57 protein-coding genes and 1 pseudogene (2 of these 58 cut by a window edge) are annotated in these 54,266 nt (G+C 67.5%); 29 read left to right on the top strand and 29 right to left on the bottom strand.

Annotation, left to right across the window (positions count from 1 at the left end; genetic code table 11):
• The 5 genes from MC375_RS12205 to MC375_RS12185 all read right to left on the bottom strand — a co-directional run.
• Positions 1 to 325, bottom strand: the 5' portion of a protein-coding gene (locus MC375_RS12205) for a hypothetical protein (RefSeq protein WP_242103667.1). The gene continues 425 nt to the left of window position 1, outside the view; 325 of the gene's 750 nt are visible here — the first part of the coding sequence; the start codon lies at positions 323 to 325; its stop codon lies beyond the left edge, outside the window.
• An 80-nt stretch (positions 326 to 405) separates the two neighbouring features.
• Positions 406 to 936: an SRPBCC family protein gene (locus MC375_RS12200; RefSeq protein ID WP_242103666.1), complete on the bottom strand. Its 531-nt coding sequence runs from the start codon at positions 934 to 936 to the stop codon at positions 406 to 408.
• A complete protein-coding gene (locus MC375_RS12195) occupies positions 933 to 1,331 on the bottom strand; it encodes a metalloregulator ArsR/SmtB family transcription factor (protein ID WP_242103665.1) in 399 nt (132 codons plus the stop codon). Before MC375_RS12195 ends, MC375_RS12200 begins: the two co-directional genes overlap by 4 nt.
• Before the next feature lie 108 nt (positions 1,332 to 1,439).
• Positions 1,440 to 4,814: a PAS-domain containing protein gene (locus tag MC375_RS12190; RefSeq protein ID WP_242103776.1), complete on the bottom strand. Its 3,375-nt coding sequence runs from the start codon at positions 4,812 to 4,814 to the stop codon at positions 1,440 to 1,442.
• A gap of 181 nt (positions 4,815 to 4,995) precedes the next feature.
• The gene (locus tag MC375_RS12185) at positions 4,996 to 7,239 is read right to left on the bottom strand and encodes a TonB-dependent receptor (protein ID WP_242103664.1); all 2,244 of its coding nucleotides are present in this window, start codon (positions 7,237 to 7,239) and stop codon (positions 4,996 to 4,998) included.
• Between the two features lie 276 nt (positions 7,240 to 7,515).
• Here MC375_RS12185 and MC375_RS12180 point away from each other — a divergent pair, with 276 nt between their 5' ends.
• On the top strand, positions 7,516 to 8,919 hold the full coding sequence (locus MC375_RS12180) for a GntP family permease (RefSeq protein WP_242103663.1): 1,404 nt from the start codon (positions 7,516 to 7,518) through the stop codon (positions 8,917 to 8,919).
• 9 nt (positions 8,920 to 8,928) lie between these two features.
• Here MC375_RS12180 and MC375_RS12175 read toward each other — a convergent pair whose 3' ends face one another.
• Both MC375_RS12175 and MC375_RS12170 read right to left on the bottom strand, forming a co-directional pair.
• The gene (locus MC375_RS12175) at positions 8,929 to 10,968 is read right to left on the bottom strand and encodes a glycoside hydrolase family 97 protein (protein ID WP_242103662.1); all 2,040 of its coding nucleotides are present in this window, start codon (positions 10,966 to 10,968) and stop codon (positions 8,929 to 8,931) included.
• An 80-nt stretch (positions 10,969 to 11,048) separates the two neighbouring features.
• Positions 11,049 to 12,182 (bottom strand): NAD-dependent epimerase/dehydratase family protein, encoded by a 1,134-nt coding sequence (locus MC375_RS12170; RefSeq protein ID WP_242103661.1) that lies wholly within the window; start codon positions 12,180 to 12,182, stop codon positions 11,049 to 11,051.
• A 174-nt stretch (positions 12,183 to 12,356) separates the two neighbouring features.
• Between MC375_RS12170 and MC375_RS12165 the strand changes: the two genes are divergently transcribed.
• Positions 12,357 to 12,746 carry a BlaI/MecI/CopY family transcriptional regulator gene (locus tag MC375_RS12165; RefSeq protein WP_242103660.1) on the top strand — a complete coding sequence of 130 codons (390 nt, stop codon included), beginning with the start codon at positions 12,357 to 12,359 and terminating at the stop codon, positions 12,744 to 12,746.
• Complete coding sequence (locus MC375_RS12160) at positions 12,739 to 14,637, top strand: M56 family metallopeptidase (protein WP_242103659.1); 1,899 nt, start codon at positions 12,739 to 12,741, stop codon at positions 14,635 to 14,637. The genes MC375_RS12165 and MC375_RS12160 overlap by 8 nt, the downstream gene beginning before the upstream one ends.
• A 180-nt stretch (positions 14,638 to 14,817) precedes the next feature.
• Here MC375_RS12160 and MC375_RS12155 read toward each other — a convergent pair whose 3' ends face one another.
• Genes MC375_RS12155 through MC375_RS12145 form a run of 3 tightly spaced genes read right to left on the bottom strand, consistent with a single transcriptional unit; the run spans position 14,818 to position 17,069 of the window.
• Positions 14,818 to 16,182 (bottom strand): amidohydrolase family protein, encoded by a 1,365-nt coding sequence (locus MC375_RS12155; RefSeq protein ID WP_242103658.1) that lies wholly within the window; start codon positions 16,180 to 16,182, stop codon positions 14,818 to 14,820.
• Positions 16,183 to 16,214: 32 nt separating this feature from the next.
• A complete protein-coding gene (locus MC375_RS12150; RefSeq protein WP_242103657.1) occupies positions 16,215 to 16,580 on the bottom strand; it encodes an STAS/SEC14 domain-containing protein in 366 nt (121 codons plus the stop codon).
• 45 nt (positions 16,581 to 16,625) lie between these two features.
• On the bottom strand, positions 16,626 to 17,069 hold the full coding sequence (locus tag MC375_RS12145; RefSeq protein WP_242103656.1) for a BON domain-containing protein: 444 nt from the start codon (positions 17,067 to 17,069) through the stop codon (positions 16,626 to 16,628).
• A 361-nt stretch (positions 17,070 to 17,430) separates the two neighbouring features.
• Between MC375_RS12145 and MC375_RS12140 the strand changes: the two genes are divergently transcribed.
• The 8 genes from MC375_RS12140 (at position 17,431) to MC375_RS12105 (ending at position 21,662) form a co-directional block, all read left to right on the top strand.
• A complete protein-coding gene (locus MC375_RS12140; protein WP_242103655.1) occupies positions 17,431 to 18,105 on the top strand; it encodes a protein N-lysine methyltransferase family protein in 675 nt (224 codons plus the stop codon).
• On the top strand, positions 18,102 to 18,407 hold the full coding sequence (locus tag MC375_RS12135; protein ID WP_242103654.1) for a YkgJ family cysteine cluster protein: 306 nt from the start codon (positions 18,102 to 18,104) through the stop codon (positions 18,405 to 18,407). The genes MC375_RS12140 and MC375_RS12135 overlap by 4 nt, the downstream gene beginning before the upstream one ends.
• A gap of 11 nt (positions 18,408 to 18,418) precedes the next feature.
• Positions 18,419 to 18,661: a hypothetical protein gene (locus tag MC375_RS12130; protein ID WP_242103653.1), complete on the top strand. Its 243-nt coding sequence runs from the start codon at positions 18,419 to 18,421 to the stop codon at positions 18,659 to 18,661.
• 58 nt (positions 18,662 to 18,719) lie between these two features.
• Positions 18,720 to 18,929, top strand: a complete 210-nt coding sequence (locus MC375_RS12125) for a hypothetical protein (protein WP_242103652.1) — start codon at positions 18,720 to 18,722, stop codon at positions 18,927 to 18,929.
• Positions 18,930 to 19,031: 102 nt separating this feature from the next.
• The gene (locus MC375_RS12120) at positions 19,032 to 19,514 is read left to right on the top strand and encodes a YaiI/YqxD family protein (protein WP_242103651.1); all 483 of its coding nucleotides are present in this window, start codon (positions 19,032 to 19,034) and stop codon (positions 19,512 to 19,514) included.
• Between the two features lie 84 nt (positions 19,515 to 19,598).
• Entirely contained in the window at positions 19,599 to 20,093 is a 495-nt protein-coding gene (locus MC375_RS12115) for a hypothetical protein (protein WP_242103650.1), read from the top strand.
• 21 nt (positions 20,094 to 20,114) lie between these two features.
• A complete protein-coding gene (locus MC375_RS12110; protein ID WP_242103649.1) occupies positions 20,115 to 20,660 on the top strand; it encodes a peroxiredoxin in 546 nt (181 codons plus the stop codon).
• A gap of 123 nt (positions 20,661 to 20,783) precedes the next feature.
• Positions 20,784 to 21,662: a ChbG/HpnK family deacetylase gene (locus MC375_RS12105; RefSeq protein WP_242103648.1), complete on the top strand. Its 879-nt coding sequence runs from the start codon at positions 20,784 to 20,786 to the stop codon at positions 21,660 to 21,662.
• 55 nt (positions 21,663 to 21,717) lie between these two features.
• Here MC375_RS12105 and MC375_RS12100 read toward each other — a convergent pair whose 3' ends face one another.
• The 3 genes from MC375_RS12100 to MC375_RS12090 all read right to left on the bottom strand — a co-directional run bounded on the left by MC375_RS12100 (position 21,718) and on the right by MC375_RS12090 (position 24,587).
• Complete coding sequence (locus MC375_RS12100; RefSeq protein ID WP_242103647.1) at positions 21,718 to 22,563, bottom strand: alpha/beta hydrolase-fold protein; 846 nt, start codon at positions 22,561 to 22,563, stop codon at positions 21,718 to 21,720.
• 129 nt (positions 22,564 to 22,692) lie between these two features.
• Positions 22,693 to 23,475 (bottom strand): LytTR family DNA-binding domain-containing protein, encoded by a 783-nt coding sequence (locus MC375_RS12095; RefSeq protein ID WP_242103646.1) that lies wholly within the window; start codon positions 23,473 to 23,475, stop codon positions 22,693 to 22,695.
• Positions 23,472 to 24,587, bottom strand: a complete 1,116-nt coding sequence (locus tag MC375_RS12090; protein WP_242103645.1) for a histidine kinase — start codon at positions 24,585 to 24,587, stop codon at positions 23,472 to 23,474. Before MC375_RS12090 ends, MC375_RS12095 begins: the two co-directional genes overlap by 4 nt.
• A 216-nt stretch (positions 24,588 to 24,803) precedes the next feature.
• Here MC375_RS12090 and MC375_RS12085 point away from each other — a divergent pair, with 216 nt between their 5' ends.
• The 4 genes from MC375_RS12085 (at position 24,804) to MC375_RS12070 (ending at position 29,210) form a co-directional block, all read left to right on the top strand.
• Positions 24,804 to 25,190: a hypothetical protein gene (locus MC375_RS12085; protein WP_242103644.1), complete on the top strand. Its 387-nt coding sequence runs from the start codon at positions 24,804 to 24,806 to the stop codon at positions 25,188 to 25,190.
• A gap of 150 nt (positions 25,191 to 25,340) precedes the next feature.
• Entirely contained in the window at positions 25,341 to 26,144 is an 804-nt protein-coding gene (locus MC375_RS12080) for an N-formylglutamate amidohydrolase (protein WP_242103643.1), read from the top strand.
• Complete coding sequence (locus MC375_RS12075) at positions 26,137 to 28,032, top strand: tyrosine/phenylalanine carboxypeptidase domain-containing protein (protein WP_242103642.1); 1,896 nt, start codon at positions 26,137 to 26,139, stop codon at positions 28,030 to 28,032. Before MC375_RS12080 ends, MC375_RS12075 begins: the two co-directional genes overlap by 8 nt.
• Entirely contained in the window at positions 28,026 to 29,210 is a 1,185-nt protein-coding gene (locus MC375_RS12070; RefSeq protein WP_242103641.1) for a hypothetical protein, read from the top strand. Before MC375_RS12075 ends, MC375_RS12070 begins: the two co-directional genes overlap by 7 nt.
• A 21-nt stretch (positions 29,211 to 29,231) precedes the next feature.
• On the opposite strand, the gene MC375_RS12065 is transcribed toward MC375_RS12070, so the two are convergent.
• The 3 genes from MC375_RS12065 to MC375_RS12055 all read right to left on the bottom strand — a co-directional run bounded on the left by MC375_RS12065 (position 29,232) and on the right by MC375_RS12055 (position 32,327).
• A complete protein-coding gene (locus MC375_RS12065; protein ID WP_242103640.1) occupies positions 29,232 to 29,684 on the bottom strand; it encodes a hypothetical protein in 453 nt (150 codons plus the stop codon).
• 120 nt (positions 29,685 to 29,804) lie between these two features.
• Positions 29,805 to 30,707, bottom strand: coding sequence for a helix-turn-helix domain-containing GNAT family N-acetyltransferase (locus MC375_RS12060; RefSeq protein WP_242103639.1), 903 nt, complete (start codon positions 30,705 to 30,707; stop codon positions 29,805 to 29,807).
• 105 nt (positions 30,708 to 30,812) lie between these two features.
• Complete coding sequence (locus MC375_RS12055; RefSeq protein ID WP_242103638.1) at positions 30,813 to 32,327, bottom strand: M20/M25/M40 family metallo-hydrolase; 1,515 nt, start codon at positions 32,325 to 32,327, stop codon at positions 30,813 to 30,815.
• 249 nt (positions 32,328 to 32,576) lie between these two features.
• Between MC375_RS12055 and MC375_RS12050 the strand changes: the two genes are divergently transcribed.
• The 4 genes and pseudogenes from MC375_RS12050 (at position 32,577) to MC375_RS12035 (ending at position 35,451) form a co-directional block, all read left to right on the top strand.
• The gene (locus MC375_RS12050) at positions 32,577 to 32,990 is read left to right on the top strand and encodes a DoxX family protein (protein ID WP_242103637.1); all 414 of its coding nucleotides are present in this window, start codon (positions 32,577 to 32,579) and stop codon (positions 32,988 to 32,990) included.
• A gap of 195 nt (positions 32,991 to 33,185) precedes the next feature.
• Positions 33,186 to 34,286, top strand: a pseudogene (locus tag MC375_RS12045) (PAS domain S-box protein); the annotation flags it as partial.
• Positions 34,275 to 34,676: a response regulator gene (locus tag MC375_RS12040; protein ID WP_345779286.1), complete on the top strand. Its 402-nt coding sequence runs from the start codon at positions 34,275 to 34,277 to the stop codon at positions 34,674 to 34,676. The pseudogene MC375_RS12045 and the gene MC375_RS12040, both read left to right, overlap by 12 nt.
• Positions 34,677 to 34,845: 169 nt before the next feature.
• A complete protein-coding gene (locus MC375_RS12035; RefSeq protein ID WP_242103636.1) occupies positions 34,846 to 35,451 on the top strand; it encodes a DUF1579 domain-containing protein in 606 nt (201 codons plus the stop codon).
• 112 nt (positions 35,452 to 35,563) lie between these two features.
• On the opposite strand, the gene MC375_RS12030 is transcribed toward MC375_RS12035, so the two are convergent.
• Positions 35,564 to 36,163: a hypothetical protein gene (locus MC375_RS12030; protein ID WP_242103635.1), complete on the bottom strand. Its 600-nt coding sequence runs from the start codon at positions 36,161 to 36,163 to the stop codon at positions 35,564 to 35,566.
• A gap of 290 nt (positions 36,164 to 36,453) precedes the next feature.
• Between MC375_RS12030 and MC375_RS12025 the strand changes: the two genes are divergently transcribed.
• Positions 36,454 to 37,839, top strand: coding sequence for a PA2928 family protein (locus MC375_RS12025; RefSeq protein ID WP_242103634.1), 1,386 nt, complete (start codon positions 36,454 to 36,456; stop codon positions 37,837 to 37,839).
• Between the two features lie 38 nt (positions 37,840 to 37,877).
• On the opposite strand, the gene MC375_RS12020 is transcribed toward MC375_RS12025, so the two are convergent.
• The gene (locus tag MC375_RS12020) at positions 37,878 to 38,147 is read right to left on the bottom strand and encodes a hypothetical protein (protein ID WP_242103633.1); all 270 of its coding nucleotides are present in this window, start codon (positions 38,145 to 38,147) and stop codon (positions 37,878 to 37,880) included.
• Between the two features lie 182 nt (positions 38,148 to 38,329).
• Positions 38,330 to 39,187 (bottom strand): PA4780 family RIO1-like protein kinase, encoded by an 858-nt coding sequence (locus MC375_RS12015; protein ID WP_242103632.1) that lies wholly within the window; start codon positions 39,185 to 39,187, stop codon positions 38,330 to 38,332.
• A 282-nt stretch (positions 39,188 to 39,469) separates the two neighbouring features.
• Here MC375_RS12015 and MC375_RS12010 point away from each other — a divergent pair, with 282 nt between their 5' ends.
• The gene (locus MC375_RS12010; protein ID WP_242103631.1) at positions 39,470 to 39,937 is read left to right on the top strand and encodes a YbaK/EbsC family protein; all 468 of its coding nucleotides are present in this window, start codon (positions 39,470 to 39,472) and stop codon (positions 39,935 to 39,937) included.
• Positions 39,938 to 40,148: 211 nt separating this feature from the next.
• Positions 40,149 to 40,508 (top strand): hypothetical protein, encoded by a 360-nt coding sequence (locus tag MC375_RS12005; protein ID WP_242103630.1) that lies wholly within the window; start codon positions 40,149 to 40,151, stop codon positions 40,506 to 40,508.
• A gap of 69 nt (positions 40,509 to 40,577) precedes the next feature.
• Here the strand turns inward: MC375_RS12005 and MC375_RS12000 are convergent, their stop codons facing one another.
• Positions 40,578 to 40,979: a glyoxalase gene (locus MC375_RS12000; protein WP_242103629.1), complete on the bottom strand. Its 402-nt coding sequence runs from the start codon at positions 40,977 to 40,979 to the stop codon at positions 40,578 to 40,580.
• A gap of 115 nt (positions 40,980 to 41,094) precedes the next feature.
• Between MC375_RS12000 and MC375_RS11995 the strand changes: the two genes are divergently transcribed.
• Positions 41,095 to 41,685, top strand: a complete 591-nt coding sequence (locus MC375_RS11995; RefSeq protein WP_242103628.1) for a TetR/AcrR family transcriptional regulator — start codon at positions 41,095 to 41,097, stop codon at positions 41,683 to 41,685.
• Positions 41,686 to 41,759: 74 nt separating this feature from the next.
• On the opposite strand, the gene MC375_RS11990 is transcribed toward MC375_RS11995, so the two are convergent.
• A complete protein-coding gene (locus MC375_RS11990; RefSeq protein ID WP_242103627.1) occupies positions 41,760 to 42,206 on the bottom strand; it encodes a hypothetical protein in 447 nt (148 codons plus the stop codon).
• Positions 42,207 to 42,326: 120 nt separating this feature from the next.
• Complete coding sequence (locus tag MC375_RS11985; protein ID WP_242103626.1) at positions 42,327 to 43,724, bottom strand: aminotransferase class V-fold PLP-dependent enzyme; 1,398 nt, start codon at positions 43,722 to 43,724, stop codon at positions 42,327 to 42,329.
• Positions 43,725 to 43,805: 81 nt separating this feature from the next.
• Here MC375_RS11985 and MC375_RS17740 point away from each other — a divergent pair, with 81 nt between their 5' ends.
• The 3 genes from MC375_RS17740 (at position 43,806) to MC375_RS11965 (ending at position 46,937) form a co-directional block, all read left to right on the top strand.
• Positions 43,806 to 44,855 (top strand): sensor domain-containing diguanylate cyclase, encoded by a 1,050-nt coding sequence (locus MC375_RS17740; RefSeq protein ID WP_345779285.1) that lies wholly within the window; start codon positions 43,806 to 43,808, stop codon positions 44,853 to 44,855.
• Positions 44,856 to 45,014: 159 nt separating this feature from the next.
• The gene (locus tag MC375_RS11970; RefSeq protein WP_242103625.1) at positions 45,015 to 45,515 is read left to right on the top strand and encodes a nuclear transport factor 2 family protein; all 501 of its coding nucleotides are present in this window, start codon (positions 45,015 to 45,017) and stop codon (positions 45,513 to 45,515) included.
• 429 nt (positions 45,516 to 45,944) lie between these two features.
• Positions 45,945 to 46,937, top strand: coding sequence for an alpha/beta fold hydrolase (locus MC375_RS11965; protein ID WP_242103624.1), 993 nt, complete (start codon positions 45,945 to 45,947; stop codon positions 46,935 to 46,937).
• A 92-nt stretch (positions 46,938 to 47,029) separates the two neighbouring features.
• Here MC375_RS11965 and MC375_RS11960 read toward each other — a convergent pair whose 3' ends face one another.
• A complete protein-coding gene (locus MC375_RS11960; protein ID WP_242103623.1) occupies positions 47,030 to 47,962 on the bottom strand; it encodes an AraC family transcriptional regulator in 933 nt (310 codons plus the stop codon).
• 170 nt (positions 47,963 to 48,132) lie between these two features.
• Here MC375_RS11960 and MC375_RS11955 point away from each other — a divergent pair, with 170 nt between their 5' ends.
• Together MC375_RS11955 and MC375_RS11950 are read left to right on the top strand one after the other, a co-directional pair.
• Positions 48,133 to 49,137, top strand: coding sequence for an aldo/keto reductase (locus MC375_RS11955; protein WP_242103622.1), 1,005 nt, complete (start codon positions 48,133 to 48,135; stop codon positions 49,135 to 49,137).
• A gap of 199 nt (positions 49,138 to 49,336) precedes the next feature.
• Positions 49,337 to 50,077, top strand: a complete 741-nt coding sequence (locus MC375_RS11950) for an SDR family oxidoreductase (protein ID WP_242103621.1) — start codon at positions 49,337 to 49,339, stop codon at positions 50,075 to 50,077.
• 95 nt (positions 50,078 to 50,172) lie between these two features.
• Here the strand turns inward: MC375_RS11950 and MC375_RS11945 are convergent, their stop codons facing one another.
• The 4 genes from MC375_RS11945 to MC375_RS11930 form a co-directional block, all read right to left on the bottom strand.
• Positions 50,173 to 50,679, bottom strand: a complete 507-nt coding sequence (locus tag MC375_RS11945) for a DUF1801 domain-containing protein (RefSeq protein ID WP_242103620.1) — start codon at positions 50,677 to 50,679, stop codon at positions 50,173 to 50,175.
• A gap of 31 nt (positions 50,680 to 50,710) precedes the next feature.
• Positions 50,711 to 51,121: a VOC family protein gene (locus tag MC375_RS11940; protein WP_242103619.1), complete on the bottom strand. Its 411-nt coding sequence runs from the start codon at positions 51,119 to 51,121 to the stop codon at positions 50,711 to 50,713.
• A 29-nt stretch (positions 51,122 to 51,150) separates the two neighbouring features.
• A complete protein-coding gene (locus MC375_RS11935) occupies positions 51,151 to 51,600 on the bottom strand; it encodes a helix-turn-helix transcriptional regulator (RefSeq protein ID WP_242103618.1) in 450 nt (149 codons plus the stop codon).
• Between the two features lie 90 nt (positions 51,601 to 51,690).
• The gene (locus MC375_RS11930; RefSeq protein ID WP_242103617.1) at positions 51,691 to 52,041 is read right to left on the bottom strand and encodes a helix-turn-helix domain-containing protein; all 351 of its coding nucleotides are present in this window, start codon (positions 52,039 to 52,041) and stop codon (positions 51,691 to 51,693) included.
• A gap of 107 nt (positions 52,042 to 52,148) precedes the next feature.
• On the opposite strand from MC375_RS11930, the gene MC375_RS11925 reads away from it, so the two are divergent.
• Complete coding sequence (locus MC375_RS11925) at positions 52,149 to 53,036, top strand: NAD(P)-binding domain-containing protein (RefSeq protein ID WP_277929454.1); 888 nt, start codon at positions 52,149 to 52,151, stop codon at positions 53,034 to 53,036.
• A gap of 63 nt (positions 53,037 to 53,099) precedes the next feature.
• On the opposite strand, the gene MC375_RS11920 is transcribed toward MC375_RS11925, so the two are convergent.
• Together MC375_RS11920 and MC375_RS11915 are read right to left on the bottom strand one after the other, a co-directional pair.
• On the bottom strand, positions 53,100 to 53,627 hold the full coding sequence (locus MC375_RS11920; RefSeq protein WP_242103615.1) for a gluconate 2-dehydrogenase subunit 3 family protein: 528 nt from the start codon (positions 53,625 to 53,627) through the stop codon (positions 53,100 to 53,102).
• Positions 53,628 to 53,683: 56 nt separating this feature from the next.
• Positions 53,684 to 54,266, bottom strand: partial view of a GMC family oxidoreductase gene (locus MC375_RS11915; protein WP_242103614.1) — the end only. The gene runs 1,112 nt beyond the window's last position; the window shows 583 of its 1,695 coding nt (coding positions 1,113-1,695); its start codon lies beyond the right edge, outside the window; the stop codon is at positions 53,684 to 53,686.

The raw sequence follows: 54,266 nt of genomic DNA, 5'->3' as shown, positions 1-54,266 counted from the left end.
TGACCTTCAGGTAGGTGCGCGCGCCCACCGCGTCGTAGCACAGCGGGATGTAGATGTCGTCGCGCAATTCGCCGTGCTCCCAGGCAGTGCGCTGCACCAGGCATTCCAGGCCGCTGGTTCCGCGGCGGGCGACGCGGTAGCCCGTTGCGGGATCGAGGACGTGCACGGTCGCTGCGTCGCGCAACGCAGCCGGCAGCGCGCTCAGTGCGTAACGCACTTCCAGTGTCTCTGGCATCGGCGTGAGCGAGGTAGCCTGTACTGCAGCCGCTTGTGCGGGCGCGGTCGCCAGGGCGACGACCAACGCGAAGATCCGGACCTTGTTCATGGCAAGCATCATCCGTTGCGCCGTGGCGGACCACGGCGCCTGTCTGTTGTAGGTTGAAGTGCGGGCGGACCGGCGTGCGGTCAGGCCGGCACGCGGCGATCGTATTCGGCGCGCAGCCGGCTCCAGCCGTCCCAGAACGGTTCGGGCTTGTTGCCCTTCGTACGTGCAGCCAGGACGTTGAGGTGCATATGCCAGCCGGCGCCGATCTTGAGCAGGTTCGACCGGTCGGAGATGCCGCGGTGGAGCACGGTGAGCAGCACCTGCTCGCCTTTCGGTTCGAGCTCGAACGTCACATCGCCCCCACCCCAGGTGAAGGCGAGGCGGCGCGGCGCATCGAACTCGACGATGGTGCTTTGCATCCGGCTCTCCTCGGAGAAGCCTTCGGGCCGCTGCCCGGGCGGATCGGACAGCTCCTCGTTGCGCCAGACCAGTTCGAACGGCGCGCCAACCTGCAGGTCCATCTCGCCTGCGGCCAGCCACTGCCGGCGCAGGTCGCTTTCGGTGAGGTAGGCCCAGATGCGTTCGACCGGTCCGGGCAGCAGACGCTGGATCCGCACGGTATCGGGGGCGGTCACGACGCCGTACTCGGCTTCGGCAATGGCGATGTTCATGGTTTCCTCCTGGTGGTGGGAGATTTTCGGGCGGATCTGGCCGCTGGTTTCGCGACGCGCTTCGACGCGTCCTCGGCCTTGAGAATGGCCTCAAGCACGTCGAGTTTCTGGTTCCAGAAGCGCTCGTAATGACGGAGCCATTCCGCGCCGGCATGCAGCGGGCGCGCATCGAGCCGACAGGTATGCACCCTGCCCTGCACCTCGCGCTGGATCAGCCCGGCGCGTTCGAGCACCTGGATGTGCTTCGAGGCCCCGGCCAGCGAGATCTCGAACGGGGCAGCGAGTTCGCCGATGGTGCGCGGCTGCGCAGCCAGCTCGCGCAGCATCGCGCGGCGGGTCGGATCGGCCAGCGCGCCGAATACGGCGTCGAGGCGTTCTGGATATTGCTTAACCATATGGTTGAATATACGCGTCTGCAGACGATTGTCAACCCTTTGGTTAAATATATTTCGCAGGGGAAATGAACCGGCTCGATCGACCGGCTTGCGCTGGCGCTCTCGCGGTCATGCCATCAGGGGCCGGCCGGCGTCCAGCGTCGAGGGCGGCCTGGCCGCCAGCGCCCGATCCATCACCGACTTCAGCGCCAGCGCCTTGACCGGCTTTGGCAGCAGCGGCAAGCCGGCTTCCATCACCGCGCGCCGCACCTGATCGCCATGGTCGGCACTGAGGATCACGGCGGGACGCGGGCCGCAAGCGTTGACGAGGCGCTGGTACAGGGCGACGCCGGTATCGCCGGCGTCGAGATGGTAGTCGAGCAGCCACAGATCGGCAGGATGCAGCGCTTCCGCCGCCAGTGCGGCATCGCCGTCGGCGACGGCCGAGACCGTGCATCCCCACCGTTCGAGCATCGCCTGCAGCGCCTGCAGCCCGGCCGGCACGTTGTCGACCACCAGCACGCGCAAGCCCGGGTAGCCGCGTGCGCCGGGCTGCGGCGCGGCTGCGGTGCGCTGCGCCTGCACGCTCGGCAACAGCAGCGAGAATGTGGTGCCGCTGCCAGGCGCACTGCGCAGGGCGATCGGTGCGCCCAGCAGGCGCGCGATCCGGTCGGCGATGGAAAGTCCCAGTCCAAGCCCCTGCCCGGCCGCATCGTCGCCACGCCGGAATTCCTCGAAGATCGCCTGCTGCAGCTCCGGCGCGATGCCCGACCCGGTGTCGTGCACTTCGATGCGCAGCGCGTCTCCTGCACGACGCACGCCGAGCAGGACCGTACCGCGTGCGGTGTAGCTCACCGCATTGGCCAGGAAATTCTGCAGGATGCGGCGCAGCAGCTGGGGATCGGTATGGGTCCAGGCACCGCTGCATACATGTCGAAAGCGCAGGCCGCGCTCGGCGGCCATGGCGGCGAACTCGGACGCCAGCGGTTCGAGTACCTCGGCCAGCGGGAAGTCGCGCGGCTCGGGCACCAGCCCGCCCGCTTCCAGTCGCGACATGTCGAGCAAGCCGGTGAGCAGGTCGGTGGTGGAATCGAGCGCGCCGCGGATCTGCAGCAGCTTGTTCTGCAACGCATCGCGACGCGGCTCGCCTTCGACCTGCTGGGACAGCGCGTCGGTGAACAACTGCGCTGCGTGCAGCGGCTGCAGCAGGTCGTGGCCGATGGCGGTCAGGAAGCGGGTCTTGGCCTCGTTGGCACGCTCGGCCTCGTGCTTTGCCGCCTGCAGCAGCGCGGTGCGCTCGTCGACCCGCTGCTCCAGGGTTTCGTTGCTGCGGCGCAGCTCGTCCTGCGCATGGCGGAACGCGGTGACGTCGGTGAAGGTGGCGACGAAGCCACCGCCGGGCATGGGGTTGCCGCGGATCTCGACGATGCTGCCGTCGGGAAACCGGCGTTCGGACAGATGCGGCGTTCCCGCGCGCATATGCGCCAGGCGTCGCTGCAGGGCCGCTTCCACGTCGTCCGCGCCTTCGACATGGCGCAGCGCCCAGCGACTGATCTCGGCGATCGGCCGGCCAACCTGCAGCAACGCATCGGGAAAGCCGAACAGTTCGGCATAGCGCCGGTTCCAGGCGACCAGGTGCAGCTGCGCATCGACCACGCTGATGCCCTGCGACATGTTTTGCAGCGCGCCTTCCAGCAGGCGCTGGTTGAAGCGCAGGTCCTGCGAGGCCTCGCCAACGATGGCCGCGACCGTGTCCAGGTCGGCGCCGACCTCGCGCCGCGCGGCATCCAGCAGCAGGCGCGCCGACGCGGCGCCCAGTACCGCGGACAGCTCGCGTTCCAGGCGCTCCTCGATGCGCGCGGGCACCGCACCTCCGCGCGGTGCGTCGGCCAGCAGCGCGTCCACCTGCATGGCGGGCAGGAAGCGGGTTGCGGCGCGGCGCAGGGTTTGCGCGTCGAAGCCGCGCGTCTGAGCGCCGGCGATGCGCGGGCGCTGCAGCGACAGCAGCACCATCGCCAGGGTGCCGGCGAAGAAGCTCGCGCCCACCGCGCGACCCAGCCGGCTCCAGCCGGTCAGCCCAAACAGCGCGTCGGGTGACAACCACGTCCAACCGAAGGGGCCGCCTGCGATCCAGTCGGCCTTCGCGCCGAAGGTCGCAGCCAGCAGCGGCGTGAGCATCACCCAGGCCCACACCATGAACGCGACCATTACGCCGACGGTCGCCGCGCGCGGCGGCGTGCGCGGGCGCCACACCGCGAATGCGAGCGCCGGTGCCAGGGTGGCCAAGGCCGAGAACGACACCGCACCGATGTCGGCCAGCGCGTCGCTGCCGCTCACCAGGCGCGCATAGCTCCACGACAGCAGCATGATGGCCACGATGCAGGCGCGGCGCAGGCGCAGCAGGTCGCCGCGGCGATCATCGCCCTGCCCAGACCATGCGCCGCGCAGCAGGCCCGGGGCGAACCAGTGATTGCCGATCATCAGGCTCAGCGCCAGGGTGCTGACCACCACCATGCCGGTGGAGGCGCTCAGCCCGCCCAGGAAAGCGAACAGTGCGATACCGCCATGGCCCTGCGAGGCGGGCAGCGCCAGCGCGTACATGTCCGAGGGCACCGCATCGCCCAGCAAGGCCACGCCGGCCCGGGCCAGCGGCAGCGTAGGCAGCGCGATCAGCACCAGGTACAGCGGAAACAGCCAGCGCGCGCTGCGGATGTCGCGTTCGTCGCGGCATTCGACGACGCCGATGTGGAACTGGTGCGGCAGGATGAACATGGCCAGCGCGCCCAGCAGCACCAGCGGGACGAAGCCGCCAGCCTGCGCGGACGCGGGCGCAACCGGTACGGTGACGGCCGGGATGTCGAGCGCGAGCCAGACGAACAGGCCCAGGACCAGCATCGCCACCAGCTTGAACAGCGATTCGAACGCGATCGCCAGCACCAGGCCGCGGTTGTGCTCGGTGGCGCTGGCACGGCGGGTGCCGAACAGCATGGCGAACACCGCCATGGCCAGGGCCACGTACAGCGCACCGTCGCGCCACGGCGCCACGTCCGCGCCTCCGCGCGCTTCGCCGGTGAGCGTGGCGAAGCTCATAGTCACGGCCTTGAGCTGCAGCGCGATGTAGGGGACCAGCCCGAGCGCGGCGACCAGGGTCACGGTGGCCGCCAGCCACGGATCCCTGCCCAGCCGGGTGGCGATCAGGTCGGCCAGCGACGTCGCATTGCTCTCCCGCGCCAGCCGCACCAGCCGCACCATAAAGGCGAAGGCGAGCAGGTAGAACAGGATCGCACCGAGGAACGTCGGCGGCAGCGGCCAGCCGTAGCGGGCCGCCTGGGTCACCGTGCCGTAGAACGTCCACGAGGTGCAATGCACCGCCAGCGACAGCGCGTAGACATGGCGCCAGCGGCGCGAGAACGCCCCAGGATGGCGTTCGCCGTACACCGCCGCGGCAAACATCAGCGCCAGCCACACGAGGCCGGCGACGATCACGGTCGCGGTGCTCAGCATGCCCATGGCGGAAATCCCCTCACCCGGCGAGGATAGCCGCGAACGTCAGCCGCGTTGCCTGCCGGCCGCGCGTGGGCGCATGCCACACCCTCGGTCCGGCCCGGGCGCATGCAACGCACCCGGTGCCAGGTGGCATCCGCACGCCTTCGCGGAACCGGCCTTGGTCCTCGCCGGATGGGGCTCAGAAGTCGTAGCGCGCGGTCAGGCTGTATTGCCGGGGCGCACCATAGAAGCCGGTGAGGACGCCGAGCGCGGCGATGTTGTAACCCGTGGTGCGGTATTCCTTGTCCGCCAGGTTGGTGCCCTGCAGCGAGAACGACCAGGCGTCGTTGAGCTTGTAGATCACGCCTGCGCTGACCAGGCCGTAGCCGTCCTGCCGGATCGCCGGGCTCAGGTCGGTGGTCGGCCAGACCTCGCTCTGGTAGGCATAGCCCACGCGCGCGGACAGGTTGCCGCCATTGGCCAGATCGGTGCGGTATTCGACATTCAGCGCCCCGGAGAACTCGGGCGCGTTGGTGAAGCGCTGCGCATCGGAGATGTCGACGCCGCCGGTGATGAACTCGTCGTATTCCGCGTCCAGCCATGCCAGGTTGCCGCTGATCAGCCAGTTCGCCGTCGGCAGCCACTGGTATTCGACTTCCGCACCGTTCACGGTGCCGGCGCCGGCGTTGGTGAAATCGCCGAAGAAGGCATCGTCGACCCCGTCGCCATTGCTGTCGTAGCTGGTGAACACCGACAGCTGGATGTCCTTGTACTTGTTGTGGAACACCGACAGGTTGAGGAACAGACGCTGATCGAACAGCCCCATCTTCGAGCCGATCTCGTAGCTGTCGACCTGTTCGTCCTTGAACGGCTCGGCCGACTCCGGGAACTGCACCGACTGCGCGCGGATGTTGTAGCCGCCGGACTTGAACCCGCGGGTCGCCAGGCCGTAGACCATGATGTCCGGGGTGATCTCGTAGTCCAGCGACACCTTGGGCGAAACGTTCTCGAAACTGGTCGACTTGTCGAAGTCGGCGGCGATCGGCGTGGGATTGGTCGCCGTGCAGGCGAGTGCCAGCTCGGTGTAGGTCGCGTCCCGGTAGCAGCGGTTGAGGACCCGCGCGTGCTTGTCCTCGCTGGTGATCCGCGCGCCCACGTCCAGGCTCAGGCGGTCGGTCAGGTCGATGGTCCAGTCGCTGTAAAGGGCAACGCTCTCGGTGGTGACCACGCCCTGGGTATCGCCGAAGATCAGGTTGAGGAAGTTGTTGAGCACCTGTCCACCGGCATCGCCGTTGAACGCATACAGGCCGATCACGCCGCGCGCCCGTCCGCCGGCGTCGTAGTTGGCCTGCAGCTCGTTGGTCACCTGCTCGTCGCTGTAGAAGGCCTTCACGTCGACCAGCTTGTTCGGCAGGGTGTCGAAGTCGATGTTGGTCTCGGTGTCCGATTCCCGCCGGGCGATGACGTATTTGAGCGCCCAGTTGTCGTTGGGACGCCAGTTGACCGTGGCCGAAACGCCTTTCATCTCGGTATCGTTGACATTGGGCATTCCGCTGCGGATGTCGTAGCGGTCGTCCAGCGGCGCCACGCCCGGTGCCAGCGGATTGGGCGCCAGCATCTTCGCGCCGCGCACGCCTGACTGATCGTCCAGCCAGTCGAAGGTGAACTGGAAGTCCAGGTCGTCGCGCGCATACGCCCCCAGGTGCAGGCGCGCTGCGTTGATTTCCTTGTCGCTCACGTCCTGGCCGGTGAACTGGTTGGTGCCGAAGCCGTCCCGGTTCATGCTGGCGACCGACACCCGGCCGCGCAAGCCGCTGTCCTCGCCACCGATGGGGCCGCCGATGGCGGCCTTGGCATCGAGCTGGTTGTAGTTACCGACCGTGACGGAGGCGAAGCCGTCGAGCTGTTTCGGCAATTCGCGGCTGATGTACTTGATCGCGCCACCGATGGTGTTCTTGCCGTACAGCGTGCCCTGCGGGCCGCGCAGCACCTCGATCCGGCCGACGTCGAACACGTCCAGCAGGGCGCCCTGCGGGCGGGCGATGTAGACATCGTCCAGGTAGATGCCCACGCCCGGATCCACGCCCCACAGCGGATCGGCCTGGCCGACGCCGCGGATGTAGACGGTGGCCGTGCTGCTGGACCCGCGCGCGGCATAGATGGTGAGGTTGGGCACCTGTGCGTCCAGGTCGCCGATGTCGCGGACGTTGAGCTTGTCCAGCAGATCGGGCGTGAACGCGGTGACCGCGACCGGCACGTCCTGGAGGGTTTCCTCGCGCTTGCGCGCGGTGACCGTGATCGCGTCCAGCGTGGCTGGCGCAGCTTCGTCTTCCTGTGCGGCCGTTGGTGCCGGCGCGTCCTGCGCGCGCACGATCGGGGCGTGGATGGCGGTGGCGGCGAGCAGACTGGTGGCGACGGCCAGGCTCAGGGTGCTGCGTTTCATCTTGGTTCCCCTCGGATAGGCATTGCGTGCGGCCAGGCGCCGCCCGCCGTGCAGACTAGGCAGGCGCACAGCCGCGGGCACTTGTACCTTCGGACAATGGGCCCGAGCGGTGTAGCCGCTGAGACTGCGCCCGACCAGCAGTCGCCCATTCCTTTGCGGGCGGTCATGGCCGTGATGGCGCCTCGCCTGGCTACACGCAGGCAAAGACATTCGCGGCCATGGCCGCCGCATCCAGGCGGCCGGGTGCCGTGGACAGATTTCCTGCAGAGATCCCGAATGTCGTTCCTGATCGTCCTCGCCGCGCTGTGCTTCCTCATGTTCGTGGCCTATCGCGGCTACAGCGTGATCTTGTTCGCCCCGATCGCGGCGCTGGGCGCGGTGCTGCTGACCGATCCATCGCTGGTCGCGCCGATGTTCACCGGCCTGTTCATGGACAAGATGGTCGGGTTCCTGAAGCTGTATTTCCCGGTCTTCCTGCTCGGCGCGGTGTTCGGCAAGCTGATCGAGATCTCCGGCTTTTCCAAGGCGATCGTCAAGGCGACCATCGCAGTCGTGGGCGCACAGCGGGCGATGCTGTCAATCGTGCTGGTGTGCGCGCTGCTGACCTATGGCGGCGTGTCGCTGTTCGTGGTGGTGTTCGCGGTGTATCCGTTCGCGGCGGAGTTGTTCCGTCAGAGCGATATCCCCAAGCGTCTGATCCCCGGCACCATCGCGCTGGGCGCGTTCACCTTCACCATGGATGCGCTGCCAGGCACGCCGCAGATCCAGAACATCATTCCGGCATCGTTCTTCGGCACCACGGCCTGGGCCGCTCCGGTACTGGGCACCCTGGGCGGCGTCTTCATCCTAGGCGTGGGCCTGGCGTACCTGGAATGGCGACGCCGCAAGGCGCTGGCCGCGGGCGAAGGCTATGGCGATGCGGCCACGCTGGTGAACGAACCGGCGAGCTTTGCCGGCGGCAGGCTCGCCAATCCGCTGATCGCGATCCTGCCGCTGGTGCTGGTGGGCGTGAGCAACAAGCTGTTCACCGGTCTGATCCCGCGCTTCTACGGGCAGGCCCACGAGTTCGTTCCGGCGGTAATCGGCACGCCCGCGCCCGTGGTGCAGGAGGTATCGAAGGTGGCCGCGATCTGGGCGGTGGAAGGCGCCCTGCTGGTTGGGATCGCCACGGTGCTCGCGTTCGCCTGGAAGCCGGTGATCGCCAGCTTCGCCGAGGGCACGAAATCGGCCATCGGCGGTGCCTTGCTCGCCTCGATGAACACCGCGTCCGAGTACGGATTCGGGGCGGTCATTGCCGCCCTGCCCGGCTTCCTAGTGGTGGCCAATGCGCTCAGTGCGATTCCCAATCCCCTAGTCAACGAAGCGGTCACCGTCACCGCCCTGGCCGGCATCACCGGCTCGGCCTCGGGCGGGATGAGCATTGCGCTCGCGGCGATGGCGGAAACCTTCATCGCCAACGCAAATGCCGCGGGCATCCCGATGGAAGTGATGCACCGGGTGGCAGCGATGGCCTCGGGCGGCATGGACACCCTGCCCCATAACGGCGCGGTGATTACCCTGCTCGCGGTCACCGGCCTGACCCACCGCCAGGCCTACAAGGATGTCTTTGCCATCACCCTGGTCAAAACGTTGGCGGTGTTCGTGGTGATCGGCGTGTTCTACGCGACCGGCTGGGTGTGAGGCGCACGATCAGGGTGAAGTCTGCGCTGGCGACGATGGCGCCGCATCCTGCGCACTGCCGATCCTGACAAGCCGGGCCACGTAGCCGCCGCCGGGCGCGAGCTTCAGCGTGAGGCTATCGTTTGCGCCCACCGCCTGGCGTTCGATGCGCACATCACCCGCATAACGATCGGCATTCAAGCCATCCGCGACGATGGTGGCCGCATAGCGGCCCTGTTCCAGGAACGACAGCGGGACTTCGAAGCTGCGCGCAGTCCAGTCGGTCATCGCGGCCACGTACCAGGTGTCGCCAGAACGGCGCGCCAGCACCAGGTAGTCGCCCACCGCGCCCTCGATCGGGCGGGTCTCGTCCCAGGTGGTCGGAATGCCGGCCAGGATGCGGGTGAACTCGGGCGCGGTGCGGTAGTCGGAGGGCGTGCCGGCCAGATACTGCAGCGGGCTTTCGTAGATCACGTACTGGGCCATCTGCTGGGTGCGCGTGCCCTGGTTCATCGGCTGCTCGCCGACCGCGCGGAAGGTCTTTTGCGTGCCGTTCTGCATCGAGCCGCCTTCCCAGTCCAGCGGACCGGCGAGCATGCGCACGAATGGCACGGTCAGGGCATGGTCGGGCGTGACCCGGTCGCTCCACATGTTGAACTCGTGGCCCAGCACGCCCTCGCGCGTGAGCAGGTTGGGATAGGCGCGCTGCATTCCGGTGGGCTTGAACGCGCCGTGCAGGTTGACCACCAGCCGGCGCTGCGCAGCAGCCTTGGCCACCCGCTCGTAGAGCTGCAGGGTCTTCTGGTCGTCGCGGTCCATGAAATCCATCATGATCCCGCTCGCGCCCCAGGCCGCGTAGCGGTCCAGCGCTTCGTCCAGGTTGCGCTCCAGCGCGTTGGCCTCGTTCCACAGCAACACGCGCACGCCCTTGCTCCGCGCATACGCGATCAGGCCTGGCACGTCGATGGCGGGATTGAGTTTCGTATTGTCGTCGTTGTCCGACCATCCCGCGTCGAACATCATGTACTCGAGGCCGTACTCGGCCGCGAAATCGATGTAATAGCGATACGTGTCGGTGTTGGGGCCGGACACGAAGTCGACCCCGTGCAGCACACGGCTGGTGATCCACTCCTCGGTCGACTTACCCGGATGGATCCACGAGACGTCCTCCAGCGCCAATGGTCGCGCCAGGCGGTAGACCAGATCGTTGCCAACCAGCGCGGCGGCGTCGGGCGCCACCATGAAGACCCGCCACAGAAAACTGCGATCGCCAGCGGTGCGAGCGATGTAGTCCGCGCGCCGGATCACCATGTTCTGCTTGAATTCGCCGCCGAACACCCGCTCCTGCAATGGATAGCGCGCGAACTCGGCGCGCAATGTCGGCGCACCCTGCACGCCGCGCAGCCACAGCCCCGGGTAGTCCCACAGGTCCGATTCGGTGACGCCGACGTAGGCGCCGGACTGCGTGCGCACCAGCAGCGGCAGGAATGCCTGGCGCCCCGGCAGCACGTCGCGCAGCGCGACTTCGGTGTAGTTCTCCTCGAAGCTGGTGTGGAAGCAGTCGAGCTCGGGTTCCTTGCGGCAGGTGGCGAGCGCGATCCATGCCTTGTCCTGATCGCCGAAGCGCAACGTTGCGTGTTCACTGTCGATCGTGACCTCACCGTCGTAGCGGGTCTCGAAACGGTAGGCGACGCCATCGTCGTATACGCGGAACACGGCCGACAACGATTCGCCGAAATCGAGCCTGAGCTCGTTGTAGCGATCGGGGATGAGTGCGCGCTTCTCTGGCACCGCGGGCCGGATCACTTCATCGACCGAGCGCCGTTGCTCGCCGCTGACGGGCGGCAACGCTTCCGCGCGCGTCCCGCCGTCGATATCCAGACCGATGGGGCCTGCACGCACCAGCGTATTGTCGCGATAACGCACTTCCAGCGAGAGCGTCGTTCCTGCCTGCACCACGGCCTCGAGCGGCGCCTGCGGCGCAGCGACGCGAAAGCTCGCGGCGGAGGCGATCGAAGGAACGGCAGCGACGATCACCCACATCGCCAACCCGATTCGAAACAACATCATGCGCATGCCATCCACGGAAGCCGCCTGCGACATGCTACTGCCCGTTGCCTGCGCGGGCGTCGAATCGCGCCGGTTTGTCCCTATCCCCTGCTGGCGTGCCAGAGCCTGAGCCACTCGGCTTCCTGCTCGCGGGTGATCCCGGCATTGAGTTTGGCCTGGCGCTCGCCCGGCAGGCTTCGGAACCAGGCCATCAGCTCGGCCACCGTGGTCGCGAGCGGGCGATAGGTCAGGCCTGCAGCGACGGCGCGCGCGTTGCTGACCTGCCCATAGCCGGCGAATGGACCAGCCTGGCGCGGCACCCAGATCGGAAGGTCGATCTTTTGCGCCTCGACGAATTCCGGGGTGACATGGGTATAGCGCGGATCGCCGCCGACGACCGCTTCGCATCCGGCCAGCATCGCGTCCATGGTGACCGTGTCCCTGGGACCAACGGCATTGAACGTGCCGGTGGTGCCTGCTTCGGCCAGACGGATCATCCATTCGCCCAAGTCGCGGCCGTCGATGAACTGCACCGGATCCTTGCCATCGCCAGGCACGAGCATTTCGCCGCCCTGGGCGACGCGATGCGGCCAGTAAGTGAAGCGGTCGGTCTCGTCGCGCGGACCGACGATGTACCCCGGTCGCACGATGGTGACCTTGTCCCCGAACTGTGTGTGCGCTTCGGCTTCGCTCAGGGCCTTGAGCGGCCCGTAGAGGTTCTCGATATCGGCGCGCAGGCGTTCGATGGTCTCGGCCATCGGGTCCTTGCCCTTGTACTGCGCCAGCGGCGCGCCTTCGTCGATGCCCGGCTTCGAGCCGTCGGCGTACACCGAAATGGTCGAAATGAACAGGTAATGCCCGATGTTGCCTTTGAGCACCCTGCCCGCATCGCGCACCCAGAACGGCAGACTGGTCGGATTGTCGATGGCGACGTCCCACTGACGCCCTTCCAGCGCCTTGAGATCGCCGGTATTGCGGTCACCGTGCAGCTGCTCCACTTCGCCCGGCCATTCCGGCGACGGACGCTTGCCGCGATTGAACAGCGTGACCTTGTGCCCGCGTGCCAGCGCGTAGTTGACCTGGAACGGGCCGGTGAAGCCGGTGCCGCCGAGGATGAGGATGCGCAGCGGTTTTGCAGCGGCTCCGGGACCGGCGCCCCAGGCCAGTGTCGGCAAGGCCGAGCCGGCGGCGGCCAGTGCGCCCAGGCGGATCAGGTCACGACGCGTGGCGCGCATGCGGCAGCTCCGGTATTCGGCCTGTTTGCGGCCAACGCCGCAGTGTTGCACCGGGGCGCCGAGGCACGCGTATGTCGGAAGTCGGGGTGACCGACGCCCCACATAGACAAAAAGTTCTAGACACGATTGTCTAGGTGCGATAGGGTGCGGCCGAACTCCCTGGAAGCGCCCGCGATGTCGAAGGCCAAGCGCCTGCCCAGACCCACCCCCGCCGAACTGGACCTGTTGCGCACGCTGTGGCAGCTGGGCCCTGCTTCGGTGCGGCAGGTGCACGAAGCGAAGCTGCGCGAGCGGCCGGACCTGGCGTACGCCACGGTGCTGCGCCTGATGCAGATCATGCATGGCAAGGGCCTGCTCAAGCGCGACGAAAGCCAGCGCTCGCACGTCTATGCCGCCGCACAGCCGCAGAACTCGTTGCAGACCCGTTTGCTGGACGAGCTGATCCACAAGGCCTTCTCCGGCTCGGGCAAGGATCTGGTCCTGGCCGCGTTGCGCGGTGGCCGGGTCAGCGATGCCGAACGCGCGGAGATCCAGCGCTTTCTAGAGGAGACCGGCGATGAATGAGATGGCCGTGGTGCTAGTGCCCGCGCTTGGCACGGCGCTGCTGCATTTCCTGTGGCAGGGTGTACTGATCGGTCTGGTCGCGTGGCTGCTGTTGCTTGTGCTGCGCGATGCGCGTCCGCAGGCCCGCTATGCGGTCGCCTGCGTCGCGCTGCTGGCGTGCGTGGCTGCGCCGCTCGCGAGTGTTTGCCTGGCGTTCCTGGGTAGCGGCGCCGAAGCGTTGCCGACCGCAGGCCGTCTGCTCGCACGCGACGCCGGCGCGGGATCGACGGCCGCGCTGATCCGCCCTGCCCTGCCGACACCACCCGACGTCCTGTTGCCCTGGGTCGTGGCGCTGTGGGCCGTGGGCACCGGCCTGCTGTCGCTGCGCATGGCCGGCGGCGTGCTCTGGGTGCGGCGCCTGTGCCGCGACGCGCATGCAGACACGGGCGGCCACTGGCAGGGCTGCGTCGACCGCCTCGCTGCACGCATGCGAATCGCGCGCAAGGTCGCGCTGCAGTTCACCGACCAGGGCGACAGTCCACTGTCTGCCGGCTGGTGGCGCCCGATCGTGTTGCTGCCGATGGCCGTCGCCGCGCGCATGCCGGCGTCGCTGCTGGAAGCCCTGATCGCGCACGAACTGGCGCATATCCGCCGCCACGACTACCTGGTCAATCTGCTGCAGGGCGTCATCGAAGCCCTGCTCTTCTACCACCCAGTGGTGTGGTGGCTGTCGAGCCGCATCCGCGAGGAACGCGAACTCGTCGCCGACGACCTCGCCGCCACTGCGCTGGGCGAACGCCGCAAGCTCGCCCTCGCCCTGTCCGAACTCGATCGCATGTCGCTCGAGCGATCGCCCCTTCCCCCGCTTCAACTCGCGCAAGCCGCGCACGGAGGTCAGCTCATGTCCCGCATCCGCCAACTCGTCCGCCCCCAACCCCAAGCCACGCGTCGTCCTGGCACCATCGTGTTGCCGCTGCTCGCTCTGGCAGCGGCCGGGATCGCCTTCTACGCGAACGCGCGCATCGCCAACCCGGCAACCGGTTTCGTGCGCGCAACGCCTGCAAGCGTGGTCGCCCAGCCCGTGGCATTGGCGCAGGCCGCGGCGCCGGCCGCGCGGGCGACTCCAGCCCCCGCGACCCGTCCGGTGGCGCGCATCTCGATCGGCAACCGCGGCGATGGCGACAGCTATGCGCTGGTGCGCAAGGGCGAGGAAGGCTTCGCGATGTCCGGCAGCAGCGACGACATCGAGCAGATCCGCGCCGCCCAGGGCAGCATCGACGGCGATTTCCTGTGGTTCCGCCGCGACGGTAGGGCCTGGGTCGTGCGTGACGCCGACACGCTCGCCCGGGCCCGGCAAGCGTGGGCGCCGACCGAAGCACTGAACACGCAGATGCAGGCGCTCAATGCCCGGATGCAGCCGCACAGCGAAAAGCTCGAGGCACTCAGCGCGCGCATGGAAACCCTGAGCGAGGCTTCGGAACAGGAAACACCGGAATTGCGCGCCGCTTCAGCACAAATGGAAGCCCTCGGCGAGCAGATGGGCGAGCTCGGCGAACGTCAGGCGGCGCTCGGGGCGCAGCTAGACGACGCCGACGGCAGCCGTCGGGCGCAACTCGAGTCCGAAATGGAGGCGCTGGGCGCGCAGCAGGAAGCGCTGGGCGCACAGATGGAACGGCATTCGGCGGTGATGGAAACGGCCTCCCGGCGCATGGAGCAACAACATGCTCCGATGGAGGCGCTCGGGCGCGAGATGGAAGCCGCCAGCCGGCCGATGGAAGGCATCGGCAAGGAAATGGAGAAGCTGGGCGGGCGGATCGAACAGCAAGCCAAGCTCGCCGACGGCCAGGTGCGCCGCCTGATCGACGATGCCTTCGAACGCGGCCTGGCGAGCCCGGCGCCGGCGCAGCAATAACGGGCGTCAGCGCCTGCCGCATCCGCAGGGCTGGTTCGGAATCGTCGAACCAGCCCTGATTGTTTGCGACGCACTGGCTCGTTCTTCCGGCGAGTTTCGCGCGCCGGCGGGTAAACCGGCGGCACAGAGCTGCGAAGACAACACGGACTCACGCTGCAGCGTTGCCGACGCCGTCCGCCTTCAATCCGCCCGCCGCGCCGCGATCTCCTGCAAGCGTGACTGCAACGCAGCTTCCGGCCACCACTGCCCACGCACCATCACGCCCGTACGGCGTGCGGCATTAGCGATGTCCGCACGTGGATCGGCTTCCAGCAGAACCAGGTCCGCACGCCGGCCCACGGCCACCGTGCCGAAGGCGTCGGGGGTGCCGATCGCGCGCGCCGGGTTGCGCGTGCCCGTGACCAGGACGTCGTACGGCGTCAGTCCGGCGTCCACCATCATCCGCATCTCGCGATGCACCGAGAAGCCGGGCACGTTGAAGAACTGCGGCGCGTCCGAACCCAGCGCGACCGGCGCGCCACCGTCATGCAGCGCCTTGAGCAGTTCGCGTCGCAGGCGCACCAACGCCTGGGCCGCCTCGGGTCGGAAATCGTCGCGGCGCGCGTACTCGTGCTTCGCGCGCACCCAGGCTTCGCGGACTTCACGCGGCAGATAGCGGAATTCCGGCCAGCGGATCATCGTTTCGGCCGGCTCGGGCGAGGCCAGGTGCTCGATGAAGCTCAACGTCGGCACGTTCCAGGTGCCCGCCGCCACGGTGCGCTGCACCGCATCGTGCATGCGCGAGCGGTCGATCGATCCGATCCAGCCGCTGCCGAACACGCCGGGGTCGCGGCCAGTCACGTCGGATCCCGGTGGCACCAGGAATTCGACGTACCGATCGAGATGGTCGATCGACGCCTGCTTCGCGTCCAGCGCGCCGACCAGCCCCACTTCGAACGGCACGTGGCCGGCGAACGGCAGCTTCAGTGCGTGCGCGGTGTTCGCCATCGCCGCATAAGCCGCACGCGGCATGTCGCCGATCTTGACCAGGTCGAAGCCCGCTTGCTTGGCCTCGCGCACCTCGCGTTCGGCTTCCTCCGCGGTTTTTGCGCTGAGCCACGGACTCGCCGCGACCAGGTTCGGTCCCGCCACCTCGCCGCTATCCACACGCCTGCGCAGGTCGAGGTGCCAGGGGTCGCCGGCCATGTTGCGCACCGTGGTGACGCCGTTGGCCAGGTACAGGAACAACACGTCCTGCGCATATTGCGGGTCGTCCGGACCTGGCACGTGCCCATGCATCTCGGTGAGCCCCGGCATCAGCACCTTGCCAGTGCCGTCGATCCGGAAGGTGCCGGGTGCAAGATCGACGGTGGCCGCGGGCGCGATCTGCGCGATGCGCCCATCGCGCACGATCACCGTGCGATCGCGCAGCAGCGCGTCGCGGTCCATGGGCAGCACATCCACTCCCACGAAGGCGACGGTGACGTTTGCGGATGTGGGGGTGTTCGCGGCAGGTTCCGCGCCGCCGGCTCGCGGTTGCGCGCAGGCGGCGAGCGCCAACGTCATCAGCGATGCAGCAACGACCAACGCGCGCCGCATCAGCCCGCCAGCCACGCTTCGGCCTCGCTGCGCCGCGCCGCCGGGAACGCCTTCAGCTCCATGCCCGGGAACAGCGCTCCTTCGAACTCGCTGATGCCGCGCACCCAGGCGGCGTCGGCGACCACCGCCACGCGGCGGAATCGACGGAACACCCGCAGCAGCTGCGGAATGCGCGCGAGTTCAACGGCCAGCGCGCCGAAGGACGGGAAGTCGAAGTCGCCCACGCTGTAGAGCATCCTGCCGCGCTCGATGTCCTGTGACTGCGCCGCCAGTTCGTCGAGCGCCGCGCGCATGCCGGCGGCGTCGAGCTTGCCCTCGAAGGCGACGTCCACGCGATCGGGCTGAGGTCGGGTGATGCTGATCATGATCCTGGCTTCGTCTTGACGCTAACGGCGAGCCTGGCGCAGCGGCTACGCACGCGCCTGGCCGCTTCCCGTCGAGATGCGGTTGTCGACGCCGTACACGCCGCGCATGACCGACAGAGTCTCGGTGAGCGTTTCGATTTCTCCGGGCGAGGCACGGCCACGCAACACGACGTGCCCGTGGTTCACGTCCACGTTCACCTGCCCCGGATGCGCCACCACCCGGCCCAGCCGGGCGCGGATGCGCTCGTGCAGCCGGTCGTCGTCCACCGGTGCATCGGCCAACGTCGAACGCGCGCGCGCCAGCATTCCCCTGGCCCGGTCCGCGGCCCGGTGCGACTTGGCGCGTACGAACCGCTCGGCGTCATGGGTGGCCGCCAGGCCACGGTCGCGCACCAGCGCACGTCGACGACGCCCGGCCAGCGGATCGAGGTAATACATGACAGCCGCGCCCGCAGCGAAGGCAGCGGCGATCCTGGCAATGCGGTTCATAAGATCCTCCAGTTCGGACGGCTTGATCCAGCGGACGGCTCAATTGGAAAGGATGTCGCAGGTTTCGATAAGCGCGCGCGAAGAAGACGTCAGCTGGGCGCATGGCAATCGGCGCAGTTCGCATTCACGCACCTTCGTGCAGCGGCACGCGCTCGCCCGATACCGGCTTGCCCGCACGGTCCAGGGATTGCGGTCAAAGACCACACAATGCGCGGTTCAGGGGCTCCGCACCGGGGGATGCTAGAATGCCCGCTCGGGCACTATCCCGATCCGCGCGTCTCGCGCGACCCCACGTCGCCCGCCTCGCCCCCGTCCACGCGCCATCGCCCCTGTTGTCTGGGCGACGCTTCATCGGAGCGGCATGCCCGGCTACACCACCCGCAATCTCACGGTCCAGGTCGGCGGCCATCCCTACCGCCTGCGGGTACTCAGCGATCGTCAGCAGTTCGCAGACCCGGACGGCCACGGCGTCCGGATGGGTATTTCCTCCGCGCAATGGAGTCTGTTCGGCCAGCTGTGGCCGGCGGGCCGGTTGCTGGCCCAGGCCATGCACCGCATCGATATTTCCGGCAAGCGCATTCTCGAGATCGGCTGCGGCCTGGGGTTGGCGAGTCTGGTGTTGCAACGACGTGGCGCCGACGTGGTCGCCTCCGACACCCATCCGCTGGCCGAACCCTTCCTGGCCTACAACGCCGCGCTCAACGCTCTGCCGGCCGTCCACTACCGGCACATGCGCTGGGACCACCCGCTGCCGACCCTGGGTGAGTTCGATCTGATCATCGCGAGCGATGTGCTTTACGAACGCGACCACGCGGCCTTGCTGGCAGGCGTGGTCAAGCGCCACGCGCGCCCCGGGGCCGAAGTGCTGATCACCGACCCGGGCCGCGGCAACAGCGCCCCGTTCACCCGCATGCTGGAGGCGCAGGGCTTCGAGCTGACGCGTTCGCGCTGCGCCATGGACGACGACGATGCCGAGAGCGGCCGCGGCAACATCCTCCATTACCAGCGGTGCGCGCCGCCGGAACGCCCACAATGAGTGCCTCGTCGCTGAGCTGTTCCGCCTGCGACGCGGTCTGCTGCCGCCTGACGGTGGTATTGCAACCCGACGACGGCATTCCGCTGCACCTGACCACGCATACCGAGGCCGGCCTGCATGTGATGGCGCGCGATGAAGAAGGCTGGTGCGTGGCGATCGATGCCGCGCGCATGTGCTGCTCGATCTATGGCACGCGCCCGCAGGTCTGTCGCCGCTTCGCGATGGCCGGCCCCTACTGCCGCGAGATCCGCGAGGACTACGCGGACCGCAATACCCGCGGCATCCCACTCGCCATGTACTGAAGGAGATCCCCATGCCACGCCAGAAGAAAACGCCGATTCCACCGTCCAACACCAGTCACCTGTTCGGTGGACGCAAGACCGTCGACCGCGGCGGCGGGGTTACCCGCGAGCGGATCGCCGATGACATGGAGGCGTTCCGCAAGGCCGGCGGCCGGATCGAGGTGCTGGGCATCACGCGTTCGCTGACCAAGATCGACCCCGGGGCCGATACGCCCGCAGCCCCGGCGCACCCGGGACCCAAGTCGCGCCGCTGACCGCTTGCAGGCGCGAAGTTCACCGCAATCCACCCACCACCTCTGATGGAGCACGCCCTTGGCCAAACCCAACTATTCCTTCGAAAAGCGCCAACGCGAGATCGCCAAGAAGAAGAAGCAGGACGAAAAGGACGCACGCAAGCGCGAGGCGCGCAACGCCGCCAAGCCGGCGGAGCCCGAGCCGCCCGCGTCACCTTCGCCTGAAGCGCCTGCAACCAGCACCACCCCGGTTCCGCCCGGACCACGCGTGCATCGCCGGGTGTCCTGACGATTCGGGACGGCATGCGCCGTCCTGCCAGGTCGCCGGATTCGTCGTCCGCGACCCTCCGGCCAGAGTGAACCGGCTCCACGACTGGGGGATCCCCGAGTCGTGAGTCCAGCCGATGCCGAACCCGTGCCTGCGCAGATCTGGGTCGATGCCGATGCCTGCCCGGGCGTGATCAAGGACATCCTGTTCCGCGCTGCCGAGCGGGCGCAGGTCCGGGTCACCCTAGTCGCCAACCAGTGGCTGCGCACCCCACCCTCGCGTTTCGTCCGCAGCCTGCAGGTCGCCGGCGGTTTCGACGTGGCCGACAGCGCGATCGTGGAACGCGTACGGCCGGGCGATCTGGTCGTCACCCAGGACATCCCACTGGCCGCGCGCGTGCTCCAGCGCGGCGGCATCGCCGTCAATCCGCGCGGCGAGCTTTACACCGCGGAGAACATGGCCGAACGCCTGTCGATGCGCAACTTCATGGAAGAACTACGCGGTTCCGGCGTGCAGACCGGTGGCCCGCCGACCTTCCATGCCCGCGACCGCCAGGCCTTCGCCAACCGGCTCGACCACTGGATCGCGCAGCGCCCGCGCCGGTGACTACGGTTCGGGCCGTTGCGCCGGTCGCCCAACCGGCGCAGGCTCTGGGCACCGTCCCGTGGAGGCCACGCCATGCTGTCGTCCATGTCCGCATTCACCCTGTTCCACGTGGCCCTGAGCCTGGTCGGCATCGTCGCCGGTCTGTTGGTGATGGCGGGCCTGTTGCAGTCCCGTCACCTGCCGGGCTGGACCGCGCTGTTCCTGGTGACGACCGCGGCGACCACCGTGACCGGATTCCTGTTTCCGTTCCGCGGTTTCACGCCGGCGCTTGGCGTTGGCGTGGTGTCCTCGGCGGTCCTCGCAGCGACTGCGTATGCGCTGTACGCGCGCCGTCTGGCGGGTCGCTGGCGCGGGACCTATGTGCTTGGCGCCACCGTTTCCCTGTATCTCAATGTATTCGTACTGGTGGTCCAGTTGTTCGACAAGGTCCCGGGCCTGCATGCTCTGGCGCCGACGCAGCAGGAACCGCCTTTTGCCATCGCGCAGGGAATTGTGCTGGTTCTGTTCGTCGCCGTCGGATTCGTCGCTGTGCGAGGGTTCCATCCGGTAGAACTGCCAGTGGACGCCCACGCCGCCTGACCATCCCACGGGAGCCCCGCTATGCGCACTCCGCTCAAGCTCGTCGCCATCGCCATCATCGGCGTCGTGGCATTCGCTTCACCGTCCCTGGCCGCATTGAAAGTCGGCGCGCAGGCGCCGGACTTCAGCGCTCCGGCCTATCTCGCCGGCAAGCCGTTCACCTTCGCATTGGCGGACGCCCTGGAGAAAGGGCCGGTGGTCGTTTATTTCTTCCCCGCGGCCCACACCCCCGGCTGCAACCTCGAAGCCGCGCTGTTCTCCAAGGCGATCGACGAATTCAAGGCGCAGCACGCCACCGTGATCGGCGTCACCGCCGGCAATATCGACCAGCTTGCCGCGTTCTCGAACGAAACCGAACATTGCGGCGGCAAGTTCGCGGTCGCAGCGGATCCGGGCGCGAAGATCGCCCGGCAGTACGATGCGGTGCTGGACAAGAAGCCCGAGTGGTCCAATCGCACTTCCTACGTGATCGCACCTGACGGCAAGATCGTGCACGTCCATTCTGACCTCAATCCCAATCTGCACGTCAGGGAAACGCTCGATGCGGTGAAGGCGCTGGCGAAGTAGCCCGCTGCTCTGGGCGGCTTGCCCGGCCCTGCAACCGATTTTCCAGAGGCCGGACGTGTATTCCGGGATGCGCCGTGCAGCCATTCGAGAAGTGATGCATTACACAGGACACGGAAACGCCTAATGCGAACCACGTTGCTTTACTTCCTGCTCTCGCTGGTCTGCACCCCCGCACTTGCGCAGCAGGATCCATCAGGCGGGCACGACATACGCCTGATCGTCCGCGCCGACGACATGGGCGCCGCGCAGGCGGTCAACGAGGCCTGCATCCAGGCTCATAGGGACGGCATCGTCACCTCCGTCGAAGTCCTCGTTCCCGGCCCGTGGTTCCTGGATGCCGTGCGGCTCATCAAGGAAAATCCCGACGTCGACGTTGGCGTGCACCTCGCACTCACCAGCGAATGGCAACGCATCAAATGGCGCCCGCTGACCCATGCGCCGAGCCTGGTCGATACGGACGGTTATTTCCGGCCGATGACCAAACAGGAACCCGGCTTTCCGCCCGATACCGGATTCGTCGACGCGCATCCGAAACTGGACGAGGTCGAGCGCGAACTGCGGGCCCAGATCGAAACCGCGCAGCGGCATCTCGGCAAACAGGTGAGCCATGTCTCTGCGCACATGCTCGCCGCCCGGGCGACGCCCGAACTGCAGGCGCTGACCGAACGCCTGGCCCGCGAGTACGGCCTGCGGATGGAAGACGATGGCGTCAAATACGCCGGAAACTTCGGCAGCAACACCTCCACGCCGGAGCATCGGGAAGAGGCGCTGGTCGAGCTGCTCGAACGGCTGCCGCCCGGCGACTGGTTCATCGTCGAACACCCTGCCTTCGACACGCCCGAGATGCGCGGCTTCGGCCACAAGGGCTACGAGCGCGTCGCCGCCGACCGTGCCGGCGTGACCCGGGCCTACCTCAGTTCCAGGGTCAGGGAAGTGATCGACCGCCGCGGGATCGAGCTGGTTGGTTTCCCGGCGATTGCGTCGAACCCTCTTTCGAGGTGACTTGCGGCTTCGGCTACGCGGCGCGCGTGCGTGGAGTCGGCGCAAGGGGTCGGGGCTAGGGACCCGGCAGACCGAACAGCCAGCGCACAGCGAGCGGGAACTCTGCGCGCCACGCGGTCTCGTTGTGCTCGGCCTCCGGCACGATGTGCAGCGCCACCGACTTCGCGCCTGCACCCGGCTGTGCGTGCAGGATCGCCGCCATCCGGGCCACCTGCGGCACCGACTCTTCGCCTTCCTTCCCGCCCATGTACAGGTAGACGCGGCTGTCGGCCGGAAGCGGCGTGCGGCGGGCGATGGCGAAAGGCTCGTCGGAGACCCAGTAGGAAGGCGAGAACACCCCGGCCTTGCCGAATACCTCCGGATAGCGATGGATGGCGTAGTCGGCCGACAGGCCACCGAGCGAGCTACCGAGGATCGCGGTGTGTTCGCGCCCGGGTAGCGTGCGGTAGTTGGCGTCGACGAACGGCTTGATGGCCTGGACCAGGTCGGCCACGAAGGCGGCGCCCGCGTTGGGCAGGAAGCGCACGTTCCAGTAAGGGATCAGCTCGTTGATGCGCAGCCCGTTGCCGTGATCGATGCCCACGACGATGGCAGGAAAATCCTGTTCCTGTGCCAGCGCGTCCATGGCCTCGTCCACGCCCCACTCGCCGACATAGCTGGTGGCGTCGTCGAACAGATTCTGGCCGTCGAACATGTACAACACCGGATAGCGGCGGCTGCCCCGCGCGTAGTCAGGCGGCAGATACACGCGCAGCTGGCGGGCGAACCCGAGCGCCGGCATCCGCAGCGGCGGGGTGTATACGCGCACCGACGGGCCGGCGGTGTGCGCCCGCTCGGCTTCGGCTGCGGGCAGCGCCAAAGGCAGGAGCAGGAGCAGGAACGCAAGGATGCGCGGCAGCATGATCGGTCTCGCCGGTCGGGTCGACGCCCAATGTGCCCGGCGCAAGGCGCCCCTGCCTGTCCTATCGGTCATGGGGAGTGGTGGCGAAGCCGAGGCGGTCCCGGAAATCGTTCGTCCGCCCGCCGCGTCTCAGCCCGCCCTCTCGTCGCGGCGCGTGGACACCAGCCGCAGGAAGGTCTCGTGCTGGTAGCGGCTCATGCGCAGCTGCTGCCCGGTGTCCATGACGACGACGTGGTGGCCGTTGAACCAGGGATGGATCGCCTTGACCCGGCGCACGTTGACGATCGCCGAGCGGTGCACCCGCGCGAAATTGCGCGGGTCCAGCCGCGCCGCCAGCGCGGTCATGGTCTCGCGCAGTTCGTGCACCTGCCCCGCCAGATGCAGCTGCACCGTGTTGCGGCTGGCCTGGATCCAGACGATGTCGTCGACCGGGACCAGCACGACATGTTCCTCGATGCGCACGGGAATGCGCTCCAGGAAGTCTTCCCGTTTGCGCAGCGCATCGAGCATCTCCAGGAGTTTCGCCGATGCCTGCGGGCCCTCGCCGGCGGACAGGCGTGCCTTCGCGCGCCTGAGGGTATCGGCGAAGCGTTCGCGGCCAAACGGCTTCACCAGATAGTCGACGGCATTGGCCTCGAACGCACGCACCGCGTACTGCTCGTAGGCGGTAACGAATACCGTGGCCGGCATGCGCGCAGCGCCGATCGTCGCGACCACGTCCAGGCCGGTGATCGCCGGCATCTGGATATCGAGGAAGACCAGGTCCGGCGACTGGCTGCGGATCGCCTTGACTGCGGACACTCCGTCGCCGCATTCGCCCAGCAGTTCGATCTCCGGATCGTCACGCAACAGGCGCACGATCGCGCGACGTGCGATCGGTTCGTCGTCGACGACCAGGGTGGCGATGCTCATGCCGGCGCCAGCTCCTGTGCGGCTCCGGCTTCGGCGTCCTCGATCTCGCGGAACGGCAGGCGGATGCGGCAGGCCACGCCCTGCGGCCAGAGCATGTCCAGCCGCACGTCCGCGCCATCCCCATACAGTTCACGCAGGCGCAGGCACGTGTTCGCCAGCCCGATGCCGTGTCCCTGCGCGTTCGCGCCGGATTCGAGCGTGCTGTTGCGGTTGCGTACTTCCAGGCACAGGCGGTCGCCTTCGCGCCGGCTCTCGATCTCGACACAGTCGCTGCCCACACGGTTGCCGATACCGTGGCGGATCGCATTCTCGACGACCGGCTGCAGGATCAGGCTGGGCACCGCGCAGGCGAGCGTATCCGGCGCGATGTAGATCTGCGTGGTCAGGCGATCCTTGAAGCGGGTGCGCTGGATGCCCAGGTACAGCTCGATCAGGACCAGCTCCTGGCGCAGGCTGATCTCCTGGCCATCGTAGTCCTCGAGAAACGCGCGCAGCAGTTCGCTCAGGCGCAGCAACATCTGCTCGGCCGAAGCCTTGTCCTCATCGAGCAGGGTCACGATCGCGTGCAGCGTGTTGAACAGGAAATGCGGCTGCAGCTGCGATTTCAGCGCCAGCAGGCGCGATTGCGCCAGCTCGGTTGCCAGACGGCTCGCCTCCACTTCGCGACGAGTCTTCTCGGCATGGAAATGCAGCGCCTGCCGGATCGTGAACAGCACCCAGTAGGTGAAGAATCCGGTGGCCGAATGCATGCTCAGGAAATACCGGAGCTGCTGCCCGAACGAGCTGGGCTCGAACGCCGTCGACACAAAGGCGCCGATCACCAGCGCCAGCAGGGTCACGCCCACGCTCGCCGGCAGTTGCATGCCAAGTCCGCGCAGGCGCACGGGCGCCTGGATCGGATAGCGCTCGGCCAGGCGGAACACCAGCGGCGCCAGCGCGGCCCAGGTGTACCACTGGATCATCGACCAGCGCAGGTAGACGTGCCCGGGCCAGGTCGTCCCGTTGATCGCATCGTTCATGGATCGCTGAACCGCGAACACGACCACGACCGCCGTCCACAGGGCCAGGTAGCGGAACAGGCCGATTTCCGTGCTGCCGAGGCGGATCTGCATGCCGGTGATCCAGATGAGGCACGGGCATCGTAGGCGTGCACCACGGCCCTGCAAAGCGCCGCGTTGCGCCGGCTACGATTCGCCACCGCGTCACGACGATTCGTCCCGAACCGATAGGCAGGGGCGGCGGCGGCCGGCCTGATGGCCGCGCCGGCAGGCAGCGCACATCGCTCGCGCACCGCACCGGCGCCCTCACCTGCAGCCGGAGACACCGCCATGCTGAATCGCGCCGTCCTCGTTTCGTTCCTCGCTTCCCTCCTCGCCGCTACCTCCCATGCCCATGCCGGGGGCGCCGCCACGCGTTACTTCGACCTGGTCAATGCGTCGCACGACAGTGTCACTTCGCTCGCGGTTGCGCCCGCAGGCGACAGCGCCTTCCATCAGATCGACCTCGGGGCACCGCTGCGCGGCGGCGTGACATCGGCCACCGTGGAAATCCCGGAAGGCGATTGCGTGCGCGATTTCCTCCTGGTATTCGCCGATGGCCGCACCCTGATCTATCCCGGAATCGACGTGTGCCGCTACCGCCAGTTGCGTCTGACCCAGCGTGATGGCCGATCTGGCCCGGTCGCGCCGGACCGGGCGCTGGTCCGCGTTCCCTAGGTGTCCGCGGGACCCGGCGCGGCCGCCGATATCGCGCAGCCGCGCTCATAGGCCGCGCGCTTTCGGTGCGACGCCGCTGTCAGTGCTGGTTGGGGTAGCGGACGCGTCTCTACACGCACCGTCAACGCATCTTCGATCACAGTAGCGACGATGCGCGCCCCGCCACGCACTGCCGACCCGCCCTGGTGGACGCTGCAACGAAGCGACGATTGCGTCCTGGCCACCGCGATCCACGACGGCCATGGTCTTCGTGCCGACCTCTCTGCAGCCATGCGGCTGCCCGAGGCCGAGCGCCTGCGCGAGGAAGATCCGCATACCGGACAGGCGGTGTCGGCCGTACCCACCCACATCATCGCGTGCCGCTCGCGTTTCGAGGTGGATCTCAACCGCAGCCGCGAACAGGCCGTATACCGCACGCCTGAACAGTGCTGGGGCCTGGACGTGTGGATGCAGCCGCCATCGGACGCGATGGTCGAAGCATCGCTGCGGCTGCACCGCGGCTATTACACGATGCTCGGCGCGCTGCTCGATGATGTCGTGGCCACGCACGGCCGCTTCGTGCTGCTGGACGTGCACAGCTACAACCATCGCCGCGACGGCAGCGATCGCGACCCCATGCCGCAGGCGCAGGCGCCGGACATCAACATCGGTACGTTCTCGATGCCGCGGGCGCAGTGGGATTTCGTCGTGGATCCGCTGATGGAAGCGATACGCGGGTTCGACTTCAACGGTCGCAGCCTCGACGTGCGCGGGAACGTCGCCTTCCAGGGCAAGGGCGAACAAACCCGCTTCGTGCACGAGCGCTATCCCGGCACCGGATGCGCGATCGCGTTCGAGTTCAAGAAGTTCTACATGGACGAATGGAGCGGTCAGGCCGATCCGGCCGAACTGGCTGCGATGCGCGGCCTGGTCGCGTACGCCGCCGACACCTGTCGGGAGCTGCTGCGTGGCTAGGGCGCGCGCTGGCGAACAGGTGCTGGCACCCGAGCAGTTCGGGCGCGATACCGCGTGGGTGCAGGCGCTGCCCGGTGCCGGCCGCGCCTATGTCGACCGTCCGCTGCCGTTCCTCGTGCTCAACCGCCACCCCGAGGGCGACGCGATGGGCCTGGCCAGGCGGATCGCGACGATCAGTCCTTCCAACATCGTCTGGTCCGCGACGGCCGACGCCGACCGTGCAGCGCTGGCCTGCCTGCGCACCGTCCTCGCCCACCAGCGCGCAGAGGACCAGCGGTTCCTGGTGCTGACGCTCTACGACCTGCCCTTCGATCCGCAGCTGGACGAAGCCAGTGCGCGGCTGGAACCTTTCCGCTTCGTCCTCAGCGCCAGCGCCGATGCGGCGGCCCAGGCAGCGGCCCGCTGCATGGGCGAGGCGCTGGCCGAGCTGCGCATCGACCTGCGCAAGCCGCAGATCGAGCCGGTCGACCATGCCGCGGAGGAACCCGGCTTCGCTGCGCTGCTCGACGAGGTGCCCGGGTTGTCGCGGCTGTCGCTGGGGCTGCCGCAGATCCATCGTGTGCGCGGCGAACACGACCGGGTCTATCCGCAGATCCGCGACGAGCTGGAAACCGCGGCTTTCGACTCCGTGCTGCAGGCATGCGCAGCCTTTGCGCGCGCGACGACCGCGTCCGCCCAGACCCTGCATTACCGTGCGTTCGGGCGCAGCCGTCTGGTCGAGGCCGCCCTGCAGATCGACCGCGAGCTGGACCGCATCAGCCGCTCGTTCGACTTCCTGCTCAGCGTCTCGCCAATCAACACCACCGATGCGTTCGAGCAGTTCCAGGCCGCCAAGTGCGCCAAGCCGCCGACCTTCCGCTACCGTCCGCTGACCGTCAGCCCGGAGCAGACCAAACGTGCGCTGTACGCGATCGACGTGCACGCGGCGGAGGACCCGGTGCTGGAAACCCTGTTCAGCGAGAAGCGGCGCGAACTCGACCTGCAGCTGCTGATGCTGCAGAACCGCAACACCGCCGACTTCCGCTATACCTCACTGCTGCAGTACGGACCGGTCGAATCCGACCTGCTGGTCCAAGCGCACGCGATCCTGGCGCAGGTCGCGCCGGGTTCGCGCCCGGTGCGCGATTCGACCCCACTCGACTGCCACGCGGTCGCCCACGCCGCCGAGAACATGATCGCGCGCTACCGCAGGCGGCTGCCCGAGTTCGAGGCCGAGGTCTGCCTGCGCGAGGATATCGGCATGGGGCTGATGGTGAGCGGCCAGCAACTGCTGGTGTCCACCGCCACCCGGTTGCCGCGCGGCCGGCTGGACGCCCTGCTGCAGCACGAGATCGGCGTACACGTGCTCACCGCGGTCAACGGCAACCGGCAGCCGCTGGGGATCTTCGGCGCGGGCCTGGCGAACTACGAGGGTATCCAGGAAGGCCTGGGCGTGTTCGCCGAGTTCCTGGTCGACGGCCTGACCGATGCGCGCCTGCGACTGCTGGCCGCGCGCGTGCTGGTGGTAGAAGCGATGCTGTCCGGCGCCGGGTTCGTCGACTGCTACCGGATCCTGCATGAGCAGCACGATTTCTCCCCGCGCGCGGGGTTCAACATCGTCGCCCGCATCTTCCGTTCGGGCGGCCTGACCAAGGACGCGATCTACCTGCGCGGACTCCAGCAGGTGTTTGCGTTCGTTGCGCGCGGAGACGACCTGGCGCCGTTCTGGTTCGGCAAGATCGCCGAGCACCACGTGACCGTGGTCGAAGAACTGCAGCAGCGCGGACTGCTGCGCGCGCCGGTGGCCACGCCCGAGTTCCTGACCCGCCCCATCGCCCGCCGCCAGCTCGAACGGATCCGCAGCGGCACCGCCTTCATCGACCTCATCCGGGAGGGTCCGCCATGCTGATCGCCTTTTTCGTCAACGACATGGCGGACGAATACCCGCGATACACCACCACGGTTCTGGCCTACGAGGCCGCGCGCCGCGGGCACGAAGTCTGCTACATCACCCCGGGGGATTTCGTGCTGAGCCCGGACGACACCATGCGCGTGCACGCGCGCTTCGCGGGCAGGATCGAGGCCCCGACGCGACCAAGCCGGGCGATAGCCGGCAAGGCGACCAAGACCGCGAAGAAGACGGCAAAGAAGGCCTCGAAAAAGACCGGGAAGAGCACGGCAAAGGCGAAGCCGTCGGCGAGGTCCGGCGCGCCGACCGCCAAGCCGGCCGCGCTCACCGCATTCCTGAAGGCCTTGCAGGGCACGCAAAAGACCCGCCTGGTGGACGTCGGCGACATCGACGTGCTGATGCTGCGCAACGATCCCTCCCGCGACGCCAACGAACGCCCCTGGGCCGAGGACATCGGTATCCAGTTCGGGCGTCTGGCCGCGCAGCAGGGCGTGCTGGTCCTCAACGATCCGTCCAGCCTGTCGCGCGCGATCAACAAGCTCTACTTCCAGGGATTCCCGCGCGAGGTGCGCGCCGAGACCCTGATCACGCGCTTTCCCGACGACATCAAGGAATTCGCAAAAAAGCACGGCGGCAAGGTCGTGCTCAAGCCGCTGCAGGGTTCCGGCGGCCAGGGCGTGTTCCTGGTCAACAACAAGGCGGCCGCCAACCTCAACCAGATGATCGAAGCGATCAGCCGCGACGGCTACATCATCGCCCAGGCGTACGTTCCGGAGGCCGAGAAGGGCGACATCCGCCTGTTCCTGATGAACGGATCGCCACTCGAAGTCGACGGCAAGTACGCGGCGATGCGCCGGGTCGGCTCGGACGAGGACATCCGCAGCAACATCCACGCCGGCGGCACCGCCAAGCCGATCCGGATCACCGAGCGCCAGCTGCGCGTGGCCGAACTGATCCGACCCAAGCTGATCGAGGATGGCATGTTCCTGGTCGGCATCGACATCATCGGCGACACCATCCTGGAAGTGAATGTCTTCAGCCCGGGCAACCTCCACTCGTGCAGCGAGATGGCCAAGGCCAACTTCGCCGGAAAGATACTGCAGTCGATCGAGCGCAAGCTGGAGATCCGCGAGGAATTTCCCGGACACTTCGGCAACTCTTCGCTCGCGGTGATGTAACGCTACCGCGACGGCTACGCCTCAGATCAAGCCGTGCCTGCGCAGGATCGCCTGCTCGTCGGTGGCCACGTACGCGAAGATGCGCACGCTGCCGCCCAGCAGGGTCAGGAAGTAGTAGTGCGTAAACCTGATCCGCACCAGCCGGCCATCGCTGCGTCTGCGGGTGCGCGAATCCCAGGTCACGCGCGCCATCGCATGCAGGTCGTCGAGCGGCGTGACTTCCAGTGCATCGATCAGCATCGATTCGACCCCGATCTTGCGGTAGCGGGCAAATCCACGCCGCGCCATCAGGCGGAAGACCACGCCGTTCCTGCCGCCGTGGACCCCCGCCGGGCTGGCTTCGACGAAGTAGTCCGCGAACGCCCGGGTCACCGCCTTGTCCACTCCTGGTTTGTCGGCCAGGGCGCGGGCGTAGGTTGCGGCATATCGCTTGAAGAACGCTTCGACCTTTTTCCTGATTGCGGTCCGGGTCATGGGAACTCCGACTCGAGGCAGGTCGGGAGTGTTGCGCGCCGCACCTTGAAGCCCGGTGAATCACCGGCGCCAGGCCAAGCCTTCGTCACGACAGCGCAACGGCGACGGAGGCGGCGGTGTTCACGAGGCCCTGCGCTGTGGCCCGATCCGCTTCTCGAACCAGTGATGGGCATAGGGGTTGTCGTTGTACGCCGGGATTTCGCGGTAGCCGTTGCGCAGGTACATCGCACGCGCCGCTTCCAGCGATCGATGGGTGTCCAGGCGCAGTGTGCGCAAGCCTGTCGCCGCCGCATGCTGCTCGAGCGCTTCCAGCAGCCGTTGCGCGACGCCGAGTCCGCGTGCCGATGGCGCCACCCACATGCGTTTGATCTCGCCCACGCCGCGGGCAATCAGCTTCAAGGCTGCGCAGCCCACGGCCTCGTCGTCCAGGCGGGCAAGCAGGAACAGGCCGACCGGCGGCACCAGTTCCTCGGGCTTGGCGGATGGTCCCTGCGCCGGGTCGAAACCATTCTCGAAGGTCCGGTCCAGTTCGCCCAGGTACGCATCGACGCACGCGCGCGCGTCCGCGCCATCGGGGTCCGCAGGCACGATGACCACCGCGGCCGCGCGCAGCAGGCGCTCCACCTCTGCCATCGCCTCGATCATGCGCGCGCGTTGCGCGGAGCCCAGCGGCGCCAGCAGCGATATCGCGAGCCCCTGCGAACGCTGGTCGAGCGCCTCGAACTCGCGCAGGCCCTTGCGCGTCAGGGTCGCGCGCCGCACCCGCGCATCGGCCGCAGCGGGGTGCGACTTCACCAGACCCTGTCCCTCCAGCGCGCGCAGCAACCGGCTCAGGTAGCCAGAATCCAGCGAAAGCCGCGCCCGCAGCTCGCGCACGTCCGCGCCGTCGCGGCCGATCTCGAACAGCAAGCGCGATTCGGCGAGCGGGCGCCCCCGTTCCAGGTAGTTGTCGCCCAGCACGCCGATCCGCCGGGTGAGGGCACGGTTGAAGCTGCGGACCTGCTGGATCTGGCCTTCATCCATTCTCTGACTTTAATCAGAGAATTGATTCCATGCAAGGGGCCTTGGCTGCGCGCCGCGACCCCGGTACGACGGGCGCCGGGTGCGCCCGCTCGCGCACTCCTGTGGTCAGCGCCCCAACTCGTACAGATATTCCACGAAGGACATCACCGCGCCGTCGTAGCCCTGCACCGCCGGATTGCTCGATTCGATCAGCAGATATTCGTCCGGCGCGTGCGCACCGCTGCCATGGCCCAGGCCGAAATGCCCCGAAGCCAGGCTGAGCGGCGGATTGGTGAACACGAAGCCCGGATACGAACCGGCGTTGCGCGGCGACAGATAGGGCTTCAATCCGCGGCGCTCGAGCACCGTCCGCTGCGCCTGGATCAGCGGCGCGTCCAGCGCGGTGCTGGTGGGATCGTAACCACCGCTCACGTTGACCTCGATGTCGCCGTACCCGCGTTTGGCCAGGTGCGCCTTGAGCGCGGCGACCGCGTCGTCCTTCTTCATCCCGGGCACCAGGCGCAGGTCGATCTTGGCCAGCGCGCGATGCGGCAGGATGGTCTTGCCGCCCGGTCCGGTGTAGCCGCCGACCAGGCCCTGGATGTTGACCGTGGGCTGGGAGATCAGGCGCTCGTTGGCCTGCTGCCACGACAGATCGTCGATCCAGTGCGCCACGCCGAACTGTTCTTTCGCCTTCGCCTCGCTGCGCAGCTGCGTGGACATGGCGATCATCGCCTTTTCCTCCGCGCTGATGGGCGGCGCCTTGGGGTAACCGTCGATGGTGATCGTGTTGCCGTCTTCCGAGACCAGGGTGTCGAGTGCCTTGACCAGACGCCAGGCCGGACTGTCGACCATCGCTTTGAGCGAGGAATGGATGTCCTTCTTCGGGCCCCGGCCCCATTTCTCCCCGCTCGCGACCAGTTCCAGTTCGACCACGCCCTTGGCCCCCAGGCTGATGCCGACCTTGCCTTCGGTGTCCTGCGAGGCCGCTGGCATGAACACGCCCACGGTGTCGCGCAACGCGGCTTCGACCTCAGGCCGGTGCACCAGCTGGCCAATGTGAGGCGAACCGATTTCCTCCTCGCCCTCGGCCACCAGCACCAGGTTCACGGGCATCGGCTGCTTGGCGTCGCGTATGGCGTGCAATGCCGACAGGAATGCGGTCTGCGGGCCCTTCTGGTTCACCGCGCCGCGCCCGACCAGCACCTTGCCCAGGCCGGGCTTGTCGATGATCTTCGATTCCAGCGGCGGCGAACTCCACTCCTTGGGATCGAACTGCTTGACGTCGTACATGAAGTACAGGCCGACGGTCTTGGCCGCACCGGCATCGAGCGTGGCGAACACGCCCGGCTTGCCATCGGTGTCTAGGATCTCGACTTTCTGGAAACCGGCTTCGCGCGCGAGCCTGGCCATGTACTCGGCGCCTTCGCGCGAGTTCAGATCTTCGGCGGCGATGGACGGCAACGCGATCCAGTCCTGCAGGCGTTTCACCGACGCGTCGTGCTGCCCGGCGACAGCACGCTGGATCGCAGCAAGATCGGGTTCGGCCGCGAGCGCCAGCGCGGGCACCAGCAGCGACGCACAGATCGCAGCGACGAGGGTATGACGGAAACGTACGTGGGTATGGGCGAAGGTATCCATGGCTTGCTCCATAAGGCGCGGGTCGAGGCCGCGATGCTAACCCGTGACGACCGCGCCAGCAGTTGCGATCCAACGTGGGCCGTGACAGCGGGCACGGGTGGCACTAACCGACGTGCCCCGGAGCGGCGCCTACGCGCGTAGAATCGAACCCGGACGGCTCTGCGTCGAACCGTTCGCACCAGGCACAGGGGGAGCCGACGCAGGACGGACCCATTCGCGATAATCGGCCGGCAGGCCGGGGAGGCGACCATGCGTTACACCCTGTTCCTGAAATACAAGGATGGGCTGCTGCTTTGCGCCCGCATCCTGCTGGTGATCCTGTTCCTCAAATTCGGCTTGGGCAAGCTGACCAGCTTCGCCAGCACCGCCGATTACATGGCCTCGACCGACCTGCCGGCGCCTTCGCTGATGACGATCATCGCGGTGGCGGTAGAGCTGGGTGCAGGCATCGCGATTGCGGTGGGCTTCTACACCCGCCCGCTCGCCCTGCTGCTTGCGTTCTACACCCTGCTCGCTGCAGTGATCGGTCACCCGTACTGGAACATGCCGGCGACCATGCAGTACGACGGCATGATCAACTTCTACAAGAACTTCAGCATCGCCGGCGGGCTGCTGCTGTTGATCGTGGCCGGGCCGGGACGCTATTCACTGGACAAGCGGTAAGGACGGCTGCCGCGCTGAGCGCCGGGGATCGAAGCCAGCCAACCCCGACGCGATGCTTTGAGCCGGGAGCGAGCCGGCGCACCCGGTATCGTCGCATGATCGGCTCCGCCTTCCGTTCCTTGCCCAAACGCCACCTTCACTGCCCGTCGACGCCCCGCTGCTAGGGTGCGCCGCTGGCAGTTGACGGGGGGCGACATGGGGCTGGACTCGATATCGAAGCTGGACGAGTCGCGTCAGTTCCAGATCCTGATCAACGGCGTCGTCGATTACGCGATCTACCTGCTCGACCCCACCGGCACCATCTCCAGCTGGAACACCGGCGGCGAACGCATCAAGGGTTATACGGCGCGGGAAGTCCTGGGCCGCAACTTCTCGATCTTCTACACCCCCGAAGACGTCAACAACCGCGAGCCGGAACGGGCACTGCGCACCGCTGCGGCCGAAGGCAGGTACGAGCGCGAAGGCTGGCGCGTACGCAAGGATGGCACCCGGTTCTGGGCCAGCGTGATCGTCGATCCGATCCACGATGGCGAACAGTTGATCGGCTTCGCCAAGGTCACCCGCGACATTTCCGAGCGGCGTGCCGCAAGCCTTGCGCTGCAGGAGGCGCAGGAAGCCTTCATGCAGTCGCAAAAGGCCGAAGCCGTCAGCCGCCTGACGCTGGGCCTGGCGCACGATTTCAACAACATCCTGACCGTGATCACCAATTCGCTGGACCGGATCGTGGCCGGCGCCGGCGACGTCGAGAAGATCGCCCGCTCGGCCGACGTCGCCCAGCGCGCCGCGGACCGCGGCGCGCTGCTCACCAAGCAACTGCTCGCGTTCTCCCGTGGCGACCTCACCCGCGCCAAGGTCCAGGACCTCAACGCGGTGATCACGGCCAGCGAACCGCTGCTGCGGCGCGCCTGCGATGTCAGCATCCAGCTCACCTTCGATCTCGAACCCGGTCTGCCACGGGTCGCAATCGATGCCACCCAGGTCGAGGCCGCCCTGCTCAACCTGGTGATCAACGCCCGCGATGCGATGCCGAACGGAGGCCAGATACAGGTCACTTCCCGCGTGCGAACCACCGCCGGCGGCACAAGCAGCGTGGTGGTCGGCGTGCGCGACAACGGCAGCGGCATGAGCGCCGACGTGGTGGCCAGGGCGATGGATCCGTTCTTCACCACCAAGGCCGTAGGAAAAGGCAGCGGGCTCGGACTGAGCCAGGTTTACGGCACCGTGTCGCACCTGGGAGGAACGGTGGCGATCGACAGCACACCAGGCAAGGGGACGAACGTGACGATGGCATTTCCGGTGGCGGCAACCGTCCGCCCTGACGAGAGCGCGAAGCTGGTGAAAGTGCTGATGGTCGATGACGACAAACCGATCCTCGACGTCGTTTCCGAGGCGCTTACCGACCAGGGTTATTGCGTGATCACCGCAAGCAACGGCGACGAGGCGCTGGAGAAGATCCAGAACGACGCGAGCATCGATATTCTGTTTTCAGACGTCGTGATGCCGGGGCTGTCGGGCGTGGACCTGGCCCGCAGGGCGGCCGACATCCACCCCGGGCTGAAGATCGTGCTGGCGTCGGGCCATGCCGAGAGCTGGATCGAGGGCCTGCCGCAGGGCGTGGATTTTGTCGCCAAGCCCTATCGCCTGGGCGAAATCCTGCAGTCCCTTTCCAGGCACGTGGCCGCCTGAGGGCGCTGCGGCGGCCGGGTGGGGGTGATCCCAGCAGGCTGCACGCATGCGTTCGCTACACACCTGGGACAAGGCCTGTTCTATCCAGCTTGCCGTCAATCCCGACCCGCCCGCCTGGGCGCATACTCCCGCGCGCAGTCCACCCTTTGACAGCTCGAGGAGGCTCCGCATGATCCGCAAGCACCCGCTTTTCGCAACCCTCACGGCTCTGCTGCTGGCCGGGCCAGCCATGGCGCAGGAAACCGCCGCGCCGCAGATGACGCCGGAAATGCAGGCCATGATGGCCGCGTACCAGAAGGCAGGCACGCCCGGCGCCGAGCACAAGCAACTCGCTTCGATGGCCGGCAGCTACGACCTCACCATCAAGAGCTGGAACGAGCCGGGCGCGGAACCCAGCACCGAAGCCGGCACGGCCACTCGCCGCATGATCCTGGGCGACCGCGTGCTGGTCGAGGAAGTGACCTCACAGATGATGGGCCAGCCCTTCACCGGCCAGGGCCTGCACGGCTTCGACAACGTCACCGGCAAGCACTGGGCGACGTGGAACGACAGCATGACCACCGGCCTGATGGTCAGCCAGGGCAGCTGCGACGCCCAACTCGCCTGCACCTACACCGGCACCTACCACGATCCCGTGACCAAGCAGCCGGTGACGACGCGCATGACCAGCCGCTGGAGCGACAAGGACACCGAGGTATTCGAGATGTACGCGCCCGGCCCAGACGGCAAGGAAGCGAAGATGATGGAGATCACCTACAAGAAGCGCGCGCAGTAAATCGCGACGCCGGTGCCGGAGACCGCGTCCTTGCCGGATGCAGGCTCCGGCTCTGGCCTGTTGCCCTGTATTCCGGTTGTTCCACGGCTCGTTTTGTTCCGGACCCGTTCCGTTAGCGTGTTCCCATCCGCACGGCGCCACACTGGCCTGTTCCGCGCACGGCCTGTCGCCAGCCCGTCGACGTATTCAACGCGACGTCGGCATAGGTGGAGAACGCGGAGGGCGCGACGTCACCGCTGCGATGCACCGGCATCGCACCGAGCTGGTTGATCGTGTCCAGCGAGAGCGCATGGGTCGGGCCACTGGGCTGCGACTGCGACATCAGGCATCCCGTCGCCTCGTTGGCAGCCGCGCGCGCCGCGGCAGCTGCTTCGACAGCCGCTCCAGCGGCGGAGTTTGCGGCCTGCAGCGCCTTGTCGCCATACGCCAGCGACGGATTCGATTCGACGGCATTCGCGACGGCCTCGGCGGCGGCCTGCGCCTTGCTGGCGGCTTCCTCGGCCCGCTCTGCTGCGGCCTGCGCCGCTGCCGGATCGCAGGCGGCCGCGGCACGCTGCGCGTCGGCGGCGGCGGCCTCGGCATCGAAACCCGCACTGATCGCCGTCTCGGTTTGCTGCGCTGCTTCGTCCGCAGTGTGCGCTGCATTTGCTGCATCCGCAGCGCCCGACGAGCCGGAAGTCGCGCCGGAAGCGCCAGAGGTGGAATCCGTCATGAAGAAGCATCTCCTTGAAGGTGGACATCACGGCCGCCGATAGTCGCGACCGGCAGAAATTCGCAGTCGGCTACCTTAACGACCATGCGCAGGCCCTTGACCTAGGGTGTGCTCCAGGTTGTGCCGGACGCTTTTCCGAGTGTGCCCCCGCACGCGCGTCGCGTCTCGCGCATCCGGGTGTGTGAGGGCAAAGCTCGCGCAGCTGTCCTGCAGCGCACGACGACTCCGTTGTTGTCCACCATGGCGGATGCAGATCGATATTTCCACGGCACGATGCGCGGAGACCACCCATGAACCCCGCGCTGGGCAGGTTGCTGGCGGGGGTGGGCGTCATCGCGCTGGTCGTGCTGGGTTCGCTCGGGCTCCTGCTGTTGCGCGAAGGCGATGACGCGGAGCTGCGCGAGTTGCTCACCACCGGCGAGGTGCGCGAACTGCAGCCGGCCCTGTTCCAGTCCGCACCACTGCGCACGGCCCAAGGCGGCGCCGATCGCGTCTACCTGATAAGCAGCCAGCCCGAAACCATTACCCGCATCGCAGATCGGCGCAGCCGCAGGCCCTCGCGACGCGAGCTGCTGCATTTCGACCTGTGGGCCATCGACCCAACCACGGCGACGGTGGCTTGGCGCAAGCGCCTGCGCACGCTGGAAGGCGCGCAGCGCGCGGGCGTCGACCTGCGCAGCTTCGATCTGCTGGGCGTGGATGGCAGAACCCTGTGGCTGACCCTGGATGGGCCGCTGGGCGTATCGCTGGTCGATGGCAACGTGGTCGCTGACGGCGCCCGCATCGATGCAGCCAATCCGGCCATGGCCGGCAAACGCGTCAACGATCCCGGCTATATCGCCTTCGGCAGGCACGGTCTGCAGCTCACCCTGTCCGACGCCAGCCAGTGGCGCATCGACGCGAACGGCCTGCGTGCGGCCCCGCGCGACACGCCGGTGCGCGACCCACGCGGCATCGTGCCGCCGGCCGATTACGCGCGCGGCGCCTCCTCGACGTTCATGACCCGTGCGCTGCCCATCGGCGAGCGCTGGCTGGGCCTGATGACCGAGCAGGAAGCCGAGCTGTATCGCAACCCGCCGGTGGTGCCCGGGCGCGCGCCCGGTGAACGACCCGGCGCGATGCAGCAGTTTCTGGAGGCCAATCACGTGCCTCCCCCGCTCCACCAACCAGCTCCGCAGCCGTATCGACTGTGGGCCGCGCGCGTCGTGCGGGTGTCGGCCGCACCGCCGGACTGGCCCCGGGAATGGCCGGACAACTGGGGCACGCGGCCACAGTTCAGCGCTTACGAGGTTTTGCCGGACGCGCCGGGTTTCCTGCGCGCCGGCCTGCTGCGCGACAGCGGCAAGCACGACCAGGCATTGTGGTACCGGCAGCCCGACAGCGTACTGGTGCTGCACGCTGACAAACTGGGCAAGGAAGGCCGCCTGCAGCTGACCCGGGTCTCGGGCCCGGTGGGCAAGCCGGTGTGGAGCGTCGTGCTACCGATGGATGACCTGCATGCGGTCATGCCCAAAAAGCAGGATCTGGTGCTGCTGGGCAGCGAGCCGCCTCCTGCGTCTGCGGATCAGAAAACGACGGGCCAGGGGCCGCACCTCAAACTGGTTCGCGTCGACGCTCGCACTGGTGGAACTAAAACACTCGACCTGACCGCGAAGAGCCTCGAGCAGTCCAAGTGACCCCGCCTGCCCTGCTCCTTCTTTCGATTGCCGACCATCTAGACGCGATGCAGCGGTATCAGCAAAGCCGAAAGTTTGTCCTCTTCCAGCATGCGCCGCAGGCGCATCTCCACCCGTTCCAGGTCGGGCAGGTGTTGGGGCGCATACAGCGAATACGTCACCCCACGGCTGCCGCTGGAGACCGTATCCCGCCCCACGCTCACCTCGGACGTCCCGCAGCAGCGCCGCCACAGGCTCTGCAATGCCGCGGGCCCGATGCTCTGGCCGTTACCCAGCGTGAATTTGAACATGGCGATCTGGTGCTGCATGCAGTCTGACTCCGTTGGGCGTGCGCCAGTATGCGCCCGCAGCACCGGACAAGGCCGTTTCCAGGCGTCTGGGAACAAAAAGAGGGCGGAACAGCCCGTTCGGGTTCATTTTCGGCGCATGGGCCGTCGGAACGGGCGCACCGAACGCCCGCGATCCAGTCCGCACGCCCCCAACCGTCGTCTCAAACCTCCTGCGCCGCAGCCTCGCGGCCCTGCTGGCGGATCAAGGCCTCTTCGCGCGCATCGTTGATGGCGTGACGCACGCCATCGATATCGGGCGCCGATTCGTCATGCGCGAACTCACCGGTCAGCTCGCTGTCCGGCCGCAGCGCGCCGGCCTCGAACAAGGCCCACATCTCCTCGCCATACCAGGTCTCCAGCAATTCCGGCGCCCAGGCGCCCAGGCTGGCGGTGAGATTGTTGACGTCGCGCAGCAGCATCGTGCGCGCGGCGTTGTTTCCGGCGGCGCTGACCACCTGCGGCAGATCGATGATCACCGGGCCATCGGGCGCAACCAGTACGTTGTATTCCGACAGATCGCCGTGGATCAGGCCTATGCATAGCATCTTCACCACCTGCCGCATCAGAAAGCGATGGAAACCGCAGGCCTGGTCGTGCGAAAGCTCCACCTCGCCCAGCCGCGGCGCGGAATGGCCATCGGCATCCACCACCAGCTCCATCACCAGCACGCCGTGGAAGTAGCCGTACGGTTCGGGCACCCGCACGCCAGCGTCGCGCAGCTGGTACAGCGCTTCCACCTCGGCGTTCTTCCAGGCGGTCTCCTGCTGCTTGCGTCCGTACTTGGTGGCCTTGCCGATGGCACGCATTTCACGGCTGCCGCGCACCTTCCGGCCTTCCTGGTACTGCACGCGCTGCTGGAAGCTGCGCTGCGCCATGTCCTTGTAGACCTTAGCGCAGCGCACGTCCTCACCGCTGCGTACCACGTAGACCGACGCTTCCTTGCCGCTCTTGAGCGGACGCAGAACGGCGTCGATCACGCCGTAGTCGATCAGCGCCTGCAGCGCGGCGGGGGTCTTCATGGGCACCTGGGGGAAAAGCGGGGGCGGCATTCTCGCATTGGTGGACGTGCCCCTGCGTCATGGGACCAAGGGACCTGCCGAGCAACGGTCGTGGTGAAATCGGGCAATGCGATCGCAGGGCGGCGCGACGCGCCGGGACGGATCTGACCCACAGGAGTATGCTGTGTCTGCGGCTGCGCACCTGCCCGCGCAGGCCGTCGCGATGCGACGCCGGATGCGCGCATCCACCCACCAGACGGCACCGCGACGCGGGATGGCCAGCGGTACCGAACGGAGGCGAGCATGCTCTCCCCGCGCCTGCACCATTTCCTCGACGAGCGCCATGCGCCCTACACCGCGCTGACCCACCACCGCACCATCACCGCCCAGCAGACCGCGCATGCGGCCCATGTCGGCGACCGCAATTTCGCCAAGACTTTGATGCTCAAGGTCGATGGCAGCCTGGCGATGATGGTGATGCCGGCCGCATATCGCGCCAACCTCACCCGCCTGTCGCGCGCCCTGGGAGGCGCGGTCGTCGAACTCGCGGAGGAAAACGAGTTCAAGGACGCATTTCCCGATTGCGAAGTCGGCGCGATGCCGCCGTTCGGCAATCTCTACGGCATTCCCGTGTACGTCGATGCACGCCTGACCGGCGAGGCCGAGATCGCGTTCAACGCCGGTTCGCATACCGATGCGGTACGGATGCCCTACGCAGAGTTCGAGCGGCTGGTCCAGCCTGAACTGCTTTATCTCGCGCATGTGATGTGACACAGGCCGATCGCGGCGCCGGTGCCGGCGCTGCGATCCGTCGCTCCACATCCGGGTTGCGAAAGGAAGACGCCGTGGCGGGTCTGATCGCACCCTGCCCTGTTCCTGCGCACGCCAGTGCTCCAACTGAAACGACGACCTGTGCTCTGCCGTGGCCGGCGCGCACGCGGAGATGCGTTTTGTTGGCGAATCCGCTGCGAGGAACCCCGTCGTGTCCGAACGCTTCATCAAGATCGCCGCCCTCTACCTGGTCTTCGGCGCTGGCCTGGGCATGTACATGGGCATGTCGCAGGACTTCAGCCTGACCCCGGTGCATGCGCACGTGCTGCTGGCCGGGTGGCTGACGCTCGCCATGGCGGGAGTGGTCTACCGTGCCTACCCTGCGGCCGCAGGCACGCGCCTGGCCGTGGCCCACTTCTGGCTGCACAACCTCGGCCTGCCTGTATTCATGGCCGGCCTCGGCCTGATGGTCACCGGCAAGGCCACGCTGGAGCCGGTCATCGCCGCGGGCGCAAGCGCGGTGCTGATGGGCCTGGTGTGCCTGGCAATCAACCTGTGGCGGCGGCTGTGACCGATACGGTTTCCTCGACCGCCAACGGCTGACGATCCCGAAACCTGGCAGGGCAGGCCCTATCCTGCCCTACGCAGATCGCGGAGGCGCATGCGCAGCGTGCGTCCATTCGCACAGGTGGAGCAGCACGCCCGAAGGATCGTGCACGAACGTCACGATCGCCCCATACGGTTGCAACTGGGGTGGCTGTACACGCGCGCCGGCAAACCGGTTGCCCTGCAGCACGGACGCCACGTGTCGATGCCAGGCCTGCGCGTCGGCCACGGTCAGGTGCAGCATGCAGTTCTCTGCCACCTCCTTGATGTAATAGTCCTGGATGTAGAAGTGCTGCTGGTCCGCAAGTGTGACCAACGCCAGTCCGTCCGCGACATCCCGGGTTTCCCAGCCCAGGCCGGAATAGAACCGCTTGCAGAGCGCGAAGTCCCTGGCGGGAATGAACGGGCGAAGATCGGAGACTTTCAGGTTGGGCATGGGCCTGTCCGGACGCATGGGGAAGCTGGCAGCCGCGACGAGGTATCGTCGGCTGGCACACGGTAGCAAGTGGAACGGCGCAGTTTCCGGACAATCGACGGCATCTGTCCGCCCGATGCCGTGGGACACTGCCGGCATGGGCCAGGCTCCGCATGACCTCGATCCCCGTAGGCGCAGGACCCGCGAGTCGCTGCAGTCCGCCTTCACCCTGCTGGCGCAGCAGCGGCGCTACCACGAGATCCGCATCGACGACATCCTGAAGGCGTCGGGGGTGAGCCGCTCGACCTTTTACGAACACTTCGCCGGCAAGGATGCCCTGCTCGCTGCCAGCATGGATGGCGCACTTTCGCTGCTCGCCGATCTGCCCGCGGGCAAGGCGAGCGTGCCGCAGGTTGCAGCTTTGCTCGCGCACTTCTGGGACAACCGCGCCCTGGCGCGCAGCCTGCTGCAGGGCGCCGCGCTGCGGGTGATCCGCAGCGCGCTGATGCGCCAGGTGGAAGACCGACTCAAACTCGCCGGGAGCGCCCGCTTGCGGCTTCCCCGCCGGCTGGCCGCGCACGCCCTGGCCGATGGCATGTTCTCGCCGATCGTGGCCTGGCTGTCAGGTGAGGCCGCGTCCAGCCCGGCCGATCTCGCCGCAGCGCTGGCGACATCCTCGCAGGCGATGCTCGGGGGGATGCGTACCGTACTGCACCTGCGACAGTAGTCTGCGTCGGGATCTCCATGATTTCACTGCCATCTTCATGGATACCTCCATGCACACGACTGCGTCTTTCGGTCTTATCGCTCCGGGTCACCAGCCATGATGAAGGCACTGACCGCCACGCCCTCCGGAACGGAGACGACGACCTTGACCGCGCTGTCGCTGTCCCAGAACGCGCCACGCTCCGCGTGCGGCGGAGGGCACTCGCGCGATGCGCCACGCGGCGGTGGATAGGCATCGAAGACACGCAGCGCGCGTCCGCTCCGCATTTCATGGATCCTCAAGGCAGCGTCGCGGCGTCTGCCCACCCGCTTCCACGCGTCGATCCGGATCGCACCGGGCCTGCGTACGACTTCGACCTCGCCCCTGACCAGCTCGACGTGGATGCGATCGATCGTTGCCGGCCCATGGGTCGTTAACCAGAACGGCTCCGCATGCTCCGCGATGCCTCTTCCGACGGGCAGCACATGGGCAAAGACCGGTGATGCAAGCACGAAAAGCAGGGCAAGCGGTGCGAACGCCATGGGCGGGGCCGCGGGATCGGGAGTCGCGCCCAACCTATGGCGGATGCAGTCCTATGGATATCCGATTCTTGCGCCTCCCGACGGCAGTGGCCGGCACGGCCGCGGCCTTGCGCAGTTCGATCAGCGTCGCGCGCGCAGCTCGCGGAAGACGCGCAGCATCGCGGCAGCACTGACGTCGACGTCGGCCTCGCTGGTGGCCCAGTTCGAGACCGAGATGCGCATGGCGGCCAGGTCGTGCCAGGTGGTTCCGCTGGCCCAGCACGTGCCATCGAGCTGCACGCCGGTAATGACTTCGCGGGTGAGCGTGTCGTCGTCGCCGAAGCGCACCAGAACCTGGTTCAGGACGACGTCGTTGAGGATGCGCACGCCCGGTTCGCCTCCCAGTACGGCAGCGAACTGCCGGGCGCGGGCGCAACAGCGATCGACGAGGTCGGCGACGCCATCGCGTCCCAGCGCGCGCAGCGTCGCGTAGACCGGTATGCCGCGCGCGCGACGCGAGAATTCCGGCACCCAGTCCACCGCGTCGCGTTCGGCGCCGCGGGTCTGGATGAGGTAGGCCGCGGCGACGGTCATCGCTGCGCGCTGCGCTTCGGCATGGCGCACGATGGCCACGCCGCTGTCGTAAGGCACGTTGAGCCACTTGTGCGCATCGGTGGCCCAGGAATCGGCCAGTTCGATACCGTCGGCCACCCCGCGCCGTTCCGCGCTGGCGCGCACCCACAGTCCGAAAGCGCCGTCCACGTGCATCCATGCCCCGTTCATGCGCGCGAGTTCGCCGATCTCGGCAAGCGGATCGAAGGCACCGGTATTCACGTTGCCGGCCTGCGCGCAGACGATGGTCGGCCCCTCGAGTGCGGACAGCACCTCGCCCAGGCGATCGGCGCGCATCCGGCCCTGCCCGTCGGCCTCCACGCGGACCAGCGCACGCGTGCCCAGGCCAAGGTAGCGCAGTGCCACGTCGAGCGTAATGTGCGCATCCTCCGAGGCGACCACGTGGATGCGCGGCGAACCGTTCAGCCCCTCGGCTTCCACGTCCCAGCCTACCCTGCGCAATACCTCGTGGCGGGCTGCCGCAAGACAGGTGAAATGCGCCATCTGGCAGCCGGTGACGAACCCTACCCCGCTGCCGCGCGGCAGATCGAACAGTTCAAGCAACCAGCGGCCCGCGATTTCCTCCATCGCTGCCGCCAGCGGGGAGATCACGTGGATGCCGGCGTTCTGGTCCCAGGTCGACACCAGCCAGTCCGCCGCCAGCGCCACCGGCAGCGAGCCGCCGATGACGAAGCCGAAATAGCGCGGTGCGGCGCAGCCGGAAACGCCGCGCTGCGCCTGTTGCGCAAGCAGATCGATCACCGCGCCGGGGTCCTCGCCATGCTGCGACAACGGCGCGTCCAGCGCGGCGATCATCTCCTCGCGACCGGCCCGTGCGCCCACGAAGCGGTGCGGCAGTTCGCGCAGGAAATCGCTGGCATGCGCATGCGCGCGGGCGAGCAGCGGATCGAAGGGATCGGTGGACATGGCGGCTCCCGAGTGGTCGATCGGCGACAGTGACCCATTGTAGGTGGCGCCGCGGCGGCCGCGGCAAGTGCACTCCGGCCTGTGTTTCGCCGCCTGTCTCTCCCCAAAACCGCTCGGAATTACCGCTCGATCCTTGGTCCATCGACGTCAGCGATGAAGCCTGCCTGCACGCCACGCGCTAACATCACCGTCCATCTTCGCGACGCTACAGCCGGGGACGACGTCTCCGGCAATCCCATGCACTCGAAGCTGCCTCCGCTTGCCGACGTCCTTCACCTGATGCCCGATGCGGTGTGCGTGGTCGACGCCGAGGGATACTTCCTGTTCGTCAGTGCGAGCTTCGAACACATCTTCGGCTACACCCCCGACGAAGTGCTGGGTTTGCGGACGTTCGATCTGGTTCATCCGGACGATCGCGCGGCCACCGTTCAATCCGCGAACCAGGTCATGGAGGCAGGACTGCAGCAGCATTTTCGCAATCGCTACATCCACAAAGACGGTCACAGCGTGGACATCCAATGGTCTGCGCGATGGCTTCCCGACTATGGTGTACGCATCGGTGTAGCCAGAGAAGTGACCGAACTGCGCCGCGCGGAGGAAGCCCTCGAGCATCTCGCGGCCCACGACGCGCTGACCGGGCTGCCCAACCGGCACCGGCTGCAGCGCGAACTGCAGTACGCAATGGCGCACGCCGCGCAGACGGGCGATGGCCTGGCCCTGCTCTATCTGGACCTTGATGGGTTCAAGGAAGTCAACGATCGCGGCGGCCACGACGCCGGCGACCGCCTGCTGCGCGAGGTCGCACAGCGCCTGCAGCAGGCGCTGCGCCAGGGTGATCTCGTGGCTCGCGTGGGTGGCGACGAGTTCATCGCGCTGCTGCCCGGTTGCCGCGACGCCGAATGCGCCCGCGTCCTGGCCAACGCGCTCCGTGCCCGCCTGAACCCGCCCTTCCAACTGGCCGATGGTCAGTTGCATCTGGATGTCAGCATCGGGATCGCCTGTTTTCCCGCAGACGGGAGCGACCCGGACGCCCTGGTGGCGCATGCCGACCGCGCGATGTATGCGTCCAAGCGCATGCGGTCGCGGGGCGGTGACGCCGACCTGGATCGTGACATCGCCGCGGACGGCTGAAATCGCGCAGGGCCTGCTCAACCCCTTGGGTGCGCCGTCCCGGATGGCGCCCCGGGCTTGTTCGCCGCCATGGCCGATCGTCGACGACCGGCGCGTTCACGCAGTGCGTTAAGCGTCCGCATCCGCACCCCGCGCCCTCAGACGCTGGAAGGATTTCCCATGCACATCCTGAAACAAGCGGCACTGCTTTGCTGCGGCCTGCTGGCATTGGCGGCGGCGTCCATCGTCTCGGCGGGCGATGATTCATCGCCCGACGCTACCTTCCGTGCCGGCACCGCCCAGTGGATCGCGGCCTACAACGCCGGCAATCTCGACCGGATCCTCGCCCTGTATGCCGAAGACGCCATGGTTATGCCGCCGGACGCTCCCGCCGCCAGCGGTCACGCAGCCATTCGAGAATTCCTGAACAAGGACATCGCTTCGTCCAAGGCCGCGGGTATCACTCTCTCCGATCTCAGCAGCGGCTCGACAACCGGGACATCGGGCGATCTCGGCTGGCATACCGGCACCTTCGCGGTACTCGATGCGAACGGCAAAACGGTCGTTACCGGCAAGTACGCAGAGATTTGGCGACGGGATGGCGGCAAGTGGATGATCATCCGGGATATGTGGAACAACGATGCCCCGGCCGCTGCTGCGGCAGCTCCCGCCATGCCCTAGGACACGCCCAGGACAGACCTGGAACCAGCCGCTCGTAAGGCGGGCCAGGCCCTCCTTACCGGCGTTTCCCCTGTTATGGATGGCCGCCGCGGCGCCCTACGTCAGGTCCGCCTGCCATCGTCCGTCGATACCAGTGATCCGAACTGCGCCCGCAGTTCGTTCATCCGAGCCGCGTCGATGTCGATGCGCAGGAAATCGGGCAAATGCGCATGCGCGCGGTCGACCGGAAGGCCGATCGGCGACAGTGACCCATTGTAGGTGGGGCGGCCAAACGGCTCGGAAATCCGGAACCGGGATAACGGTCCAGGAGGTGGCCAAATATGACGTCCGAGGTCATGGCGGCATGACCTGCGAGGGCATTGCCGGCATGCAAGGCGACGCCCAGGCTTGCGGCCCTCCAACATGCCGCCTCCGGCAAAGGACACGACGATGCTTCGCAGGGATTTTCTCGCCATTGCCGGCGCCGCGCTCGCGGCTGGAGCGATGCCCAAGGCCCTCGCGCACACGCGCGATGCCACGACAGCCGCCGCGCAAACCGGCAGCGGTCACCCCTTCGATATCGTCGCGTTCCGCGCCGCGCGACGCCATGTGCGCACCGCAATGGGCAATATCGCCTGCGTAGAACACGGCCGCGGCGATGCGGCGCTGTTCCTGCACGGGTTTCCGCTCAGCAGTTTCCAGTGGCGCGGTGCGATCGAGCGGCTGTCGCCGTACCGCCGCTGCATCGCCCCGGATTTTCTCGGCCTCGGTGAGACCGAAGTCGCCGAAGGTGAGGGCGTGGCGCCGAACGACCAGGTGGCGATGCTGATCGCCCTCCTCGACGCCCTCGGCGTCCCCGCGGTCGACGTCGTCGCCAGCGACAGCGGCGGCGCGGTCGCGCAGCTGCTGCTGGTGCGCCATCCGCAGCGCGTGCGCTCGCTGCTGCTAGCCAACTGCGATACCGAAACCGATTATCCGGTGCAGGCGCTGCAGCCGGTGATCTCACTGGCGAAGGAAGGCAAGTTCGTCGACCGGTGGCTCGCGCCCTGGCATGCCGACAAGACGCTGGCACGTTCTGCCTACGGCATCGGCGGCCTGTGTTATGTCGACCCGGCACATCCGACCGACGATGCAATCGACGCCTATCTGGCGCCGCTGCTGTCCTCGCCACGGCGCAAGGCGCTGGCCAACGCCTACGCAATCGCGCTCGAGCCCAACCCGCTGGCCGGCGTCGAACACGGGTTGCGCCAGCGCCGTGCGCCCGTGCGCATCGTCTGGGGCATGGCCGACGACATCTTCTCGCCCAAGGCTGCCGACTATCTGCATCGCACCGTGGGTAACTCGCGGGGCGTGCGCGAACTGGCCGGCCGCAAGTTGTTCTGGCCCGAAGAGCTGCCGGACGTCATCGCCGAAGAAGCGCGTCTGCTGTGGGGCGTGGGCTAGACCCTCCATCCCCGAGACTGCCTCGCCCATGCGCACCCAGCGTCGCGCCAGCCCGCTGGACCTCGGCGGGACCATGGCGCAGCGGGCCGTAGCTATCCGCCTTCCATTCGCATCGCCTCGATCTCGCGCCGGGGCGGCGCGCCGAACAGGCGGCGGTATTCGCGGCTGAATTGGGACGGGCTCTCGTAGCCGACGCGATGGCCGGCGGCGGCGGCTTCCAGGCCGTCGACCAGCATCATTCTTCGCGCTTCCTGCAGCCGCAGCTGCTTCTGGAACTGCAAGGGCGACATCGCGGTCGCCGCCTTGAAACGCGCATGCAGCGACGAAGGACTCATGTGCGCAGCCGCTGCGAGCTCGTCGATGCGCAGAGGCTCGGCGTAACGCTGCTTCAGCAGTTCGATCGCGCGCGCCACGCGTTGCGACGGACCATCGATCGCGCACAGCGCGCGCAGGCGCTGGCCCAGTTCACCGGTCAACACGCGGTAGTGGATCTCGCGCAGCGCCAGCGGCGCCAGCACCGCGGCTTCCTCAGGAGTATCGAGCAGGCGCACCAGCCGCAGCACCGCGTCGAGCAGCGGTGCGTCGGTGCGGGCGAGGAAAAGTGCGCGCTGCCTTCCGGCGTCGCCCGATGCGGGCGATCCGATCTGTGCCTGCAGTTCGTTCACCTGGGCGGCATCGATTTCGATGCGCAGGCACAGGTAAGGCAGCTCCGGCGAGGCATCGATGATCTGACCGGTCACCGGCAGGGTCATGGACACCACCAGATAATGCAGCGGGTCGTAGACATAGACCTCGTCGCCCAGCAGGGCGTGCTTGCAGCCCTGCACCACCACGCACAGGCTGGGGTGATAGACCGAAGGCAGCGGCTGCGAGGGCGCGCTGGCACGGATCAGCGACAGGGCCCCGATCACGCTGGGATGCACGCCATCGCCGGGCGCATTTCGGGCAACCCGGTCCGCCAGCTCGACGCGTTGCGCCTCCAGCGCCGGGTGCACCGGCACCACGCGGGAATCCCTGTCAATCATGGAGTTAGCGCCTTCGCCACGGGAGCCTGGATTATGCGCCGAGGCCAGGCGCGTGCGCGCTGCCGGTCGTCTCCCTGGAGGATCGTGCAAGCATCGGGGAGCAATGGACTAACGCCATCTGGACCACGGCGCCTACCGTGTCCCTACCCCGCTGCCTCCAGGAAACCACCATGACTGCCACCGATTTCCCCCGCCGCACCCTCGGCCGCCAGGGCCTCGTCGTCTCTGCGCTCGGCCTGGGCTGCATGGGCATGTCCGACTTCTACGGCGACAGCGAAGAGGCGACCAATCTCGCCGTACTGAACCATGCGCTCGACATCGGCGTGAACTTCCTCGACACCGCCGATATGTACGGCATCGGCGGCGCCAACGAAAAACTGCTGGCGAAGTTGCTGCGCACGCGCCGCGATGAGGTGGTGCTGGCGACCAAGTTCGGCAACGTGCGCGGCGAGGACGGCGCTTTCCTCGGCATCGACGGCAGCCCGTCGTACGTGGCCGCGGCCTGCGACGCCAGCCTGAAGCGGCTGGGCGTCGAGCATATCGATCTGTACTACCAGCATCGCGTCGATCCGAAGGTTCCGGTCGAAGAGACCGTCGGAGCGATGTCGCGTCTGGTCGAGGCCGGCAAGGTGCGCCATCTCGGCTTGTCGGAGGCTGCCGGCGAAACCGTTCGCCGCGCCGCGAAAGTGCATCCGATCGCCGCGCTGCAGAGCGAATACTCGCTGTGGACGCGCGATGTCGAGGGCGATGCCCTGCCCGTCTGCCGCGAACTCGGCATCGGATTCGTGCCGTACAGCCCGCTCGGGCGCGGCTTTCTCACCGGCGCCTTCAGGAAGCCGGACGATATCGCCGAGAACGACTGGCGGCGCCAGAACCCGCGCTTCCAGGACGCGAACTTCGCCCAGAACCTGGCGCTGGTTGAAGCGGTCACCGAACTTGCACAGGACCGCGGCTGCACGCCGGCGCAGCTGGCCCTGGCCTGGCTGCTTAATCGCGGCGACGACATCGTGCCGATCCCCGGCACCCGCCGGATCGAGCGCCTCGATGAGAACGCCGGCGCCGCGCGGATTGCGCTCACCGACGTCGAGCAGGAACGTATCGACGAAGTGCTTTCGCAGCACGATGTCGCCGGCACGCGTTATCCCGAAGCGGGGATGGCGACGGTGAATGCCTGACGATCGCGTGCGACCGCGCCTCGATTTTCTGTAGGAGCGCCACTTCGGCGCGACCCGGTAAACCGCCAAGCCGTCGCGCCTCTGCACGCTCCGCGCTTGTTCCGTCTTCTCGGGGCGAGGAGCACAAGACATTCCATTCGGCTGACCGCCAACCAGCGGCAAGGCCTCGCTCACCTATCGAAATCCAACGGAGATCCCTATGAACGATATCCAGGGCAAAGTCATCGCCATCACCGGCGCCAGCAGCGGTATCGGCGAAGCCACCGCGCTGCGCCTGGCCGGCGAAGGCGCCAAGCTCGTGCTCGGCGCACGCCGCACCGACCGCCTCGAAGCACTGGTCGCGAAGATCCGCGAGCAGGGCGGCCAAGCCGTCTTCCAACCGCTCGACGTGACCCGGCGCGACCAGGTGGAAGCCTTCGTCCGCTTCGCGCTGGACACCTACGGCCGCCTCGACGTGATGGTCAACAACGCCGGCCTGATGCCACTCTCGCGTCTGGACGCGCTGAAGGTCGACGAGTGGGATCGCATGATCGACGTCAACATCAAGGGCGTGCTGTACGGCATCGCCGCCGCGCTGCCGGTGATGCAGGCGCAGGGCCGCGGCCAGTTCGTCAACGTATCCTCGGTGGCTGGCCGCCTGGTGTTTCCCACCGCGGCGGTGTACTGCGCCACCAAGTTCGCCGTGCATGCGCTCTCCGACGGCCTGCGCCAGGAAGTCGGCGAGAACATCCGCGTCACCACCATTGCACCCGGGGCGACCGCCTCCGAGCTTGCCGAGACCATCTCCGATCCGGAGGTGAAGCAGGAAGTGATCGACGTCTTCCGCAAGAACGAAATCCCCGCCGACGCCATCGCCCGCGCGATCGCGTTCGCGATCGGCGAGTCGCGCGAGGTGGATGTCAACGAGATCGTGGTAAGGCCGACTGCACAGGCCTATTGAGTGTGCGTCAGCGCCTTGCATCGCCGACGCGCCACCGCCGCCCGGAGTGGGAGCTTCGACGACCCGCCTCGGGGTGCGCAGTATGCGCTCAGCCCTCAGCCCATCGCTTTCTTCACGAGCGCACCGATCTTTGCCTCGACGGCCGATGTCAACTCCTTCAGCGCGAAGGAGGTCGGCCATAGGCCGCCTTCGTCGAGGTTCGCCGCGTCGCTGAACCCGAACGTCGCATACCTCGATTTGAACTTGTGCGCGCCCTGGAAGAAGCAGACGACCTTGCCGTCCCTGGCGTAGGCGGGCATCCCGTACCAGGTCTTGGCCGAAAGCCCTGGCGCACTGGCCTTGATGAGTGCATGGAGCCGCCTGGCCATGGCGCGATCGGGTTCCGGCATCGCGGCGATCGCCGCGAGCACGGCGCTTTCCCCGGCCGCATTGTCTGCGCCACGGCGCGCCTCGGTCTTCAGCTCCCGGGCGCGCTCCTTCATCGCAGCTCGTTCCTCGTCCGTGAATCCCTCGGCCTTCTTGCGGGGCGCGCTGGAGCTCTTGGTGGCCTGCTTCGTCGCCTGCCTGGTCGCGTTCTTGGCACTTTGGGCACTCTTGGTCATGCTCCGTTCCCTCTCGTTACTCACTGGCGGCTCAGCGCAGTTCGTTGATGCGGATGTGGTTGCCGGCGGGGTCGCGAAAAGCGCAGTCGCGGACTCCGTAGGGCTGCTCGGTCGGCTCCTGGATGACCTCGGCATCGCTGGCCTGCAGCCTGGCGAAGGTGCCGTCGAGGTCGGCGGTCGCCAGGATGAGCATCGCGTAGGTCCCTTTGGCCATCATCTCGGCGATAGTGCGGCGCTCGTCGTCGGTGAGGCCCGGCGTTGCGGCCGGCGGGTGCAGGACGATGGAGGTGCCGGGCTGGCCCATGGGACCGACCGTGATCCAGCGCATCCCCTTGTAGCCGACATCGTTGCGGACCTCGAAGCCGAGGGTGTCGCGATAGAACGCCAGGGAGGCATCCGGGTCGCTGTGGGGGAGGAAGGTCGAGTGGATGGTGATGTCCATGACGGTGGAGCTCGCTGCGGGAGGGGCCGTCATGCTAGATCCGGCTCGGGCGTCGGCGCTTCTCGATTCCTGACCGGTCTGCTCACCTGCTTGGCCACGCACGCCGGCATGCCTGCCGTCGCCGACGCCGCCTGGAGCCGATAGACACTGGGCGGCACGCCAACCAATTCCGTGAAGCGGGTACTGAAAGTCCCCAGCGACGAGCAACCAACGGCAAAGCAGACCTCGGTGACGCCGATGTCGCCACGGCGCAGCAGCGCCATCGCGCGCTCGATGCGCCGCGTCATCAGATAACTGTACGGCGATTCGCCGAATGCGAGCTTGAACTGGCGGCTGAGATGCCCGGCCGACATGTGCACGCCGCGTGCGAGCGCCTCGACGTCCAGCGGCTGCGCGTAGTCGCGGTCGATCCGGTCGCGCACGCGGCGCAGCCGGACGAGGTCGCGCAAGTGATGCGCCGTGGGGGCTTCGCTGGTCACCGGCGCGATCGTCCCATGTCGCAACGGGGCGCTCAAGGCACCGGGAACACGGAACACCACGACGTCAGGCCGCGCACGTCGATAATGGTGTCAGGAGCCGGCGGTATCTGCGCTTGCCTGTGCGCGCTGCGCCTCGTAGCGCTCGCCCCAGTCCGCGAGCGGAGCCATCGCTTCGACGAGCGAGATGCCCAGCGGGGTGGCGGAGTATTCCACGCGTGGTGGCACCTCCGGGAACGCGACACGATCGACCAGGCCGTCGGATTCCAGCTCGCGCAACTGCTGGATCAGCATCTTCTCGCTGATGCCTGACAGCAGACGTTTGAGCTCGCCGAAACGCCGCGACTGCGAAAGCAGTTCACAAAGGATCACCGCCTTCCACTTGCCACCGACCACTTCCAGGGCCGGGCCCATACCGCAGCCATAGGGTTTGTTCGCGGGCATGTCCAATACTGACGTTCTGGTATGTACCTGACTTTATCGTACGTACTTGCGATTGCGGAAGCGGATCGCATGATGTTTGCAGCCACCCGACTGCTTGAGGCGAAACGATGAACGAAGTGACGGTAATTGGACTCGGTGCCATGGGATCGACCATCGCGCGGCTGCTGCTGGACGCCGGCCTGGAGGTGACCGTGTGGAACCGCAGCGCCGACAAGGCAGAGGCACTGGCGCGCGCTGGCGCGACGGTGGCGCCAACGGTCGAGGCGGCGTTGCGCGCAAGCCCGATCGCGGTGATGTGCGTCTACGACTACCGCGCCGCCGATGCGATCCTGGGCGCGCCCGGCGCAGCCGACGCGCTGGCCGGGCGCGTGCTGGTGCAGCTCACCACCGGCAGCCCCGAGGAGGCGCAGGCGGCGCTCGCATTCGCGACGTCGCACGGCGCGCGCTACCTGGACGGTGCCATCCAGGCCGCGCCCAGCCAGATGGGCCAGCCCGATACGCCACTGCTGCTTTCGGGCGAGGAAGCAGCACGGCACGAGGTCGAACCGGTCCTGCGGGCGCTCGCAGGCAACGTGGTGTACCTGGGCGAGGCGATCGATGCGGCCGCGACGATGGACCTGGCGACGCTGTCCTACGTCTATGGCGCCTTCGCAGGATTCCTGCACGGCGCCCGGTTGGCGGAGGCTGCAGGCCTGGACGTCGCCGCGTTCGGTCGTATCGTCAACCAGATTTCGCCCAGCTTCGGCGCGTTCTTCGAGCACGAGGGCGGCGTGATCCAATCGGGCGATTTCGCCATCACCGAGAGTCCGCTGCGCATCTCGATCGAGGCCACGCGGCGGATCCTGCAAAGCACGCGTGCTGCCGGAGTCAACCCGGAGTTTCCTGCTTTCGTGGCCGGCTGGTTCGATCGTGCAGAGGCGGCTGGCCTGGCCGACCTGGAGGCGGCAGCGCTGATCGAAATCCTGCGCGAGAAGCGGACACTGCAGGCTGCCTGAAGCCGTCGAGGATCTCGTCCTTCGGACACGGATTGCGAAGGCCCGCTCCTTCGCGTATCGCCATCACCCCCAGGCCGGCTGCCCGGGCGCGAGCGGCACGCATCCCTGGTAGCGCCCCGGAATCGGCACGTAGCGCGTCGCCCGGGTCATTCCGACCTCCGAGGTGAAGTAGCTGGTGAGCGCGAGTTCGCGCACGGTCGAGTACCAGTGCGCGTCTCCCGCCGGCCGGGCCGCGGCGTCGGTCTCGCGCAGCAGGCGCTCGCGGTCGGCCCGGGGCAGCGATTCGAACGAGCCGCCGGCAGCGCGGCATGTCGCCCGGAACGCCCGCAGCCCGGCCGTAACGCGCTGTTGCACGTCCGGCGTCCTGCAATCGGCGAGCAGCAGTGCCATCGTCGCGCCCACGCCCGCTGATTTCGCGCCCGGCGAGGCCGCGGTGTCTGGCAGCAGCGTGTCGGCGATGTCTTCGAGCAACGCCTGGTCGTCCTGCGCGGATGCGCGCGATGCCGACGCCGTATCGCGTCCATCGGGCGCGCACCCGGCCAGCAGGCCAGGAACGGCCAGCGCGCCCATCAGGGCTGTTGCGGCCTTCATCAGCGCCTCGCGCCGGGTCATCGGAACGCTCGCGCCCGTGCGGGATTCCAGATCGCTCACAGGTTCTGCCTCCCGAGTTCGTCGACCGCATGATCCACCGCGCGCGCGGTGAGCGCCATGTACAGCAGCGAAGGCGACTGGTTGCCGGTGGAAGTCATGCATGCGCCGTCGGTCACGAACACGTTGGGACACGCATGCAACTGGTTCCAGCGATTGAGCAGCGAGGTCTCCGGGTCGCGCCCCATGCGGCAACCGCCCATCTCGTGGATGTCGCGGCCGGGAAACCACTCGCGGTTGTCGCTGGTCTGGATGTCGCGACAGCCGGCGACGTCCAGCATTTCGGTGGCCTGGGCGCGCCAGTCGCTGATCATCCGCTCGTCGTTCTCGTCGTACTCGACCGAGGTCACCAGCTGCGGGATGCCCCATGGGTCCTTGCGCGTTTCGTGCAACCGCACGTGATTGGTTTCCTTCGGGATCGTCTCGCCCTGCAGATAGGCGTAGATCTTCCACGGCCCCGGGCGCGCCTGCGCGTCCTTGTACGTTCCACCCACGCGGTCGGGCGAGTCCGCACCACGGTCGCGGTAGGCGCCGGTGAAGGTGGTATAGCCGCCGACGAAACCGGCGTCCTGCTGCCCCAGG

The organism is Lysobacter sp. M2-1, from assembly GCF_022662495.1.
Classification (GTDB): Bacteria; Pseudomonadota; Gammaproteobacteria; order Xanthomonadales; family Xanthomonadaceae; genus JAKPBU01.
Note: the sequence above shows the minus strand (reverse complement) of the source record. Positions and strands in the feature narration are given on the sequence as shown.

What these genes read in the sequence shown, in the direction of transcription:
- MC375_RS12200 (WP_242103666.1), bottom strand. Translation starts at nt 936, where the DNA reads ATGAACATCGCCATTGCCGAAGCCGAGTACGGCGTCGTGACCGCCCCC.
- MC375_RS12195 (WP_242103665.1), bottom strand. Translation starts at nt 1,331, where the DNA reads ATGGTTAAGCAATATCCAGAACGCCTCGACGCCGTATTCGGCGCGCTG.
- MC375_RS12190 (WP_242103776.1), bottom strand. Translation starts at nt 4,814, where the DNA reads ATGCTGAGCACCGCGACCGTGATCGTCGCCGGCCTCGTGTGGCTGGCG.
- MC375_RS12185 (WP_242103664.1), bottom strand. Translation starts at nt 7,239, where the DNA reads ATGAAACGCAGCACCCTGAGCCTGGCCGTCGCCACCAGTCTGCTCGCC.
- MC375_RS12180 (WP_242103663.1), top strand. Translation starts at nt 7,516, where the DNA reads ATGTCGTTCCTGATCGTCCTCGCCGCGCTGTGCTTCCTCATGTTCGTG.
- MC375_RS12175 (WP_242103662.1), bottom strand. Translation starts at nt 10,968, where the DNA reads ATGATGTTGTTTCGAATCGGGTTGGCGATGTGGGTGATCGTCGCTGCC.
- MC375_RS12170 (WP_242103661.1), bottom strand. Translation starts at nt 12,182, where the DNA reads ATGCGCGCCACGCGTCGTGACCTGATCCGCCTGGGCGCACTGGCCGCC.
- MC375_RS12165 (WP_242103660.1), top strand. Translation starts at nt 12,357, where the DNA reads ATGTCGAAGGCCAAGCGCCTGCCCAGACCCACCCCCGCCGAACTGGAC.
- MC375_RS12160 (WP_242103659.1), top strand. Translation starts at nt 12,739, where the DNA reads ATGAATGAGATGGCCGTGGTGCTAGTGCCCGCGCTTGGCACGGCGCTG.
- MC375_RS12155 (WP_242103658.1), bottom strand. Translation starts at nt 16,182, where the DNA reads ATGACGTTGGCGCTCGCCGCCTGCGCGCAACCGCGAGCCGGCGGCGCG.
- MC375_RS12150 (WP_242103657.1), bottom strand. Translation starts at nt 16,580, where the DNA reads ATGATCAGCATCACCCGACCTCAGCCCGATCGCGTGGACGTCGCCTTC.
- MC375_RS12145 (WP_242103656.1), bottom strand. Translation starts at nt 17,069, where the DNA reads ATGAACCGCATTGCCAGGATCGCCGCTGCCTTCGCTGCGGGCGCGGCT.
- MC375_RS12140 (WP_242103655.1), top strand. Translation starts at nt 17,431, where the DNA reads ATGCCCGGCTACACCACCCGCAATCTCACGGTCCAGGTCGGCGGCCAT.
- MC375_RS12135 (WP_242103654.1), top strand. Translation starts at nt 18,102, where the DNA reads ATGAGTGCCTCGTCGCTGAGCTGTTCCGCCTGCGACGCGGTCTGCTGC.
- MC375_RS12130 (WP_242103653.1), top strand. Translation starts at nt 18,419, where the DNA reads ATGCCACGCCAGAAGAAAACGCCGATTCCACCGTCCAACACCAGTCAC.
- MC375_RS12115 (WP_242103650.1), top strand. Translation starts at nt 19,599, where the DNA reads ATGTCCGCATTCACCCTGTTCCACGTGGCCCTGAGCCTGGTCGGCATC.
- MC375_RS12110 (WP_242103649.1), top strand. Translation starts at nt 20,115, where the DNA reads ATGCGCACTCCGCTCAAGCTCGTCGCCATCGCCATCATCGGCGTCGTG.
- MC375_RS12105 (WP_242103648.1), top strand. Translation starts at nt 20,784, where the DNA reads ATGCGAACCACGTTGCTTTACTTCCTGCTCTCGCTGGTCTGCACCCCC.
- MC375_RS12100 (WP_242103647.1), bottom strand. Translation starts at nt 22,563, where the DNA reads ATGCTGCCGCGCATCCTTGCGTTCCTGCTCCTGCTCCTGCCTTTGGCG.
- MC375_RS12095 (WP_242103646.1), bottom strand. Translation starts at nt 23,475, where the DNA reads ATGAGCATCGCCACCCTGGTCGTCGACGACGAACCGATCGCACGTCGC.
- MC375_RS12090 (WP_242103645.1), bottom strand. Translation starts at nt 24,587, where the DNA reads ATGCAGATCCGCCTCGGCAGCACGGAAATCGGCCTGTTCCGCTACCTG.
- MC375_RS12085 (WP_242103644.1), top strand. Translation starts at nt 24,804, where the DNA reads ATGCTGAATCGCGCCGTCCTCGTTTCGTTCCTCGCTTCCCTCCTCGCC.
- MC375_RS12080 (WP_242103643.1), top strand. Translation starts at nt 25,341, where the DNA reads ATGCGCGCCCCGCCACGCACTGCCGACCCGCCCTGGTGGACGCTGCAA.
- MC375_RS12070 (WP_242103641.1), top strand. Translation starts at nt 28,026, where the DNA reads ATGCTGATCGCCTTTTTCGTCAACGACATGGCGGACGAATACCCGCGA.
- MC375_RS12065 (WP_242103640.1), bottom strand. Translation starts at nt 29,684, where the DNA reads ATGACCCGGACCGCAATCAGGAAAAAGGTCGAAGCGTTCTTCAAGCGA.
- MC375_RS12060 (WP_242103639.1), bottom strand. Translation starts at nt 30,707, where the DNA reads ATGGATGAAGGCCAGATCCAGCAGGTCCGCAGCTTCAACCGTGCCCTC.
- MC375_RS12055 (WP_242103638.1), bottom strand. Translation starts at nt 32,327, where the DNA reads ATGGATACCTTCGCCCATACCCACGTACGTTTCCGTCATACCCTCGTC.
- MC375_RS12050 (WP_242103637.1), top strand. Translation starts at nt 32,577, where the DNA reads ATGCGTTACACCCTGTTCCTGAAATACAAGGATGGGCTGCTGCTTTGC.
- MC375_RS12040 (WP_345779286.1), top strand. Translation starts at nt 34,275, where the DNA reads ATGGCATTTCCGGTGGCGGCAACCGTCCGCCCTGACGAGAGCGCGAAG.
- MC375_RS12035 (WP_242103636.1), top strand. Translation starts at nt 34,846, where the DNA reads ATGATCCGCAAGCACCCGCTTTTCGCAACCCTCACGGCTCTGCTGCTG.
- MC375_RS12030 (WP_242103635.1), bottom strand. Translation starts at nt 36,163, where the DNA reads ATGACGGATTCCACCTCTGGCGCTTCCGGCGCGACTTCCGGCTCGTCG.
- MC375_RS12025 (WP_242103634.1), top strand. Translation starts at nt 36,454, where the DNA reads ATGAACCCCGCGCTGGGCAGGTTGCTGGCGGGGGTGGGCGTCATCGCG.
- MC375_RS12020 (WP_242103633.1), bottom strand. Translation starts at nt 38,147, where the DNA reads ATGCAGCACCAGATCGCCATGTTCAAATTCACGCTGGGTAACGGCCAG.
- MC375_RS12015 (WP_242103632.1), bottom strand. Translation starts at nt 39,187, where the DNA reads ATGAAGACCCCCGCCGCGCTGCAGGCGCTGATCGACTACGGCGTGATC.
- MC375_RS12010 (WP_242103631.1), top strand. Translation starts at nt 39,470, where the DNA reads ATGCTCTCCCCGCGCCTGCACCATTTCCTCGACGAGCGCCATGCGCCC.
- MC375_RS12000 (WP_242103629.1), bottom strand. Translation starts at nt 40,979, where the DNA reads ATGCCCAACCTGAAAGTCTCCGATCTTCGCCCGTTCATTCCCGCCAGG.
- MC375_RS11995 (WP_242103628.1), top strand. Translation starts at nt 41,095, where the DNA reads ATGCCGTGGGACACTGCCGGCATGGGCCAGGCTCCGCATGACCTCGAT.
- MC375_RS11990 (WP_242103627.1), bottom strand. Translation starts at nt 42,206, where the DNA reads ATGGCGTTCGCACCGCTTGCCCTGCTTTTCGTGCTTGCATCACCGGTC.
- MC375_RS11985 (WP_242103626.1), bottom strand. Translation starts at nt 43,724, where the DNA reads ATGTCCACCGATCCCTTCGATCCGCTGCTCGCCCGCGCGCATGCGCAT.
- MC375_RS11970 (WP_242103625.1), top strand. Translation starts at nt 45,015, where the DNA reads ATGCACATCCTGAAACAAGCGGCACTGCTTTGCTGCGGCCTGCTGGCA.
- MC375_RS11965 (WP_242103624.1), top strand. Translation starts at nt 45,945, where the DNA reads ATGCTTCGCAGGGATTTTCTCGCCATTGCCGGCGCCGCGCTCGCGGCT.
- MC375_RS11960 (WP_242103623.1), bottom strand. Translation starts at nt 47,962, where the DNA reads ATGATTGACAGGGATTCCCGCGTGGTGCCGGTGCACCCGGCGCTGGAG.
- MC375_RS11955 (WP_242103622.1), top strand. Translation starts at nt 48,133, where the DNA reads ATGACTGCCACCGATTTCCCCCGCCGCACCCTCGGCCGCCAGGGCCTC.
- MC375_RS11950 (WP_242103621.1), top strand. Translation starts at nt 49,337, where the DNA reads ATGAACGATATCCAGGGCAAAGTCATCGCCATCACCGGCGCCAGCAGC.
- MC375_RS11945 (WP_242103620.1), bottom strand. Translation starts at nt 50,679, where the DNA reads ATGACCAAGAGTGCCCAAAGTGCCAAGAACGCGACCAGGCAGGCGACG.
- MC375_RS11940 (WP_242103619.1), bottom strand. Translation starts at nt 51,121, where the DNA reads ATGGACATCACCATCCACTCGACCTTCCTCCCCCACAGCGACCCGGAT.
- MC375_RS11930 (WP_242103617.1), bottom strand. Translation starts at nt 52,041, where the DNA reads ATGCCCGCGAACAAACCCTATGGCTGCGGTATGGGCCCGGCCCTGGAA.
- MC375_RS11925 (WP_277929454.1), top strand. Translation starts at nt 52,149, where the DNA reads ATGAACGAAGTGACGGTAATTGGACTCGGTGCCATGGGATCGACCATC.
- MC375_RS11920 (WP_242103615.1), bottom strand. Translation starts at nt 53,627, where the DNA reads ATGAAGGCCGCAACAGCCCTGATGGGCGCGCTGGCCGTTCCTGGCCTG.